The following is a 56,692-nucleotide window of genomic DNA, read 5'->3' as shown; positions in this document are numbered from 1 at the left end:
TGCGGCGCGTTCATCGTGCCCGGTCCGCCGACACGGCATCGAGCGCGGCGTCGATCGCCTCGCCGTGCGCCGCGACGAATTCACGCAGGCGCTCGTCGGCGAGCTGCGGTGCGTCGAGCTCCGGGGTGACCAGCACGACGACGCTGGACTCGTCGGCCCGTCCAAGCAAGCGGTCGATCGCGAGACGCAGCTTGACCTCGACGTCGCCGGTCACGAGCCGTCCGTTCACGCGGTACCAGTGCCACACCCGAAGTCGACCGTCCGGCACCATCACGTCGGCGCCCTGGACCGCGCCATTCGGCGCCTCGACCGGGAAACGCGACATCACGCGGTCCCGGCTGCCGATGGCGACGAGGCCGTTGCCCCACGCGATCATTTCGCGGCCGTCCCGCTGGTGCGCGTACCAGGCGGCATACGCGCCGACCGGGTTGCCGTCGGGCGCGCGGTAAACCGCGAACGCATCGCCGCGCGCCTGCGCGTAGCTCGGGCGGTAGTCCAGCCGGTCGGGAGACTCCGCGCGCCAGCCGGCGACCGGTGCGGGAAGTTCGAGACGGACGGCGTAGTCGGCGACCGGCCGGTCGATGACCGACTGCGCCACCGGGAACGCGGCGACCGCGAGCGCGATCGGCAGCGCGCCGCGCCAATCCGTCGCCGACGGCCTCCCGGGCGTCGCTGTCACCTCTGGCTCGGGCGCGCCCGTATCGCGCCAACGCCCGCCGATCCAGAACATCAGCATCATCACGACGCCGAAGAAGATCCAGCCATAGATCAGGTGGTCGACGCCGGCCGCGAGCCGGTTGTCGGTCAGGTAACCGAGCATCACGATCAGGTAGGCGCGCAGCCAGTTCGCGACGATCGGCACGAGCACCGCGACGCCCATGAACAGCGCCCGCTTGCGCAGCGTCGTGTAGTTCAGGTACGCGTAGAGCGCGCCGATCATCGTCGACGCGATCAGGTAACGAATGCCGCTGCACGCTTCGACAACCGACCACCGGCCGTTCGGCACGACGAAATACAGGCCTTCCTGAAACACCGGCACGCCGCTCGCACGCAGCGCGCCGACGGTGAACGCCGCGGTCAATTTCATCAGCGTCGGCAGCAGGAAGTCGCCGACCGGTACCGCGAACGCGAGAAACGCGAGCGGGAACAGCAGCGCGCGAGAGAGCCGCCAGCCGAGCACGCCGACGAGGCCCGCGACGAGGATCGCGACGAGCGCGAAATGCGACGCGCCGGCGACGCCGACAAGCCGGCCGAGCAGCCACAGCACCCCGAGCACGGCGATCGGCGGGGCCATCCACGGTACGGGCTGCGGGCGCAGCAGCGCGACACGGTCCCGCGCGCGCCACACGAGCCACGCAAAGATCGGCAGCACTGTGAGGCCGTGCGCGTAGGTCTCCGACCGCCACCAGATCCGCCCGACCTCGCTCGCGGTCTCCCAATACCACGCAACGAGCCAGACGAAGGACGCCGCGAGCGTGACCGCGACGACGCGAAAGCCGCTCGCGGGCCCGGACTCGCCCCGCTGCGCGAGAGCGCTGTCGAGCGCGAGGTTCTCGTAATCCGCGTCGCGTTTCATCGGCCGCTCATCCGAGGTTGCGCACGATGTGCGGTCCGAGCGCGTTCGCGACGCGCAGCGGCAGCCGGCGCCACACGGCGATGAAGCCGCGGTACTTCGGGTTCATCGGATTGTTCTGCGGAATCGCGTCGCGCTTGTAGAGGCGGTACTCGTACGACAGCGGCTGCGGCTCGAAGCCCCAGTTCTTCTTGAAGCTGTACGGTCCGGTGCCGACCTTGCTGCGGCCGAAGTCGAACAGGCGGCAGCCACGCGCGCATGCGTGCCGCATCAGCTCCCAGTACTTGAAATCGTTCGCTGCAACCTCGCGCGCGGCAACGGCATCGCCGGCGTAGTACGGCAGGACTTCGTCGCGGAAATAGAACGTGAGCACGCTGGAGAGCGGCTGCCGGTCGCTATCGGTCACCGTCAGCACCTCGCAGTCGTGGCCGAAGTCGCGCCGCAGCCGCTCGAAGAATGCCTTCGGCAGCGCCGGCGTGCCGTGTCGCAGCACGTTGTCGGCGTAGAGCGCGAAGAAGCGGTCGACGTTCGCGTCGAGCTCCGCATTCAAGCCGTTGCGGATGCCCTTGCGCACCATCGCGCGCTGCTTGCGCGGAATCGCGTTGAGGTTCGCCTCTTCGTCGGCGAGGATCGGCTTGCGGAAGGTCGCGTACAGGTCCTGCCGCGGCCAGTCGGCATGGCGCGCCGTGAGATTGCGCAGTTCGAGATGCTGAACGCCGAGCCGGCGCGCGAGCGCTTCGGCCGCCTGCTCGAGTTCGGCAACGCCCTCCGGTCCGCCGGCGACGCCGCCGTAGACGCAGAACGGCAGCGACGTCAGCGCGTTGCCGAACAGCCGGCTGCGGACGTGGGCGAGCGGCAGCACCGCAACGATGTCGCCGGCGCGCTCGGCGTAGAGGAAATAAGTCGGATGACGAAAGACGTCGCGGATGATTCCCTGCCACGCCGACAGATGGAAGAAGGTGGCGTCCGGGCATTCCCTGACGAAGGCGTCCCAGCGCGCGCGATCCGCTTCGGTGAAATGCTTGACGACCATTGGCGCACGATCCATCGAATGCTCCGGAAGCGGGGCGCGTCAGGCTGCGCCGTGGAATACGTGGTCCGCGCGTCCCCAGGAAAAATCGCCCAGCAGGCGACGCAAGCGGCCTTCGGTGCGCTCGAGATTGACGTAGTGCCGGAAGCGCGTCTTCGACGATGCCTCGCGCACGCGCGGCTGCTCCGGGTCGATTTCCCACGGGTGGAGGTAGAAGATCGCCGGACGCACGTCATCGCGATTGACCTTCGCGATCTGCCAGCGCGACACCGCGTAAGGCAGCAGCCGGAAATAGCCGCCACCGCCGGCCGGCCAATTGCGCCCGAGCAGCCGGGTCGTCGTCACCGGCACTTCGAGCAAGCCGTTGTCGAGGCGGTACGGAAAGCGCGGCGCGTCGGGAATGCCGTAGTGATCGTGCCGCACCGGATAGACGCTGGAGCTGTATGTGTAGCCCGCTTCGGCGATGCAGTCGTGCGCCCACAGGTTGGTCTTGCCGATCGAAAAGCTCGGCGCGCGATAGCCGCGCACCGTCTGCCCGCCGATGTCTTCGAGCACCGCGCGCGCGAGCACGATGTCCGCGAGGAAGCGTTCGCGCGACTGCGCGCTGGCGCGTTCGTGCGAGTACCCGTGGCTCGCGACCTCGTGCCCGCGATCGGCGATGCGGCGGACGAGCTGCGGATAGCGCTCGGCGACCCACCCCAGGACGAAGAAGGTCGCACGGGCGTCGCGCTCGGCGAGCAGTTCGAGAATGCGATCGACGTTGCGCTCGACGCGGCACGGCGTGCTCTCCCACGCGCTGCGCGGGAAATGCGGCGCGAGCGCGGAAACCTGGAAGTAATCCTCCACGTCGATCGTGAGCGCATTGACGATCGTCGCAGTCATGCGTCCGACCGTGCCTTGTCGTGCGCGTCGAGCCAGCGCGCAAGGTGCGCCGCGATCCGTTCGGCGGCCCGGCCGTCCCACAGCTCCGGGATGCGCCCGCGCTTGCCGCCGCCGGCGAGGACCGCGTCGGCCGCCGCGAGGATCGCCGCCGGATCGACGCCGACGAGCGTGTTCGTGCCCTGGTCGACGGTGATCGGCCGCTCGGTGTTCTCGCGGATCGTCAGGCACGGCACGCCGAGCGCCGTCGTTTCCTCCTGGATGCCGCCGGAGTCGGTCAGCACCATCGTCGCGCCGGCCATCAACCCGAGCATTTCGAGATAACCCTGCGGCGGCAGCACGACGAAACCGGACTCGTCGAGGCGCGCCTTCATGCCGAACCGTTCGAGGTTGTTGCGCGTGCGCGGATGCAGCGCGAAGACCAGCGGCAGCCGGCGGCCGATCTCGGCGAGCGCGTCGATGATCGGGCCGAGGGTTTCAGGGTCGTCGACGTTCGACGGCCGGTGCAGCGTGACGACGCCATAGCCGTCTGCAATGAGCGCCGGCGAAAGTCCCGCGTTGGCGAGAAGTTCGGCCGGCGCGACGGCCTTGCGCCGATTCGCGAGCAGGCTGTCGATCATCACGTTGCCGACGAAGACCGCGCGCTCGTCCGCGACGCCTTCGCGCGCCAGGTTGTCGTGCGCGCTGCGCTCGGTCGTGTAGAGAACGTCGGAAATCTGGTCGGTGAGGACGCGGTTGATCTCTTCGGGCATTCGTCGATCCCCGCTGCGCAGGCCGGACTCGACGTGCACGACCGGGATGTCGCGCTTCGCGGCGACCAGCGCGCACGCGAGCGTCGAATTCACGTCTCCGACGACGAGCACCGCGCGCGCGCCGTGTTCGTCGATCACCGGCTCGAAGCGCTTCATGACCTCGGCCGTCTGCACGGCGTGACTCGCCGAGCCGACTTCGAGGTTGACGTCGGGATGCGGCAGTTCGAGGTCGTCGAACAGCCGGTCGTTCATCGCGCTGTCGTAATGCTGGCCGGTGTGCACGAGCAGGGTGGCGAGCGGCGGCCGGTGCGCGGCGAGCGCGCGGATGATCGGCGCCATCTTCATGTAGTTCGGCCGCGCGCCGACCACGCAGATCACCGGCGCCTGCCGTTCGTCGTCACGCGTCATGGGACCTGTCCCGGGTGTCGTCGCGGCGGACCGCCTGCAACAGCTGATCGAGCATGTGGAGCGTCGCCGACAGCGACTGCTCGAGGCCGGAAATCCTCGCCTCGAGACGCTGAACGTCGAACCCGCCGGCCATGCCCGCGATCTGGTCGACGAGCACCGCGGGGATCTGCAGCCGTTCGGGGACGATCGAGCCGGGCGCGAACATCTCCGCCGCCGATCCGTTGCGCGCCGGGTGCTTGCCGTTGACCGGCTGGCCCGCGGACGGCGAGAACTCCTCGTTCAGCTCGGCGATGAGCGCGCGCACGTCGTCGCCGCCGACCTCGTGACGCGCCGTGAGAAAGGCGCCGAGCAGCGCCCGGTCGCACAGGCTGTTGATCCGCCGCGGCACGCCGCCGCTGTAACCGTAGATCGCGTCGAACGCCTCGTCCGCGAAGGACGGGTCGTCCTGCCAACCGACGTGGCGCAGGCGATGCTCGATGTATGCGCGCGTTTCGTTGGCATCCATCGGCCCGAGGTGGTACGACGCGATCACCCGCTGGCGCAGTTGCAGCATCTGCGGGCCCTGCATGATGTCGCGAAACTCCGGCTGTCCGATGAGGAAGCTCTGCAGCAGCGCGTGGTCCTCGAGCTGGAAGTTCGACAGCATCCGGAGTTCCTCGACCGCGCTTTCGCTGAGGTTCTGCGCTTCGTCGACGATCAGCAGCGCGCGCTTGCCGGCCGCCGCAAGCGAGACGAAGAAGGTCTCGAGCGCGAGCAGCAGCCCGGGCTTGTCGAGCCCGCGGCGCGGCACGCCGAACGCGCCGGCGACCATGCGCAGGATTTCGCTCTCGTCGACCTGGGTGCTGACGAGATTCGCCGCGATGATCCGGCCCGGATCGAGGTGTTCGAGGAGGCTGCGCACCAGCGTCGTCTTGCCGGCACCGACCTCGCCGGTCACGACGATGAAACCTTCGTGCTGATGCAGCCCGTATTCGAGGTAGGCCATCGCCCGCCGATGCCCCTTGCTGGCGAAATAGAACGCGGGGTCGGGGTTGAGCTGAAAGGGCTTGCCGCGGAGCTTGAAAAATGTCTCGTACATTCGGCGTCGCTCAGAATTGCATACCGAGACTGGCTGTCAGCACATTCTCGGTGAAGTCGCTGTTGCCGTCTGCACGCTGATGACGGTAGGTCAGCGCGGCATTCGTGTAGGCGCCGAGCTTGCGGCTGACCCCGAGCGACATGATCGTGCGCCGCGTTTCGGCGTCCTTATCGGTCGCGCGGCCGGTCGAGCGCGAGCGCGTGACATTCGCGTTCAGCGATGCGTTGGACGTCAGCCGGTGGTTCAGCGACAGGATCGCGGAGTCCGTCTTGACCTTCTCGAACCCGGCGAAATCGTCGCGCCGATCGTTGACCAGCGGATTGCCGAGTCGGGAGTTGTCCGAACGCTGCAGCGCGAACGTCAGCACGTTGCGCGCGCCGATCATGGAAAAGCTGCCGCGCAGCGTGCGCGAGATGAAGTAATTGTTCGTGACGAAACCGCGCGCGTTCGCGCCCGACCATTCGGGACGCGAGCCTCTCACCGCATTGAAGCGATCCACCGGGTCGGGAAAGATCAGTTCGAGGAGCGGATTGTCGTAGAGCTGCCTGAAGGTGGGGTCGTTGAAAAAACCGCCCTGGGTATCCAGCGACGACGTTACGTCACGCGTCCAGGAGACATCCCAGGCGGAGCGTGGCCGCCGGTGGTTGAGTTGCAGGCTGTAGCTGCGACCGAAAAAGCGATCTTCGGCGTTGGCTGCGACCAGGGTCCGCTCGGTGGGATGCCATTCGAAGCCCGCCCCGGCAATCCTTCCGCGCTCCTCACGCACCGAATAATCGTTCCGTTCGTAGCCGACGAGGCCGTGCAGCCGCAGCTTGCGCGACACGTTCAGATAGAGCGTCGCGCGGGAGATTTCCTCGGTGACGTCGTTCGTCGGACCGTCGGTGTAACTGGTGTCCGTGCGATTGTAGGACAAGCCCCAGCCGAAGCGGCCGAACGCCGTCGGGTCCGTCAGACCGATCTGCGATTCCCCGACGTTACGCCGCAGCAGCGCGCCGCCGCCGTCGAACCACGTGCGCTGGTGGCTCGCCGCGCCTTCGGCATCGCCGAGGCGGAAGAGCAGCCGGGGACCGATCGAGAACCGCCGCGTCTCGTCGCTGCTGTCGGTCGCGAGAAAGTCCTGCGACGAGCGGCCCGACAGGCCGGTCGTGTTGTTGCGGCTCGTCGCCGCATCCATGTCGATGAAAAGCCGGTCCTTGATCGCTTCGAGCTGTCCATTGCCGTCGAGCTCGACGAAGCTCGTGTCGCGCCTGCTCTCCCGGGCATGGAAGACGTTGCGCAAAGTCGCCTGGAGACGGCCGGTGAACCTTCCCTCTTCCCGCATCATCATGAGCGACGGCGCGATTTCGGCGACCCAGTCGCTCCTCTCATTGACGGATGACGCGTCGATGTTGTCGGAATAGGTGAGCCGCGTGTCGACCGACGGCCGGATCTGGAGGCCCTGCGCGCTCACGTTGCCGATCGCCATCAGCGCCCCGACGAGCGCGATGACTTTCAGTCGACCTTCCGCCTGTGTCGGGCCGAGCGGCTCAACCGACGGCATCGGTTCGTGGCGCAGCATCGTTGCCCTCCGTCGTGGAATTCGCGCCGTGGCCGTGGCCGTAGCCATATCCGTAGCCGTACCCGTAACCGTATCCATAGAGCCCGCCGCGCCCGCCGTCGCCCGCCTTGTTGAGCACCAGCAGCTTCACCGGGCAGGCTTCGATCGTCGACAACGCCTGCCGGATCGCCCCGTGTGTCGTGCGCTCCGACTCGACGACGATCAGCACCTGCCCCATGTGCGACGCGAGCACGCGCGCCTCGGTCGTCGCGAGCAAGGGCGGAGAATCGAACACGATGATCCGGTCGGCATAGCGGGTCGCCATGTCCTCCAGCATCCGGTTCATCGCGTCGGACGCGATGAGTTCGGTCGCGCGCTGGTGCTGCATGCCGGCGGGAAGAATCGACAGCTTGTCGACGTTGGTGCGCAGCATCACCTCGGACAGGTCATCGACCTCGCCGACGAGGGCGTCCATGAACCCCTTCTTCGGTGGCAAGCCGAGCCGCTGCAGCACGGACGGCCGGGAAAAGTCCGCGTCGACGAGCAGCACGGTGTGATCGAGTTCGAGCGCGATGCTCATCGCAAGGTTGATCGCCGTGAACGACTTGCCCTCGCCCGGCAGCGCGCTCGTCACCATGATCAGGTTGCCGTTCTCGACGGCCGCGGCGCCGCGGCCCTGCGCGTTGTGGATCAGCGGCCGCTTGATGACGCGATATTCCTCGGCGATCACCGAGCGCGGCTGACTCGGCGTGACCATCCCCATCTGTGTGAGCCGGTCGATATCGAGTTCGATCGACGGCCCGTTTCCCGTCCCCCACTTCGTGCTCTCCCGCATGTCGCGGAGCGCGTTGGCCGACAACGCCGCCGCCGTCGCGGCGGAATTGGCGCCGGCCCGGCGGGAGGTCGCTGCGGGGGCGTCCACGACCTCGGCGGGGGTGTCACCGTCGGCCTGCCGGAGTTGACCGAGCCGTTCGACAGCCTTCTCAATGAGACTCATCAGTCGATCTCCTAGCCCTGCAGCACTTGGACCAACACGGTCATACCGGCTATGACGACCACGAAGCTCGCGAGTCCGCCGCCGAAGGCGACGAGACCGCGTCTCGCCGCCCGCGCCGCGCCGGGGTCCGGAATCAAGGACACTGCGCCAAGGACCGGCAGTCCGGTGATTTCGCGCAGCGTGCGGACGTCGGCGAACGCCGGGCGCAGCTGGGAAAGCAGGAAGGTCAGCGCGATGCCGACGCCGAGCGCGACCAGACCGGCGAGCGGCATCAGCAGCGCGCGGTTCGGCGCCGCGGGCTTGGTCGGCAGGCTCGGCGGGTCGATCACGCGGAACTCGGTGATGCCGCCCTGCGCACTCATCTCCATCGTCATGCTCGCCGATTCGCGCCGCGCGACCAGGGCCTCGTAGTTGCGCTTGTGGATCTCGTAATCGCGGTTCAGCTGCGCCTGCTCGGCCTCGATCTTCGGCAGCAGTTCGGACGACTCGCGCAACTGGGTCTGGCGTGCCTGAAGCTCCTGCACCCGCGCGGTCAGCGACGCGACTCTCGCTTCCGCATCCGCCATCGAGATCTTCATCTGCTGGATCACAGGGTTCGCGTTCGGCGACCACACCGTCGGGCCTGCCTGCTGCATCGCCTCGACTTCCTTCTGCTTCTGCGCCTCGAGCTGGGCGATCACGCTGCGCGTGCCGGTCACATCCGGATGGTTCTCGGTGTAACGCTGCAGCAGCCCGTCGAGATTTTTCTTCAACACGTCGATGCGCCCGTCGAGCTCGGGAATCGACACCGCCGCCGGGTTCGAAGGCTGCGCGAGCAGCACCGGTTCCTCTCCGACGAGCTGGCGTCGCAGCGAGTCGCGCGAGTTCTCGACTTCCTTCAGCTCGAGCTGCGCCTGACTCAGGCGTCCCGCGAGGTCCGCCAACTGCGACACGTAGTCGCGCCCGCCGTCGCCGAGCAGCGACATATTGCGCAGACGGAAATCCTTGAGCCTGTTTTCCGCTTCGTCGAGTTTCTGCTCGTAGCTCGCGATCTGCTCGTCGATGAAGCGCCGCGCGGTCGTCGAATCCTGCTGCTTGCCGACCAGGCCGGACTCGACGAACAGCGCCACCAGCGCCTGCACGATCTGCCGCGCGCGCTCGGGATGGCGATCCTGATACGAGAGATTGAAAAGATTGTCCCGACCGGTGCTGCTGATCCGCAGCCCTTTCGTCAGTTCGGCGATCAAGGCCTCACGCGCGGCGCCATCGCCGGTCGTCAGATCGAGATCGGCCATCGTGATGAGCTTCTCGACGTTCGGTCGCGTGATCAGCGTCCGGCTGAGGATTGCGACCTGCTGGTCGATGTTCGGCTGCACCGCGAGGCCCGACATCAGCGGGCGCAGCACCGACTGCGTGTCGACGAAAATCCGCGCCGACGACTCGTAACGGTCGGGCATCAGATAGATCGCGACCCCGCCGGCGACGCCCGCGATCCACGTCAGCGCGAGCCCCCACCAGCGGAACCGCCACATGCCGCGCAGGTAGCCGAATATCTGGGCAAGAAGTTCTTCCATGAGCGTCCTCGGAGCACCCGACCTCACCCCCGCGATCGCACTCGATTGCGGGAGTCCGGACGATGCGAAGAATCGAATTCAGGGGATCAGAACCAGCTCTGCGGAATGATCAAGACGTCGCCGGGCTTCATTTCCACGTTGGCGGAAACGTCGCCGCCCTTGATCAAATCCTCGATCCGGACGCTGTACTGCTTGTTGCCCTCTCCGGTACGCAGGATCGAGGCGCCGTTGCCGTTGGCGAACTCGGTGACGCCACCAACCGCGATCATGACGTCGAGCAGGGTCATCTTCTGGACGTAGGGCAGAACCTGCGGCGTCGCGGCCTCGCCGACGACTCGGATCTGCTCGCTATAGGGGCCGACAAAACTCGTAACAACCACGGTGACGACGGGCTCCCGAATGAACTTCGAAAGCGCCTGCTCGATATCCCGCGCCAGCGTAGAAGCGTCCTTGCCGATTGCCGGCAAATCCTCGACGAGCGGCGTGGTGATCTTGCCGTCGGGCCTTACCGGCACCGACATCGACAATTCGGGATTACGCCAGACGACGATATTCACCGCATCGCCCGGTCCGATCATGTAATTGTAGTCGGCGTTTGCTGCCGTGGCCGGTGCGGGCGGATATGACGACGTCGCACAACCGGCGAGCAATACCGCTGCAATCGTTAGACCGGACACCCTGAGACCATTGCTCCCTGCCATTTCATGTCCCCTCGTCAGGATGAATACCGAGATTACCCCATCCAACTATTTTTCTTCTGTTACAAGACCTTGCGAAAATTTCCCACAAGCAACTACACACATACGCTTACAGCGCGTGAAAGTAGCGTTCCGGTAAAGTTCGCTCCGCGGTCGAGGACAGATCGCTCTCCACTGTCCTATTCGATATGCCGCCGTTCTTGTTAAACGACTGCGAGGCGCGAAGACAAATGACTGAAGCAGCTTACCATGTGGAACGCGCCCCGGAGTTCAAGGGATCATCGCTGAAACCGACGTTTTCAATTAAGGATCGGGGTTCGCAATTAATGCCCTCCGAATTCGCGATCACACGCGACGGCTACCATGTTCGGCTTGCCGACCACCGGGTGGAATCGCTGAAAACCCGCATCAGCACCCTGGTCCAGCGGATGTATTCGTGGCGCGGATTGGAAACCGAGCATCCGGTCATGCACACGCAACGCCCCGGTCAAACCACGCTCGTCGCCTGCAAGGGAGACCTGCTGTTCGGCACGCTGACCGTCGGCGTCGATTCCGGCCACGGACTTCTCGCCGACACGCTGTACCGTCCCGAAATCGATCAGGCCCGACGCAAGGGAGCACGGGTCTGCGAAGTCACCCGGCTTGCGATGGACCCGTCGCACAGCTCGCCCGAAGTGATGGCGACGGTGTTCCACCTCGCGTTCATCATCACGCGGCTGATCAACAACATGACCGACCTCTTTGTCGAGGTACATCCGCGTCACACGGGTTTCTACCGCAGGATGATGGGTTATCGCGTCGCGGGACCGGAACGGACGTGCCCGCGCGTCGGTGCTCCCGCCGTATTGATGCGGCTGTCGCTCGAACACGCCGAAGAGCAGATTCGGCGCCTCGGGGGCAACCAGCCCAGCCCCGAACGCAGCCTCTACCGCCTGTTCTTTTCGCCGAGCGAACAGGACCAGCTGCTGCTGAAACTGCGCGGCACGCAGTTCGGCGCTTGAAGCGAAAGTCGTCCGCAGCATCCCCCTCCCCGCTCCGGCATCGGAATCCGGCACGACCGGCTCTTGCCGACTCGAATCGCCGAATCCTCTGAAAACACTATAGGTGCAGCGGAGCGAATTTGCGCGCTCGATGATGCGGAGAGGTCGATTGCGGTCGCGCTAGAACCAGCGCCGCAATTCCATGTACACCCGGTCGCGGTTCGCGAAGCGCCCGAACAGCCCGTTCTGCCCGCCGCCGAACAGGTCGACGCCGACCTGCGCACGCCAGTCGGGCGTCACCCGCCACGCGACTTTCGGGCGCACCATATAGTCCTTGTGCTCGATGCTCGACGCGAGCAGCACCTCGGCCTCGACGTCGTCGCCGAACTTGCGATTGACGAGCAGCGTGAGCCCCCGCTCGTGGCGCTCGACGCCCATCGCCGCCTCGTGCGAACTGATCACGTGCCCGTAATGCTGGATGTTGAAGCGCCAGCGGTCCGCGATCGGAATATCGACGCCGACGATGTAGTCGAAGGTGTTCGATGCTTTCAGCCCGAACGGCGCCGTCGGGTCCGTCGTATTCATGCTGCGCCCGTGCGTATGGACCGCTTCGCCCTTCAGCACGAACGTGCCGAGATCCTTCGACACCGTCCCGCCGATCTGGCGGATCCGGTCATGGCGCAATTCGAAGGTCGGAGCGGGCGAGATCCGGTAGAGCGTCGGCGACACGTCGAGGCTGCGATAGTAGAACGCGGACAGATCCCAGCCGTTGATCAGGTGCGTGGCGCGGACACCCCAGTTCGTGTTCTCGATGCTGTTCGCAGGCTTGCGCTCATGGACGCGCGCATCCGACGGCAGCGGAAACGGGAAAAAGTCCGCACCCGGCTTGCCGACCTCGTCGTAGCTCGGCACCGGAATCCACAGCAACTCGAGGTAGGAGTTCTCGCCGAAATATTCGGCCCGTGCGGCCCACTGCGGAATCCTCAGCGCTTCGAACTCGGGCAGGAAGAACTCGCGCATGTCGCGCGCGGAAACGACGTCGGCGAGAAAGATCCCGACCACTTCGCCCCAGACGACGTGCTGACGGCCGAAGCGGAACTCCCAATCGCCGGCAGACGTGTCGATATAGGCTTCGCGCAGCGACAAATCGCGCCGCTGGTCGCGGCGCACCGGCCCCGGATAGTGGCCGTCTTCGAGCTCGTACGCGCCATCGGCGTCGATCCGCCCCGACAGCTTGAATTTCGCCCGCTCGCCCAGCTTGCCGTTCGCGGCGAGTTCGAAACGGGCGCGGAGTTTCGACCAGTGCGCCGGCTCCTCGTAGGTATACGCCGCGGCCGCTTCCGCGTAGCCGCTCCAGCGCAACCCGCTTCCGGACGGCTCGGCCGGAGCGAGCGGTTTGTCGAGATCGAACAGCGAGTCGAGGTCGTCTGCGGCTGTCGCGGCGGCCGGCCAGAGGCTGCAGGCGACCAGCGCCGCGACCCCGCGCCGGATCGCGGTCACCGCAGATCTCCGGAACCCGCCGCGAAGGTCGACGCGTCGCCACCGGAAGCCGCGGGCGGTGCGTCGCGTTCCGCCTTCCGCTCTTCCCCGACGATCGCCCCGTCCTCGAAATGCACGAGCTGATCGGCGAGGTTCATCACGTGGCGGTCGTGCGTCGAAAACACGAAGGTCGTTCCCGAGCGCCGGTTGATCTCCTTCATCAGCTCGAGGATGCTCTCCCCGGTGTGGCGGTCGAGGTTCGCGGTCGGCTCGTCGGCGAGCACGATCTTCGAGTGGGTCGCGAGCGCGCGTGCGATCGCCACCCGCTGCCGCTGGCCGCCCGAAAGCTGATTCGGCCGGTGCCGCGCGAACTTCGCCAGTCCGACCATTTCGAGGTAATGTGCAACGCGTTCGCGGCGCTCGTGCTTCGACAGCTCCGGGAATTGCAGCAGCGGGTACTCGACGTTCTCTTCGGCGGACAGCACCGGCAGCAGGTTGAAGGTCTGGAAGATGAAGCCGATCGTGCGCGCGCGCAGGTCGGCAAGCTGGTCCGGCGTCTGCCCGGACACATCGCGCCCGTCGATCAGAACGCGGCCCGCGGTCGGCGTGTCTATACAGCCGATGATGTGCAGCAGCGTCGACTTGCCGCTGCCGGACGGCCCGGCAATCGCGAGAAAGACGCCCGGCTCGATCGTCAGCGAGACGTCGCGCAGCGCCTGCACCTCCTGCTCGCCGAGCCGGTATCGCTTGCTGACGTTCTCGACCTGCACGATCGCCATATTGCCCGGGCCCGCAGTGATGAAATCGAAATAAGGATAGCACTCATGGACGATAACGTACGCCCCCGCCGGCGTTTCATGTCGGCGCTCGCCGCCGGGTTTCTCGCCCCCTCCATCGCCCGCGCCGCCGAGCCACAGCAGTCGGCGCAAGGCGACGAAACTGCGCGCAAACTCGTCGCGCAGGCCGACGCGATCCGCTTCCCGCGCGAAAGCTTCCAGACCGACATCACGATCACGAACTTCACCGACGGACAGGCCGGCGACGTGCGCAAGTACCGCATCCTCTCGCGCGGCAACGAGGACACGATCGTGCTGACCCTCGAGCCCGCATCCGAGCGCGGCCAGGCGCTGCTGATGCGCGGCCGCGGCCTGTGGGTGTTCATGCCGTCCGTGTCGCAACCGGTGCGTCTTTCGCTCGCGCAGCGCCTCACCGGCCAGGTTGCGAACGGCGACCTCGCGCGGGCCAACTTTTCGGGCGACTACCAGCCGGTGATCGTGGGTTCGGACACCGTCGAGGGCACCGCGGCGCAGATCCTCGACCTCACCGCCGTCGATCGCAGCGTGACCTACGCGAAGGTCAAGTACTGGGTCGCACAGAAGGATTCGCGGCCAATCCAGGCGGAGTTTTACGCGCTGTCGGGACGCCTGTTGAAGACGTGCCGCTACGAGGATTTCCGCCCCCTCGCCGGCCAGACGCGCCCGACCCGCCTCGTGATGGAAGACGCGCTGAAGAAGGGGGACAAATCGGTGCTCGTGTACGAGTCGATGCAACTGCGCGAACTGCCCGAACGGATGTTCACACGAGAGTACCTGCGCCGCCTGGACTGACGGTTTCAAACTCGGCTCGCATAGCTTCCACGCCGCACTTGTCGAAGCTCCGCGACCGGGCTTCGACAAGCTCAGGGCGGGCAGATGTTCTGATTGCCGACTTGGCAAACCATCGAAGTGCCACGGGCCGCCCCGAGCGCGACCACCTTCGGGCCCTGCGCTTGCTCGCTCCCGGCCATGAAGCCGGCGTGACCGTTCACTCGGGTTTGTCGAAGGGCGCTCGCGCCAGCTTCGAAAAACCCCGCCCGTATCCGATCGCCGGGCCGATCGCCAGAATCCCGCTCCCGAGCCGCCCCATCGATCAGACGACATCCATGCGAAGCGACCCCAAAGATGCCGTAAGCATTTCCGGCAGCACCTCCGGCGAATACAATTCGCCGATGACGACGACAATCCTCCATCACGGTGGCCGCCACGGCGTGACCGGCTCCTGCCACGAACTCGTGCTCGATTCCGCGCACAGCCTTCTGATCGACTGCGGCCTGTTCCAGGGCGCGGACACCATCGCTAGCGGCGGCGCGGAAGCGAAGACCTTCGACATCGATTTCGATGTCCACAACATCGGCGCACTGATCGTCACGCACGTCCATATCGACCACGTCGGACGGATTCCCTGGCTGCTCGCGGCCGGCTTCCAGGGACCGATCCTGTGCAGCGAACCGTCCGCGCGCCTGCTCCCGATCGTCCTCGCCGACGCGTTCGCGCTCGGCATCAGCCGCGACCAGAAGCTCGTCGAGCGCTACCTGAAGCTCGTCGAATCCCGCATCGTCGCGCTGCCCTACCGTCAGTGGCGCCATGTCGTCGACACGCCGGAATTGAAATGCCGCATCCGGCTCCAGCGCGCCGGCCACATCCTCGGCTCGGCCTACGTCGAATGCGAGGTCACGAAACCTCACGCCGGTACGCGCGAGCGGGTGCTTTTCTCGGGCGACCTCGGCGCGCCGTACGCACCTATCCTGAGTCCGCCGTCACCCCCCTGGACCGCGGACCTCGTGATCATCGAGACGACCTACGGCGACCGGGTGCACGAAAACCGCAAGACCCGACGGGACCGGCTGCAGCAGGTGATCGAGCGTGCGCTCAACGACGGCGGCACGGTGATCATGCCGGCCTTCAGCATCGGCCGCACGCAGGAACTCCTGTATGAGCTCGAGGACATCATCCACCGCCAGCACAAGCGCCCGGGCAAGCACGCTGCGCGCTGGGCGAATCTGCGCGTCTATCTCGATTCGCCGCTCGCGACCCGATTCACCAGGGAATACCGCCAGCTCGAAGCGTTCTGGGACGCCGAAGCCCTTGCGCGCGTGCGCGCCGGTCGCGAACCGCTCGCGTTCGACCAGCTCGTCGCGATCGACGACCATGAGGCTCATCTCGCGAACGTGCGGCGACTCGCGCGCAGCGGCGAGCCCGCAATCGTGATCGCCGCCAGCGGCATGTGCACCGGCGGGCGCGTCGTCGATTACCTGAAGGCGATGCTCGGCGACGAGCGCCACGACGTCGTCTTCGTCGGCTACCAGGCGCGCGGCACGCCCGGCCACAGCATCCAGGAATTCGGCCCCCGCGGCGGCTACGTCGACCTCGACGGCGAACGCATCGACATCCGCGCACGCGTCCACTCGATCTCGGGTTATTCCGCGCACGCAGACCGGAACGACCTGACGCGCTTCATCACCGGCATGCGCCACCTGCCGAAGGAAGTACGCCTGATCCACGGCGAACCCGATACCCGCGAAGCCTTCGCCCGCCACCTGATCGAAAAGACCGGCGGGCGAGTGAAGGTGATTCCTTAGCCGGAGAACCGTCTGTTGCCGCTCCATTCCGCCGAGCTCCGGAAGCCGTTGCCGATCGGACCGGGAGTCGGGAGGGGTGCGCGGAATACATGAATGCGCCCGCTATCGATGATTCGCCATGTCGACACTTGCGTTCTTCTACCGCAGATCTTCTGCGATTTCGGCGAGGAGCTGGCTCTGGAAATAAAAACGGGCGCCGAAGCGCCCGTTCGATGTGATGACCGTCCGCGGGCTCAGAACGTGTGGCGCACGCCGACGACGAAGTTGTCGCTGTCTTCGCCGCGCACGGTGACACCGTCGATTCTGTTGCTGGCGAGGTTGGTCTGACGGGTCTCGCTTTCGTTGTCGTTATGCAGGTAGCCGGTGTAAAGCGTGGTGCGCTTGGACAGCGAGTACGTATAGGCCAGCACCCAGGACTTCACGTCGTGGTCGCTGCCCGCGTCGGCGTCGAGCTTGCCCCAGGCCACATGGACATTCCCCGCGCCGACCGGGACGGCCGCACCGATCTGGTAGATCTTGTCGGTGTTGCCCTCGTTGCCGAGCGCATCCTTGACTTGCTGGTACGAACCGAGGACCTTCGCCACGCCGAAATCGTACGCGGCGCCGAGCATCCATTCCTTCTGGTCGTCCGGGCGCGTCGCGTCGCCGCCTTCGATTTGCTGGTAGGTCAGGCCGACGGCAAGCGGGCCGCCCGCATAGTCGAGCCCGATCCCGAGCCGGTCGTTGCTGCGGCGGTCCTCGTCCTGATTCGTTTCGTTGAATCCGTAGATCGCGTTGACGCTCAGGCCCCCGAAGCTCGGCGACTTGTAGTTGATCGAATTGTTGAAGCGCGAACCGCTCCCCGCGTCGATCGTCGCGCCGGCAGCCTTCGCAAGCTGGATCTGCGGGCTGAGCGCGTTCGATCCGCCGGTGGTGTCGTACTTGTTGACGAAGTAGCCCGGCGCATACTGACGACCGAGCCCGATGAAGCCGAAGCCGCCCTGCAGACCGACGAACTGCTGACGCGCGCTGCCGGAGGTGCCGGAGGTGCCGACGCCGTCGTTCTGGTCGAGGTTCAGCGCATATTCGAGGGTGAACAGCGCCTTGAGCCCGTTGCCGAGATCCTCGCTGCCCTTGAAGCCGAGCCGCGAACCCGACAGGCCGCCGCTATTGACGCCGGTGAATTTGTTGTCGTCATACTTGCCATAGCCGAAGTACGCATCCGCGACACCATAGATCGTCACGTTCGACTGCGCCAGCAGCGGAGTCGAGACGGCGCCTGCAAGCGCCAGTGCGATCAGTTTTGCCTTCATGATTTCTCCCTGGTAATTAAGCGAAACAAAATCAGGAAAGCGATTCTCGCAACGTTTGATTACACCTGTGCTACGGGACGGTCGAAATCCGGGACGCGAGGTGCATACGACGCAAAGATTCGCGCAGTGGGGCAAAGCCGATATGGACGAGTCGCGGTCGAAGCGCGAAACAGCGCACGCTGCTCCGGTTCCAGGTCCGCTTCGTCGAGCAACAGATCGAGACGCAGCGAAGACCGTGGCCCCTTGTCGTGCGGACTCATTCCGCTTCAGGACCGACCGATCGATCAGCACGGAATCGGGCGTCGTCGCGCCGTCTTGCGCTCAGGTGGATCCCGTGCATCGCCTGCGGGATACACGTTTCCGCCCCGGTCCGCTTTGATGGTTGGCAGCACCGTCCCGAGCAATCGGTGAACTCGGACACCCGCCGGTCATCGACACCGGACCATCTTGCCGCAACTGTCCGATGCCCCCACGCCTCGGGGCGACGTGTTCGCCTCCCTTTCGGATATGCGTCAGAGGGTTTGCTGAAAGCGTCGGACTTCGACGATGCGGGCCGCCCCTGCCCACCATGTCGCGTCGCATCGGCGTCGTATTCGTCGGGCCAGCGGTTTGCCTTCGGCTTCCGCCGGATTCGCGATTACCCGCAATGCGCTTGCCGTTCGGCGAACCTTTCCCTTCCCGGCAGCAGGTGACCGGCACCTCCAGGCAGGAGGGCCCCGCAGGGCCCTCAAAAAAAACGGGTGCCGAAGCACCCGTTGGAGTTCAAACCGTCAGGAGACGATTAGAACGTGTGGTTCAGGCCGACGAAGAAGTTCTTATCCTTCTCGCCGAGGCTCTGACCAGTGGTCTTCGCTTGCGACGTGATAGCGGCGGCGTCGTCGTTGTCGATCATGCTAAGGCCCGTGTAGACGGTCGTGCGCTTCGACAGGCCATGCGAGTAGAGCAACGTCGCGGCGGAGCTATCGAGGTTGTTGGCGTCGGCACTGATGCGGCCATAGGATGCGTGCAGCTTGCCGGCAGCGCTGACCGGGACGACGGCGCCGACCTGCCAGACCTTGTCCTTGTCTTCCGCTACGGTTGCGTCCTTGATCTGCTGATAGGAAGCGACCAGCTTGACCATGCCGAGATCGTAACCGGCGCCCAGGTACCATTCCTTCTTGGTCTTGTCGGCCGTCGTCAACCCAACCGGAGTTCCAGTGACAAACCCGTTAACGGGATCGACGCCGGTGACGGTGACGCCGCTTCCAATGTTAGCCGGCTGGAACTTCTCGGTACCGATCGTACCCGCATCCTGCTTCACTTGGCTGTAGACGAGGCCGATGCCGAGGGGGCCGTTCGAATAATCGGCGCCGATCGCCGCGAGGTCACCCGAGCGGCGGTTATTGTCCTGGTTCTCTTCGTTGAAGCCATAGATCGCGTTCAGGGTCAGGCCACCCCAGTTCGGCGACTTGTAGTTGACCGAGTTGCTGACGCGAGCGGCGCTGCCGGCAACAATATTCGAGCCAAGGGTGTTCGCCAGGAGGAACTGCGGGCTGAACGGAACGGTCGGGATGGCGTCGTACTTTGCCGAGGTCCAGTAGCCCGGCGAGTACTGGCGGCCGAGACCGACGAAACCGAAGTCGCCCTGCAGACCGACGAACTGCTGGCGGGCGCGCGTCGCGCTGTTCTTCGCGGTGCCGCGGCTGCCGATGCCTTCGTTCTGGTCGATGTCGATACCGTACTCGAGCGTAAACACGCCCTTCAGGCCGTTGCCGAGGTCTTCGGTGCCACGGAAGCCGATGCGGGAACCAGCCAAGCCGCCGCTGCTCACACCGGTAAACTTGTTGTCGTCATACTTGCCATAGCCGAAATAGGCATCGACAACGCCATAGACGGTCACGTTCGACTGCGCGAAAACCGGAGCAGAGACCAGGCCGGCGATGGCCAGGGCGATCAGTTTCTTCTGCATTTGTTTCTCCTCTAATTTGAAGCTGAGACCGTGGCACTGACCCCGGCCAGACTTACCTCTCAAGCGAGAAGTTGCGGTGATTGTGCAAAGCCGGCCGCGGGCAACGCAAGTTCGACACGGCCTGAAGGGGCGGTTTGAGCAAAAGGTGTTGTGCAGGCGCAACAGGGGGCCTGTTTGGCATGGCGAGGCGACGTCGACGTCATCGAAGCCCTTGCGTACGAACCTGTTTCGATGCATTACAAACGAATGAATTTTCAGGCGATTCGGTTGACCTGCGGTTTCCGGAATGCGCAGCCGGCTTGCACCGAACCGCGCCCGGCGAAAGCCGGGAATCGTTGCGAGAAAGCTCGCGACCGACGGGAAATGCGGAGCCGGAGCGCTCTCGCGGACGGAACTCGCGTCCCCTTTAGCACTCTCACTTCGTGAGTGCTAAGATCACGAATAAAGGAGGACCTGAATCCATGAGTCAAGCCCTGTCATTCCCGCTTCCTTCAGCCGTTGGCAGCATCGACCAGTACATCCAGGCGGTGAACCGCATCCCGTTGCTCACGGAGCACGAGGAAGTGGATCTGGCGACGCGTCTGCGCGACGAGGGCGACGTGGAAGCAGCGCGCAAGCTCGTCATGTCGCACCTGCGGCTGGTCGTCGCGATCGCGCGCGGCTACCTCGGCTACGGGCTGCCCCATGCCGACCTCATCCAGGAAGGCAACATCGGCCTGATGAAGGCCGTCAAGCGCTTCGACCCGACGCGCGGCGTGCGGCTGGTGTCGTTCGCGATGCACTGGATCAAGGCCGAGATCCACGAATACATCCTGAAGAACTGGCGTCTGGTGAAGATCGCGACGACCAAGGCGCAGCGCAAGCTATTCTTCAACCTGCGCGGGCTCAAGCAGGACACCGGCGCGCTCAACCGCGACGAAGTCCAGGCGATCGCGTTGCAGCTCGGCGTCAAGCCCGAGGAAGTCGTCGAGATGGAAACGCGTCTTTCGGGCCGCGACATCCAGCTCGAGGGCGGCAGCGACGACGATGACGAGCGCTTCGCGCCGATCGCCTATCTGCCCGACCCGCACGCCGAGCCGTCCGAAGTCCTCGAACAGGCGCAGCTCGCGCGGCTGCAGGACGAGGGGCTCAACGACGCGCTCGCGAGCCTCGACGATCGCGCGCGCAACATCGTCAAGCGGCGCTGGCTGACCGAAGGCGACAGCGCGACGCTGCACGAGCTCGCCGCCGAATACGGCGTCTCGGCCGAGCGCATCCGCCAGATCGAGGCGAAGGCGATGCAGAAGATGCGGGGACTGCTGGTCGCGGCTTGATCCGGCGTGACGGCGGCGTTCGCGCCGATCCGTCACGTCTCAGGCCGGCTCCCCCGCGCTTCGGCGCTGCCCGAGCGGCCGATTCGACGCAAGTCGGCGTGAGCCGCAGGCGACGCCCGACGCGGGAGCCTCCGAAAGCCGCGAATTTCGGACGTCGCTTTGCTCGGTCCAACCAGGGTTCGTGCTTGCCTGATCGAGTCGGTCGGCGCAGCGCGACGTGCGAAGCAGGCTCGCGCCGGCGCGCTTTCGGGCGTCGTCGCGCGATTCCTAACTCCCGGCGAGCAACGCGCGAATGTCGGCGGTGATGTTTTCCGCCGTTTCGCCGTGTTTCACATACAGCCGCACGCGGCCTTGCGGGTCGAAGATGTAGGTACCCGCGGCGTGGTCGACGGTGTAGTTCGGGCCGCTCGTGTCGCCGCTCTTCTGGTAGAAGGTACGAAAGTCCTTCGCGACCGCGGCGGTTTCGTCGACGCTGCCGCGCAGGCCGAGGAAGCGCGCATCGAAGGCCGGGACGTAGTTCGCGAGCAGCGCCTGAGTGTCGCGCTCGGGATCGACCGTGACGAACAGGACCTGAACGCGATCGGCATCGGGGCCGAGGCGGCGCATCACTTCGCTCATCGTCGTCAAGGTCGTCGGGCAGACGTCCGGGCATTGCGTGTAGCCGAAGAAAACCGTGACGACCTTGCCGCGGAAGTCGTCGAGCGTGCGCGGCTTTCCGTTATGGTCGGTCAGCGCGAGCGTGCGACCGTATTCGGCGCCGGTGATGTCGGTGGCGTGGAAGGTCGGCGCGGGCGGGCCGGAACAGGCAGCGAGCGCGAGCGCTGCCGCAACGACAAGGGTACGGAACATCGGGCATCCGGGGCGTAATCAGAACCGGAGGTAATGATCCGCCAGCAGCGCCGCGAAGAGCAAGAACAGATACAGGATCGAGAAGCGGAACGTGCGGCGCGCGAGCGCGTCGCTGTAGTCGACGTAGAGCCGCCATGCGTAGCGCAGGAACGCACCGCCGAGCGCGACCGCCGCGGCGAGATACACGCCGCCACTCATCCGCGTCGCGTACGGCAGCAGCGTCACGCCGAACAGGATACAGGTGTAGAGCAGCACCGAGAGGCGGGTGAATTCGGGTCCGTGCGTGAGCGGCAGCATCGGCAGGCCGGTGCGGGCGTAGTCGGCGCTGCGGTACAGCGCGAGCGACCAGAAATGCGGCGGCGTCCACGCGAAGATGATCAGGAACAGCAGCAGCGCGTCGGCGCTGACGTCGCCGGTGACCGCCGCCCAGCCGAGCACCGGCGGCATTGCGCCGGAAGCGCCCCCGATCACGATGTTCTGCGGCGTGCGCGGCTTCAGCAGCACCGTATAGACGATCGCGTAGCCGACGAAGGTCGCGAGCGTGAGCCACATCGTCAGCGGGTTCACCCAGGTGTAGAGCACACTCAGGCCGACGCCGCCGAGCATCCCGGCGAACAGCAGCGTCTCCCGCGCGGTCAGCTCGCCGGTCGGCAGCGGACGCCAACGCGTTCGGGTCATGCGCGCATCGAGGCCGGCCTCGATCAGGCAATTCATCGCGGCGGCCGCGCCGGCGACGCAGGCGATGCCGATCGTCGCCGCGAGCACGATCGCGGGCGATGGCAGTCCGCTGCCCTCGGCGAGGAACATGCCGATCACCGCGCAGAACACGATCAGCGTATTCACGCGCGGCTTCGTCAGCACGTAGAACGCGTGCAGCCGCCGGGCGGCGGCGTGCCGGTCAAGCGTAAGAGTTCTCGTGTTCATGCTTTCCCCTCCCGGCGACTTTCCGCCGTCCGACGGCAGCTTCGGCCCGCAGCGGACCGACGCGGTAGTTGATCGACACGAGCAGCGCGACGAGCAGCACCGCGCCCGCGTTGTGCGCCACCGCGAGCGCGAGCGGCAGGCCGAAGACGACGTTCGCGATGCCGAGCGCAACCTGGAGCGTGATCGCGGCAAGCAGCGCGAGGCCGAGCGGCTGCGTCGATTGCCGGCGCGCGAGCAGCCACGCGAGGAGGCACAGCGCCGCAGCGGCGACGACCGCGCCGAGCCGGTGCGACCAGTGGATCGCGGTCAGCGCCGGGAGCGGCAGAAAATCGCCATCGGCCGTCATGCCGAGCTCGCGGACGATGTGAAACGCGTTTCCGTAATCGGTCTCGGGCGAGAAACTGCCGTGACAGGTCGGGAAATCGGTGCAGGCGAGCGCCGCATAGTTCGTGCTCGTCCAGCCGCCGAGCACGATCTGGGCGACGAGCAGCACCAGGCCGACCCGGGCGACCGCCCGCACGCCCGGCGGCATGGGCAGTCTCGCGACGCGGTGCGCGCGCAGCCCCAGCCAAGCGAGCAGCGCCAGTGTCGTCAGTCCGCCGAGCAGATGCGCGGTGACGATCGCCGGTTTCAGCAGCAGCGTGACCGTCCATTTGCCGAGCAGCCCCTGGAAGATCACGACGCCGACGAGCAGCGCCGCGACGCCGGGCGCGACGCCCTGCCGGTCTCGCCGCCGCCAGGAGAGCGCGGCGATCATGAGGATCAGCAGCCCGAGACTCGCGGCGAGGTAGCGGTGGATCATCTCCTTCCACGCTTTCGGCAGGCTCACCGGGCCCTGCGGGTCGACCGCGTGCGTCTGCAGAATGTCGGCCTGCGCGTGGTGCGGGCTCACTTGCCCGTAGCACCCGGGCCAGTCGGGGCAGCCGAGACCGGCGTCGGCGAGGCGGACGTAGGCGCCGAAGACGATCACGACCGCGGTGAGCACGAACGCGACGAGGATCAGCCGTCGATAGAGGCTCATGACTCGCTCCGGCCGAGCGGCGAGTATTTCAGCAGACGCTTCAGGTCCTTGATCACGAGCTTGATGTCGGCCAGCGGCGGAAATCGCATCATCGCGTTGCCGAACGGATCGACGAGGATCAGCCGGCCGCCCTCCTTCGCCGCGGGCAGCGCCGCGATCCACGAAGGGTCGGCCCGTGCGACACGCAGCTCCTCCTGATCGGCAAGAACGCGAGGCGACGGAACTGCGTCGTCGGTGACGACCCACAGCCGCCCGACCCGCGTCATGTCTTCGCCCTGCGCCAGACGCGATTGCCGCGACGCGTACAGCGCGTGCTCGCAAGTCGCGTCGCAATTGCCGGGACCGACGTAGACCAGCGTCCAGCGCCCGTTCAGCTCGGCGCGCTCGACCGCGGCTTGCCCTCCGACGCCGGCGAGCCGCGCGTCGGGCAGCGGCGCCGGGCCGATGAGCTCGCCGTAATTCACCTTGCCGGTCGGCTGCCACACGTAGTACGCGAGATACGACGCCGCGACGGGCAGCGTGCACACGAGGGCGAGCGCAGCGAGGGTGAGCTTCGCTTTGCGTTGTGTCACGTTGCCAGCCTCCTTATCACATACGCTGCGGTCATTACGAACGACAGGCCGGCGAGCGAATACCACTGGAACGCGTAGCCCCGGTGGCGGTCGATGCCGGCGTCGGGGCGCGGCCAGTCGCGCACGAGCCCGTCACCGGCGTCGGACGTCTGCTGCACGATCCAGTCGCGTACCGGCAGCCCGCTCGATTCGCGATAGCGCGCGAGGTCGAGGTATTGCCAGACCTGCCCGCGCCCGGCCTCGGCCGCGAGGGTGAAGGGATGCGCTTCGGGCACCCGCACGGTCCCGGCGAGCTCGACCGGGCCGGTGGGCGATACGACCGGCGGCAACTCGCGGCGGTCGAGGGTGCCGGCGATCCAGCCGCGATTCACGAGCACGAGGTCGCCGCCATCGGCGAGCCGCAGCGGGGTCAGCACGTGGTAACCGACGCGACCGCGCAGGACACGGTTGTCGAGGTAGATCGTCTGCGCCGCCTGCCATTCGCCGCGCAACGCAACCGTCCGCCACTCGGCAACGTCGCGCGCGCGGGAGGCGGGAACGGTGTCGGCTGCGACGCCGGCTTCGATGCGCGCCTGCAGATCGGCTTTTTCCGCCGCGCGACGGACTTGCCAGTTGCCGAGCAGCAAGGTCACGACCAGGACCGCGAGGCCGGCAACGAGCGGCACCGGATGGAGCCGCGTGAAACTCATCGCTTCACCTCCCCCGCAGTTGAAGAAACCGCGCGAAAATGAGCGCCAATACCCGCCCGCCGGAGCCCCGTCATGCGCATCGTCGTGATCGTCTTCCTCGTGCTCATCGTCGGCAGCCTCGCGTCGGCGCTGCTGTTCCTGCTGCGCGACCACGGCAGAGGACGGCGCACGGCGCGCGCGCTGGCGATCCGCGTCGGATTGTCGATCGCGCTGTTCGTGCTGCTGATGGCGGGATTCGCGACGGGGCTGATCACGCAGCGCCTCTGACTACAGCCAATACACGACGACGAAGAGCATCAGCCAGACGACGTCGACGAAGTGCCAGTACCACGCGGTCGCCTCGAACGCGAAGTGGTGGTCGGGGCGGAAATGGCCGGCGAGGACGCGCCCTAGCGTCACCGTCAGCATGATCGCGCCGATCGTCACGTGCAGTCCGTGAAAGCCGGTCAGCAGGAAGAAAGTCGAGCCGTAGATGCCGGTATCGAGCCGCAGGTTGAGCTCCCGGTAGGCGTGGACGTATTCGTAGATCTGGAAGCCGAGGAAGGTCGCGCCGAGCAGGACCGTCAGCAGCAGGCCGAGCTTCAACTGCGTGCGGTTGCCCTTCAGCAGGCCGTAGTGCGCCCAGGTCAGCGTGCCGCCGGAGGTCAGCAGGATCAGCGTGTTCAGCGCCGGAATGCCCCACGCGCCCATCGGCGTGAAAGGATCGGCGATGTACGGGCCGTCGGTGGGCCACGCGGACGTGAAGCCGGGCCAGATCAGCGCCTCGTTGGCCCCGCTCGCGAGGGACGGGACCGTCAGCACGCGCGAGTAGAACAGCGCGCCGAAGAACGCGGCGAAGAACATCACTTCCGAGAAGATGAACCAGCCCATCGACCAGCGGAACGAGCGGTCGACTTTCACGCCGTACTTGCCGCTCTCGGATTCGCGGATGACCTGCCCGAACCAGCCGAACAGCATGTAGACCAGCACCGCGATGCCGAGGAAGAACACCCATTGCCCCGGCTCGATGCGGTTGAGCCACATCACGGCGCCCGACGCGAACAGCAACAGCGCGATCGAGCCGAAGATCGGATACTTCGACGGCTCGGGGACGAAATATCTTTCCATCGCGTGCGTCATGACTGTCTCCCTGTTTGGCCGTCGTTTCGCAGTCCCGCGCCTGACGCGCATTTCCATTTCGGCCCGACCGAAAACACCTTGCGGCGAACCTGCCTTCGCTGCCCTCACGAACGGACGAGCTTCTCGTCGCGTCCGCGCTTCGCGCCCCCTACGCCTCGCCCCGCTACGCGCCGACGACGAACTTCACCACCGCCACCAGCGTCAGCACGAACACCAGGCCGGCGAGCAGGCCGGCGAAGATCACCGCCTTCGGGTCGAGCGAGCTCGCATCGAGGTGGTAGTCGTCCCGGCGCCGAATGCCGGCGAACGCCCACAGCACCGCCTTCAGCGTCGCCCAGAATCCCGCCCGCTGCGGCGGCGTGTTGCCGCCGCGATCCGCGTCGCTCAAGACGGCGTCCCCTTGCCTCCGTCGCTGACCATCCGCCGCCCCGCGATCTCGAAGAAGGTGTAGGAAAGCGTGATCGTGCCGACATCCGCGGGCAGACCCGGATCGACGACGAAGGCGACCGGCATCAGCCGCTTCTCCCCCGGCGCGAGCGTCTGCTGCGAGAAGCAGAAGCACTCCATCTTGCGGAAGAATTTCCCGGCGACCTGCGGCCCATAGCTCGGTACCGCCTGACCGGTGACCGGCTCGCTGCGACCGTTCGACACCTCGTAGGCGACCGTCACGAGTTCGCCCGGATGCACCTGCACCGACGTCTGCAGCGGACGGAACTGCCACGGCAGATCGTGGACGTTGGCGTCGAACTGCACGGTGATGGTGCGCGTCGCGTCGACCTGCGTGTTCGTGACGCTGTCGGCACGGAGCAGGTTGTTGAGGCCGGTCACTTCACAGATCTTTTCGTAGAACGGCACGAGCAGGAAACCGAAGCCGAACATCACGACCGCCGCGACCGCGAGTCGCACGAGCATTCGACGGTTTTCGGACGCGGCGCCGTTCATTACGCGAACACCTTGTATTTGAGGATGACGCCGACGAAGAACGCGAGCGCGACGGCCGCGAGCAGCAAGCCGGTGCGAAGGTTCCTCGAGCGCCTGGAGTCCATCTCGACCGGCCTCAACGCAGGACCGGCGCCTCTTCGAACGTGTGGTGCGGCGCCGGCGACGGCACCGTCCACTCGAGCCCGTCGGCGCCCTCCCACGCTCGCGCCGACGCGCGCACGCCGCCGCGCACGCATTTGACCGCGACGACGATGAAGATCAGCTGCGACAGCCCGAAGCCGAACGCGCCGATTGTCGCCATCATGTTGAAGTCCGCGAACTGCAGCGAGTAGTCGGGAATGCGGCGCGGCATTCCGGCGAGCCCGAGGAAGTGCATCGGGAAGAACGCGATGTTGAAGAAGATCATCGAGCACCAGAAATGGATCTTGCCGAGCCGCTCGTCGGGCATGTAACCGGTCCATTTCGGCAGCCAGTAGTACGCGCCGCCGAACAGCGCGAAGAGGCTGCCGGCGACGAGCACGTAATGGAAGTGCGCGACGACGTAGTAGGTGTCCTGCACCTGGATGTCGATCGGCGCGACCGCGAGGATCAGGCCGGTGAAGCCGCCAATCGTGAACACGAGGATGAAGCCGACCGCCCACAGCATCGGCGGCTCGAAGGACATCGAGCCGCGCCACATCGTCGCGGTCCAGTTGAAGACCTTCACGCCGGTCGGCACCGCGATCAGCATCGTCGCGTACATGAAGAAGAGCTGACCCGCTGCCGGCATCCCGGTCGTGAACATGTGGTGCGCCCATACCGAGAAGGACAGGATCGCGATCGCCGCGATCGCATAGACCATCGACGCGTAGCCGAACAGCGGCTTGCGCGCGAAGGTCGGGATGATCTGGCTGACGATGCCGAAGGCCGGGAGGATCATGATGTAGACCTCCGGATGGCCGAAGAACCAGAAGATGTGCTGGTACATCACCGGGTCGCCGCCGCCGGCCGCGTTGAAGAAGCTCGTGCCGAAGTGGCGATCGGCCAGGACCATCGTCACCGCGCCCGCGAGCACCGGCATCACCGCGATCAGCAGGTAGGCGGTAATCAGCCACGACCAGCAGAAGAGCGGCATGCGCATCAGCGTCATGCCCGGCGCGCGCATGTTCAGCACCGTGACGATGATGTTGATCGCGCCCATGATCGAGCTGATCCCCATGATGTGCACCGCGAAGATCGCCATGTCCTGGCCGATGCCCATCTGCACCGACAGCGGCGCGTACATCGTCCAGCCAGCGGCCGTCGCGCCGCCGGGCACGAAGAACGAGCCGATCAGCAGGATCGCCGCCGGCGGCAGCAGCCAGAAGCTCCAGTTGTTCATGCGCGCGAACGCCATGTCGGAGGCGCCGATCATCAGCGGGATCTGCCAGTTCGCGAAGCCGACGAAGGCCGGCATGATCGCGCCGAAGATCATCACCAGCCCGTGCATCGTCGTGAGCTGATTGAAGAACTCCGGCTGCACGATCTGCAGCCCCGGCTGGAACAGCTCCGCGCGGATCGTCAGCGCGAGCACGCCACCGGACAGGAACATCACGAACGAGAAGATCAGGTACATCGTGCCGATGTCCTTGTGGTTCGTCGTCGTGATCCAGCGCATCAGGCCGGTCGGCCCGTGGTGGTGGTCGTGCAACTGATCGGGGGTTACCGCGGCCATGCTGCCTCCTTGACGTTCCCTTGCCGGTGCGACACCCGGCCCGCCTGCTGTCGGCCGCCCGCGGCGTCGGTCGTGCCGCCGTTCACCTGCGGGCGCGATGCATTCACTCGGTCGCCTTGCTGCCGCCCGCCGCCGCCGGTTGCGGTGCGCCCTCTCGGGCGGCGCTCGCGCGAGTCGTCGGCGTGACGATCGGCGGGTTGGGATGGTTCTCGCCGGACGCGGCAAGCTGATTCGCGACCCATTCGGTGTAGGCTTGCTGCGACACGACGTGCACCTCGATCGGCATGAAGCCGTGGTCGCGCCCACAGAGCTCCGCGCAGTTGCCGCGATAGATCCCTTCGGTGTCGGCGCGGAACCATGCGTCGCGGATGAAGCCGGGGATCGCGTCCTGCTTGACGCCGAACGCCGGCACCCACCACGAATGAATCACGTCGTTGGCCGTCGTCAGCACCCGGATGCGTTTGCCGACCGGCACGACGAGCGGGTTGTCGACTTCGTGCAGGTAGTTCGGGCCCTTCGCCGCTTTGCCCTCGATCTGCTCGCGCGGCGTCGACAGGTTCGACACGAAGCGGATGCCCTGGCCTTCGCCCTGCAGATAGTCGTAGCCCCACTTCCACTGGTAACCGGTGGCCTTGATCGTGATGTCGGGGTTCGACGTGTCCTTCATCGCCAGCACGGTCTTCGTCGCCGGCCATGCCATGCCGAGGAGGATGAACACCGGGATGATGGTCCAGGCGATCTCGACCGTCGTGTTCTCGTGGAAATTCGCCGCGACCGCGCCACGGGACTTGCGGTGGCTGAAGACCGACCAGAACATCACGCCGAACACACCGACGAAGATCACCAGACAGATGATCAGCATCATCGTGTGCATGTCGTAGATCTGCACGCCGATCTCGGACACCGGAGGCGGGAGGTTGAACTTGCTCTTCGCCATCGAATCGCCCTGCGCGAACGCGGAGCGAGCGGCGACGAGCAGTGTGACTGGAGCTGCGGTGCGACCGGCAAAACTCATGTCCCAACCCCCATCGATTGCGGTGGCGGCATCCGCGAAAATTGCGGCCGTCGCGGCAAGCGCGGCCCCTTTTTCGGAGAGCCCGATGGAAACAGGAGTGGTCCGCGCCGCCCTTTTGCGATCTCCCCGTGCGTCCCCGTGCGACACGACGCGCGGGAGGCTTATCCGGAGCGGGAAATGCGACGGGCAAACCGCCTGTTCGAACCGATCATGCCATAGCGAAATCCGCACCCGCAATAACGGGTTTTTGCGCCGGATCAAGATATTGCGTCGCAATATGTGCTATCGCCGCGAGCGACGCGAAGAGCGTCGCTTTCCGGTTCGGGTTTTCCCGGATAGGCCGTTGGTGCAGCGCACCATGCATACGACAAAGAGATGTCCTCCGGCCCCTGCGGTAGGGTCCGCACGCACAATCCGGTAGGCTCGTTCCTGCGAAACGGCGACGCTGGGTCCCGGCGCTGCACAGGCGCGTCCGCTCGTCACCGCGACGCCAACTTTCCGCAGCCCGCGACCGCCGTCCCCGGGCGAGCTAGAATTGGCGCCCGCTCCGAGATCCCGACGCCATGCGCTATCCCCGCCCCGCTTTCGAATCGAAAATCTGCCCGCCCGACGACTTGCCCGCGCGCGCGGCGACGCTGGCTAGGCCGCTGGTGTTCACGAACGGCTGCTTCGACATCCTGCACCGCGGGCACGTCACCTATCTCGCGCAGGCCCGGGCGCTCGGCGCGGCGATGGTCGTCGCACTGAACACCGACGCGTCGGTGCGGCGGCTCGGCAAAGGGGAGGACCGGCCGGTCAATCCACTTGAAGACCGCCTCGCGGTGATGGCGGCTCTCGAATGCGTGGATCTCGTGACCTGGTTCGACGAGGACACTCCGCTCGCGCGCATCGTCGACGCGCGGCCCGAAGTGTTGGTCAAGGGCGGGGACTGGGCGGTCGACCGGATCGTCGGCGCGGCGGAAGTACGCAGCTGGGGCGGCGCGGTGCACTCGATCCCGTTCGACCACGAACGCTCGACGACCGCGCTGCTGGGTCGCATCCGCGGCGGCTGAGTTTTCGCCGTCAGCCCGGCCGGCGCTGTCGCTCCGGGTCCTGCCAGAGCGGGGCCATCGAATCATCGAACTGCGGGAAGAGCGTGTCGTGCTCGAGCAGCAGCCGCAGGATGGTCACCGCGTGCTCGGCCGGAAAGCCTTTTCGCGTGCCGCCCCGGGTGTCGTTGAACAGCGCGTTGATGAAATCGCGACCGTCCCTGCTGCCCCACAGTTTTTCGAGTTTCTCGAGGTGGGGAAAGGCAGCGTACAGCGCCGAAACGTCGGTTTTCCGCATTCGTCGGTCCTGGAACCTGTTCTGATCGCTGTGCCTGGCGCCCTTGCGTCGGCTGCGATCTCATCCCCGCGACACGGGCGCAAATAATCACCCGGCAGTTTTCGTGTTCGCGCCGCCGCAGCGGGCAGTGCCGCTCGGCGCGTCGCCGCCCTTCCCGCCTCCGCGGCGGACGATCGCCGGTAGAATGGCGCCGATGAGCACCGACCCCCGCCCCCCGTCCGCGCTTCACCTGCTCGAGCACGTTTTCGGCTACACCGCGTTCCGCGGAGAGCAACACGCAATCGTCGAACACGTCGCGGCTGGCGGCGACGCGCTGGTGCTGATGCCCACCGGCGGCGGCAAGTCGCTGTGCTACCAGATCCCCGCGCTGCTGCGCCCGGGCACCGCGGTCGTCGTGTCGCCGCTGATCGCGCTGATGCAGGACCAGGTGAGCGCCCTGCAGGAAGCGGGTGTAGCGGCAGCCTATCTGAACTCGAGCCTGACCAATGACGAATCCATCACGGTCGAGCGCGACCTGGTCGGCGGGCGGCTCGACCTGCTGTACGTCGCGCCGGAACGCCTGCTGACCGGGCGGCTGCTCGCGACGCTCGAACGCCTGCACCGCGACCGCCGCCTCGCGCTGTTCGCCATCGACGAGGCGCATTGCGTGTCGCAATGGGGCCACGACTTCCGGCCCGAGTACCTGCAACTGTCGGTGCTGCCGGAGCGTTTCCCCGGTGTGCCGCGGATCGCACTCACTGCGACCGCGGACCCGGAAACGCGCGAAGAGATCGCCGAACGGCTGGGCCTCGTCGACGCGCGCCGCTTCGTCTCGAGCTTCGATCGCCCGAACATCCGCTACCGGATGGTCGACAAGGACAACCCGCGCAACCAGCTCCTCTCTTTCATCCGCGACGACCACGCCGGCGAGGCCGGCATCGTGTATTGCCTGTCGCGGCGCAAGGTCGAAGAGACCGCTGCGTGGCTCGAGGAACAGGGCATCCGCTCGCTGCCGTATCACGCGGGCATGCCGCAGGAAGTGCGCGCGGCGCACCAGAACCGCTTCCTGCGCGAGGACGGCATCGTGATGTGCGCGACGATTGCGTTCGGCATGGGCATCGACAAGCCGGACGTGCGCTTCGTCGCGCACCTCGACCTGCCGCGCTCGATCGAGGGTTATTACCAGGAGACCGGCCGCGCCGGCCGCGACGGTCTCGCGGCGCAGGCGTGGATGGCGTGGGGCGCACAGGACATCGTGCAGCAGCGGCGGATGATCGACGAGTCCGAAGGGGCCGAGGACTTCAAGCGCCGCGCCCGCGCCCGGCTCGACGCGCTGGTCGGCCTCGTCGAGACGACCGGCTGCCGCCGCCGGCATCTCCTCGCGCATTTCGGCGAGGCGAGCGAAGCCTGCGGCAACTGCGACAACTGCCTCGAGCCGCCGCGCACCTGGGATGCGACCGACGCCGCGCGGCGTGCGCTGTCGGGCGTCTTCCGCACCGGCCAGCGCTTCGGCGCGGGGCACGTGATCGACGTGCTGCGCGGCGAGCTGACCGACAAGGTGCGCGACTGGGAGCACGAAAAGGTCAGCACTTTCGGCATCGGCACCGACCTCGACGAAAAAACCTGGCGCACGCTGTTCCGCCAGCTCGTCGCGCACGGCCTGCTCGCCGTCGATCACGATCGCCACAATGCGCTGACGCTGACCGACCTCGCGCGCCCGCTGCTGCGCGGCGAAGCGGAGTTCGCGCTGCGGATTCCGCCGGAAAAGTCGCGCACCCGGCGCAGCCGCAGCACGCGGCTGGAGATCCCGGATGGTGTGCCGCTGACGCTCTTCGACCGTCTGCGCGCCTGGCGCGCCGCCACTGCGCGTGAGCGTAACGTCCCCGCGTACGTGATCTTCCACGACGCGACGCTGCGCGAGATCGCGATCGCACGCCCCGCGAGCATCGTCGAACTCGCTGGCATTTCGGGCATCGGCGACCGCAAGCTCGACGCCTACGGGACCGCGATCCTCGAAGAGATCGCGCGCGAAGTCTAGCCAGCGGGCTCGCCCCGCAATTCGCGCGAAACCTGCCGCGCGCCAACCTTTCCGCCTCCGCCCGGAGCGCCCGTCTCCGGTCGCGTCTCACCCGTTCCGGGTACGTTCCCGGCACGGCGTTCGCTCGTCCCCGCCCTGCGGATTTCCACAATTCGGATGTCCACAACTCGGAAGTCCACAACAGTCGTCGGGTCTTGTCGGACGCCATACTCGCGTCCCCGCCAGAGTTGTTCGGGTAGATACGTCCGCGGAGTGAGGAGAAGAGTATGGCAAGAAAAGCCGTTTTCAAGAGTTTGTACTTTCAAGTGCTGGTCGCGATCACGATCGGCGTGTTGCTCGGGCACTTCTACCCCGAGACCGGCGCGGCGATGAAGCCGCTCGGTGATGGCTTCATCAAGCTCATCAAGATGATCATCGCGCCGATCATCTTCTGCACGATCGTCGTCGGCGTCGCCGGAATGGAGGACATGAAGAAGGTCGGCAAGACCGGCGGCCTTGCAATCCTCTATTTCGAGGTCGTCAGCACGATCGCGCTGATCATCGGCCTGATCGTCGTCAACGTCTGGCAACCGGGCGCCGGCATGAACGTGGACGTGTCGACGCTCGACACGAACGCCATCGCGCAGTACGCGGCCCCCGGGAAGATGCAGACGACGACCGAGTTCCTGCTGAACATCATCCCGGCGACCGTCGTCGACGCGTTCGCGAAGGGCGACATGCTGCAGGTGCTGTTCTTCTCGCTGCTATTCGGCTACTCGCTGCACGCGTTCGGCGAACGCGGCAAGCCGGTGTTCGACTTCATCGAGCGCCTGTCGCACATCCTGTTCGGCATCGTCGGCGTGATCATGAAAGTCGCCCCGATCGGCGCGTTCGGCGCGATGGCCTTCACGATCGGCAAGCACGGCCTCGGCAGCCTCGCGCAGCTCGCGCAGCTGATGGGCGCGTTCTACCTGACCTGCCTGCTGTTCGTGTTCCTCGTCCTCGGCTCGATCGCGAAGGCGCACGGCTTCAGCGTCGTCAAGCTGATCAAGTACATCAAGGAAGAGCTCTTCCTCGTGCTCGGCACGTCGTCGTCCGAGTCGGCGCTGCCGCGCCTGATGGCGAAGATGGAAAACGCCGGCGCGCAGAAGTCCGTCGTCGGCCTCGTGGTGCCGACCGGCTACTCGTTCAACCTCGACGGCACGTCGATCTACCTGACGATGGCCGCGGTCTTCATCGCGCAGGCCACGAACACGCCGCTCGACATCGGCCACCAGATCACGCTGCTCCTCGTGTTGCTGCTGACATCGAAGGGCGCGGCCGGCGTCACCGGCAGCGGCTTCATCGTGCTCGCCGCGACGCTGTCGGCGGTCGGCAACGTGCCGGTCGCGGGCCTCGCGCTGATCCTCGGCATCGACCGCTTCATGTCGGAAGCACGCGCGCTGACGAACTTCGTCGGCAACAGCGTCGCGACGCTGGTCGTCGCGAAGTGGTGTGACGCCCTCGACGAGAAGCGCCTCAACGCGGTGCTGTCCAACGAGACGGACGACGAAGCGGACGTGCCCGAAGCGGTGCTCGACGACGCCGTCGCGGCGATGGACCTGCACGCGCCGCACGTCGCGACCCAGCATCACTGATCGCAGCTTCAGCCGTCGGCATTCTGCCGATGGCGCTTTCCCGCCTCTGGCGGTTCACGGCCCGGTTTCCCCGGGCCGTTTGCTTTGTGGGCTCATCCGTGCCGCCCGTATCCGATGCTCGTCTGCAGTCGCTTTCGGGCGCATCGTCTCCGGGACGGCCCCGGACCAGGCCGGCCCCTCGCTCCCTCCGAACTCACGCCACCTCCTGTGCGGACCGCCGTTCCGCGCGCAAGCCCCGCGCCGCCGTTCCCCGCCGTCTGTCGCAGCGGCACACGATTTGCTGCGCATCGTCCGGAATTGCCCCCGGAGAAGTGGCATGAGCGCGTCGGCAGGAAAGCTCTGGGTACTCGCGAGGCAGTCGGTCAACGCATGGATCGACGACCGCGCGTCGAGCATGGGTGCGGCCATCGCGTTCTACACGATGTTCTCGCTCGCGCCGCTGCTGCTGATCTCGATCGGGATCGCCGGCCTGGTGTTCGGCGAGGACGCGGCGCGCGACGCGATCGTCGAGCAGGTCGGCGGGCTGGTCGGCGAGACCGGGGCGGAGGGCGTGCGCAGCGTGCTGGACGCGTCGCGCGACCCGGAAGGCGGGGCGATCGCGGCGCTCGTCAGCATGATCACCCTCGTCGTCGGTGCGACGACCGTCTTCGCGGAGCTGCAGTCCGACCTCGACGTCGTCTGGAAAGTGCCGCCGGAGAAGCAGAGCAGCGGGATCTGGGGCCTGGTCCGCGCGCAGCTGCTGTCGTTCGGCATGGTGCTCGGGGTCGGCTTCCTGCTGATCGTGTCGCTGCTCCTCAACGCCGCACTCGCCGCGCTCGGCAAATGGTGGGGAGCGTGGTTCGGCGAATGGGAAGTGACCTTGCAGGCGGTGAACTTTCTCGTGTCCTTCGCCGTCGTGACCGGGCTCTTCGCGATGATCTACAAGATCCTGCCGAGCGCGAAGATCGCCTGGGGCGACGTGTGGATCGGCGCCGCGGTGACGTCGCTGCTGTTCTCGATCGGAAAGTTCCTGATCGGCCTCTACATCGGCAGGAGCGCGCTCGCGTCGGGTTTCGGCGCCGCCGGCACTTTCGTCGTCGTCATCGTGTGGGTGTATTACTCGAGCCTCGTGTTTCTGCTCGGCGCCGAGTTTACGCACGAGTACGCCAAGGGCGCAGGCTCGAAGTCGGCGGGACGTGGGAGCGGGACAAACCCCTCGCGCGCCGCCCGATCAGCCGAATCGTGATCCAAGAGTGGGACCGATGGGGGCGGTGTCAGCGTGAGCGCAGGATGTCGACGTCCGCGCGGTTGCGCTCGTCGGTGTACGGCTGCACTTCGACCGGCGCCGGGCCGGCGAAGCATTGGACCAGCACGTTCGACAGCGGCCGGTCGCGGAACAGGATCTCGACCGCGCACGGGCCATACACCGACTGGATCGTCGCGATGAGGTTGCGCGCATAGGGCGTCGCGAGGCGCGAATCGACGATCAGGTTCGCGAACATCAGGCCGTCGGGCCGCAGCACGCGGCGCGTGCCCTGCCAGAACTCCTGCGTGACGAGGTGCGCCGGGATGCTCGTCAGCGCGCTGTAGGCGTCGACGACCACAGCGTCGAAGCGCTCGTCGGTGTCGGTGACGAAGCGGCGCGCGTCGGCGGCGACGAAGCGGCCGCGCGCCTTCTCGCCGAGGAACTCGCGCTCGGCGAGCTCGCGTATTGCCGGGTCGATATCGACATAGACGTAGTCGTTCTTCGGCTCGAGGTGCGACAGCGTGAAGCCGCCGGCGCCGAGGACGAGGATGTGCTTCTCGCGAAAACCGAGCTCGGCGACGAGCAGTTCGCGCAGCCGCTCGATGTAACGCGTGTAACGCGGCGGCTCGCTGTCGTCAATCATCGACGCGACCTGGTTGTTGATCCAGAACACGCGCGGATCGTCCATGTCGGGCACGGCGACGCGCTCGGTGCGATAGGTCGCGTACGCGGTCTCGATCTGCTGGGGCAGCACGATGTTGCAGCCGACCGCCACGATGGCGACTGCGGCGATGCGCGGGAGCGCACGCCAGCGCGGGGTCTCGGGGGCATCGCCGAGCCACGGAACGAGGCCAAGCAACAGCAGCGTGCACGCGAGCACCGCCGCGTACACGCCGAGCCATTGCATCACGAGCAGCGACAAGGACAGCGAGCCGAGGAACGACCCGAGCGTCGACCAGTACAGCGCGGCGCCGCTGCGCGCGCCGACCCGTTCGTCGCGCAGCAGGTTCGTCAAGAGCGGCACCGTCTGCCCGAGCAGCCATGCGATCGGGCACAGCACCGCGCCGATGAAGATCAGATACGCGAGGGGCGCCGGGCGGACATGCGCGAACAGCGCGTCGACGACCGGGCCGGCAAGCCCGACGGCGATGATCGCCGCCGCGAGCAGGAAGTTGTGCCGCACGCGGACGAGAAAGTCGCGCTCGACGCGCCCGCCCGCCTGGTAACCGAGCGCCAGCGCCAGCAGGAAGAACCCGATCGTCGGCGCCGTGACCGTGATGGAGCTGCCGACGTGCGGCACGAGCCGCCGCAGCGCAATGATCTCCGCGCCGAGCGACGAGAACCCTTCGACGAACACGGTCGCGAAAAGCACGATGACGGGGAGCGCGGACGGCACGGGCTTCGATGAGTGATTCATGGGCAGTTCCACAGCGGCAAGCAGGTGACAGGGCCCGCGGCGCGACTGCCGCGCCGGCCGCCGGATAGACTACGCCTCATGCGCGACCTCCTGCACCCCGTCCTGCTCGGCCTCCTCGTCACCGCCATCGGCGTCATCGCGCATCTGGGCGGCCGCGCGGCGGCGAAACATGCGGGGCAGTTGCACGTGGACGACGAAGACACGGCTGGGAACGGGGCGCCCGATGAAGAGATCGTCGGCAACGACAGCCGCGCGGAAAACGCCGGCGGGAAAGGCGGAGCGAACGAAAGCATGCCGCGGAAATACGGGACCGAGAGACAGGCGACCGTGACGGACGCCGACCACCCTCCGGACGCCTGACGCCCGTGTGGGCAGCGCCGCAGCACGGCCCGAGCCCCCTCCTCCCGCGCGGCAGCAGACGTAACAAACCCTCTCGTTTCCACTTCCGTCCTTGCCCCGCAGCGAGAGCCGGCCAACAATCGGCCCACTTTCGCCAAACACGAGGGGATGGAGATGGGATTGCTGGATGGACTGGCCGGTCAGGTGCTCGGAAGCGTGCTCGGCGGCGGACAGCAGGGGCTCGGCGGGCGCCTGCTGGAATTGGCGGTGAACCTCGTGCGCAACACCCCCGGAGGGCTCGACGGACTGCTGCAGCAATTCCGTGCCGCCGGCCTCGCGGACGCAGTCGCGTCGTGGATCGGCACCGGGCAGAACGTCGCCATCGACGGCGACCAGCTGACTGCGGCGCTCGGTTCGGAAACCATGGACGATGTCGCGAGCCAGGTCGGAGTCCCGCGCCAGGAAGCCGCTAGCGAACTCGCGCTGATCCTGCCGCGGCTGATCGATCAGCTCACGCCCGACGGCCGCGTCCCGCAAGGCGATGCGCTGTCCGGCGGCTTCGCCGAACTCGCGGCGAAGATCCTGCGCGGCTGAGCGCCGGGAGCGACACTCCGCCTGGCGAAGTTCCGCTCCCGGGCAGGCAGGGTCAGCGCTTGAAGCGCTCCTCGGCGATCGCGTCGGCGACCTCGCCGGTCGGGCGCTCCTCCTTGCGGGCGCGCGCGAAGACCTCGAGCAGCGTGTCGTGGATCCCCTCGATGTGGCGCGCGAGCGCCGCGGGGTCGAAGTTGCCGATCCGCTCGTGATACACGTCGATGATGCCGCCGGCGTTGATCACGTAATCGGGCGCGTAAAGAATCCCGCGCTCCATCAGCACGGCGCCGTGGCGCGGCTCCGCTAGCTGGTTGTTCGCCGCGCCGGCGACGATCTTCGCCTTCAGCTGCGGCACGGTCTGGTCGTTGATCACCGCGCCCATCGCGCACGGCGCGAACACGTCGACGTCGAGACCGAAGATGTCGTCGGGCGCAACGACGGTCGCGCCGAGTTCCTTGCCCGCGGCGAGGAGCGGCTCGCGCTGCAGGTCGGTGACCCACAGCTCGGCGCCGGCGCCCTTCAGCCGCCGCGCGAGATCGAGGCCGACGTGCCCGAGCCCCTGCACCGCGACGCGCAGGCCGTCGAGCGAGTCGCGCAGCAGGCGCTCCCTGACCGCCGCCTGGATGCCGACGAAGACGCCGTACGCCGTGGACGGCGACGGGTCGCCGCTGCGCGTGCCGTGCTCGGCCGGCTTGTCGTGGACGCCGGACACGTGCCGCGTGAATTGCGCCATGTACTTCATGTCGTCGACGCCGGTGCCCGAGTCTTCGGCCGCGATGTAGCGACCGTGCAGACGCTCGACCGCCTGCGCGAACGCCTTCAGCAACTCCGGCGTCTTGTCGGTGCGCGGGTTGCCGATGATCACCGACTTGCCGCCGCCGAGCTTCAGGTTCGCGATCGCGGACTTGTAGGTCATGCCGCGCGACAGCCGCAACACGTCGCGAACCGCCTCGTCCTCGCTCGCGTACGGCCACATGCGGCAACCCCCGAGCACCGGCCCGAGATTCGAGTTATGCACGGCGATGATGGCCTTCAGGCCGCTCCGATCGTCGCTGCAGAACACGACCTGCTCGTGATCGGCGAAATCGCGGTTGGAAAATACGCTCACAAGTTTCTCCTTCATCGGTCTCAAGGGGCGCGGCGCCTCCGTCCTTCACCGCTTGTGACAGTGGCGGACCGAGGCGCCGCAGGAAATCGGTCTTGCCCGGTGTCCGCCCGACGGGACCTGCTGCATTCCAGCGTCCTTCATCTGCTTCGACCGGCCGGCATGAGTGAGGTTACATGCCGCGTCGGAAACCCGTCCGACTTCGACCGTCGCTGCGCCAGTTCGGCTACGCGGCCGGCTGGACCGGCCGGCGTCGAGCGATGTTACGCGAGGCGCCAAAGCTGTCGGACGTCGGCCTTCGCTGCCTCTCACCCGACCTACGGGGGGAGCAACCCGTCGTCCGACGTCATTCGCAGCGCTCACGCCGACCACCGACCGCCGGGGGCGAGAGTAGCGCGCCGCGCTGCTCCTGTAGGTCGGACGAAGCGCAGCGAAAGCCGACAACACCGCTACGCGGGGACGACCTGGATCGTCCTGCGTTCGCCCCGCGCGGCCGACGGGGTCGCGCCGCCGCCGTTGCGCAGCGCGTCGAGCAAGGTCGCCTCGCGCTTCTTCGCATTCGCGACGTAACGTTCGCGCACGGGGCCGAAGCCGCGCATCTGCTCGGGGAGCTGCGCGAGCTCGACCGCGGTGTCGTGGTTCGCGGCGTCGAGCTTTGCGAGGACTTCCTCGATGACGCGCTCGTAGTCGGCGATCAGCCGGCGGTCGAGCTTGCGGTCGTGCGTCCGCGCGAACGGGTCGAGCGCGCTGCCGCGCAGCCCCTTCATCTTCGCGAGCATCCGCATCGCCTTCAGCATCCACGGCCCATACGCCCTCTTCTTCGGCTCGCCGGTCTGCGGGTCGCGCTCGGCGAGCGCCGGCGGCGCGAGGTGGAACACGAGCTTGTAGTCGCCTTCGAACTGCTCCTCGATGCGCTTGACGAAGTCGCTTGCGGTGTAGAGCCGCGCGACTTCGTACTCGTCCTTGTAGGCGAGCAGCTTGTGGTAGCCGCGCGCGACCGCCTCGGCGAGCCGCGTCTTGCCCGGCGCGACCTTCTGCTCGGCTGCGCGCACGCGCTCGACCAGTTGCGCGTAGCACTCGGCGTACGCGGCATCCTGATAGTCGACGAGGTAAGCCTTGCGCCGCGCGATCACCTCGTCGAGCGACGCCGACAGCTTGTGGTGCTCGGGCGTGCCGTGCGGCGGCTTCGCGGCGGCCTCGACTGCGCCCGGATCGACCGCCGCCCGGCGGCCCCACTGGAAGGCTGCCTTGTTGGCCTCGACCGCGGTGCCGTTGATCTCGATCGCATGCAGGATTGCGTCGCGCGACAGCGGCACGAGCCCGCGCTGCCACGCGAAGCCGAGCATGAACAGGCTCGTCCCGATCGCGTCGCCGAGGATCGCGGTTGCGAGGCGCGACGCTTCGAGGAACTCGACGTTGCCGCTGCCGACGGCGTCGGCGATCTGCGCTTCCATCGAGCCGGCGGGGAACTGCGGGTCCGGGTGCTTCGCGACGTCGCCGCTGCGCGCCTGGGCCGCGAAGCCGCGCACGAACTCGCTGGTGTTGGTCTGGTCGCGGTTGATGACGACGCGCGTGTGCTCGGTGCGCATCTTCGCCAGCGATTCGTCGCTCGCGGACACCACGAGGTCGCAGCCGATCACGACGTTCGCATCCCCCGCGGCGACGCGCGCGGCAAAGATGTCCTCGGCCCGGTCGGCGATCTTCACGTGCGACCACACCGCGCCGCCTTTCTGCGCGAGGCCCGCCATGTCGAGCACCGACACGCCCTTGCCTTCGAGGTGCGCGGCCATGCCGAGCAGCGCGCCGATCGTCACGACGCCGGTGCCACCGACGCCGGTGATGAGTATCCCCCACGGCGCTGCGGTCACCGGCAGCACCGGCTCGGGCAGCGACGCGAACGCGTCGGCGCTCGCGTCGGCCGCCTTGCCCTTCCTGAGCCGGCCGCCTTCGACGGTGACGAAGCTCGGACAGAAGCCCTTCACGCACGAGTAGTCCTTGTTGCACGACGACTGGTCGATCGTGCGCTTCCTGCCGAACTCGGTCTCGACGGCGGCGACCGACATGCAGTTCGACTTGTCGCCGCAGTCGCCGCAGCCTTCGCAGACGAGGTCGTTGATGACGACGCGGGTCGCCGGGTCGGGAAACTTGCCGCGCTTGCGGCGGCGGCGCTTCTCGGCCGCGCAGGTCTGGTCGTAGATGATCGCGGTGACGCCCGGCGCTTCGCGCAGCTCGCGCTGCACCGCGTCGAGCTCGTCGCGGTGGCGGATCGGAATGGCGTGCGGCAGGTCCGACGGACCGTACGCGCGCGGCGTGCCGTCATTGACGACGATGATGTTGTGCACGCCTTCGGCCACGAGCTGCTGCGCAATGATCGGCACCGACAGCGTGCCGTCGTGCGGCTGGCCGCCGGTCATCGCGACCGCGTCGTTGTAGAGGATCTTGTAGGTGATGCCGGCCCCGGCGCCGGGCCGCCCCAAGGCGGGGCCCACGTCCCGTCGCGAGCGCGGCGAGCAGCTCCTCTCCCCCTTCCCCGGGAAGGGGGCGGGGGGAAGGCCGTGATTGAAGGCGGCGACCGCGGCGCGGATCGCGAGGATCCCCGAGTGCATGTAGGTGCCGTCGCCGAGGTTCGCGAACACGTGCGGCGTGCTGGTGAAGGGCGCCTGCCCGACCCAGGCCACGCCCTCGCCGCCCATCTGGCAGAAGGTCTGCGTCGATTCGGGGGACAGCCAGGTCGCCATGTAGTGGCAGCCGATGCCGGCGAGCGCGCGCGAGCCTTCGGGCACTTTCGTCGAGGTGTTGTGCGGGCAGCCCGAACAGTAGTGCGGCACGCGCGCGATCGACAGCCGCGGCTTCGCGAGCGCGGCCTCCTTGGCGTCGAAGAACGCGAGGCGCGCACGAATCCTGTCCGACGTGTAGAAGCGCCCGATCCGCGCCGCGATCACGCGCGCGATCATCGCCGGAGTGAGGTCGCCGGCCGCGGGCAGCATCCAATCCCCATGGGGGAGCGACCACTCCCCCTTCTCATCGAACTTGCCGATCACGCGCGGGCGCACGTTCTCGTTCCAGTTGTAGAGCTCTTCCTTCAGCTGATATTCGAGGAACTGGCGCTTCTCCTCGATCACCAGGATCTCGTCGAGCCCTTCGGCGAAGTGGCGCACGCCTTCGGCTTCGAGCGGCCACACCATGCCGACCTTGTACAGGCGGATGCCGATCTCGGCGGCGAGCGCGTCGTCGATGCCGAGGTCCTCGAAGGCCTGACGCACGTCGAGGTAGCTCTTGCCGGCCGTGATGATGCCGAGCCGGGCGTTCGGGCTGTCGATGACGGTCTTGTTGAGCTGGTTCGCGCGGCAGTAAGCGAGCGCCGCGTACAGCTTGTGGTGCATCAGCCGCTTTTCCTGCACGAGCGGCGGATCGGGCCAGCGCAGGTTCAGCCCGTCCGCCGGGAGCGGAAAGTCGGTCGGAATGATCGTCTCGACCTTGAACGGATCGATATCGACCGAGCCGGAGGTCTCGACGGTATCGGTCAGCGCCTTGAACGCGACCCAGCAGCCCGAGTAGCGCGACAGCGCGAAGCCGTGCAGGCCATATTCGAGGTAGTCCTGGATGCCGGCCGGCGCGAGCACCGGCATCATCATCGCCTTGAACACGTGCTCGGTCTGGTGCGGCAGCGTCGAGGACTTCGCGCCGTGGTCGTCGCCGGCGATCACGAGCACGCCACCGTGCTTCGACGTGCCGGCCGCGTTCGCGTGGCGGAACACGTCGCCGCTGCGGTCGACGCCCGGGCCTTTGCCGTACCAGATCGAGAACACGCCGTCGTACATCGCGTTCGGGTCGAGATTCACCTGCTGCGTGCCCCACGCCGAGGTCGCCGCAAGGTCCTCGTTGAGGCCGGGCTGGAAGCGGATGTGATGCGGCTCGAGGTATTTCTTCGCCTTCCAGAACTCGTGGTCGACGTTGCCGAGCGGCGAGCCGCGGTAGCCGGTGACGAAACCGGCGGTGTCGAGCCCCGCCGCTTTGTCACGCAGTCGCTGCATGATCGGCAGGCGCACCAGCGCCTGGATGCCGGTCATGTACGCGCGGCCGGAGGTCGCCGTGTATTTGTCGTCGAGCGAGACGGGGCGAAGCGTCGTCGGGAAGGTGGTGTGTGCCATGGCGTTCGAATCGTCGCCGACCGGCGCGCGCGGCGCTCGTGGCGCCGGAGTCCGGCCTGCCGACGTTGTCTCCTCTTTGGTTGGTGTTGTCGCGCGCCCGCGGCATTCGGCACGCATTGCCATCGTAGGGAGAAAACGCGGCAAAAAATTTCCTTCTTCGCGCCCAGTTCGGGAGCTTTCAGGAACAAATTTCCCCGCCTTCGCGCTTTTCAGCCAAAACACGCCGATCCCGGCGGACGCACCGCAACATCCGCCGCGGCGCCTGCCTCCCGGCGCGGCCCGCCGACGATTCGGCGCCCCGCGAAAGGACCGGCGACGGCCGCAATGCGTACATTCCGCGCTTGAAAGCCGCCGCCATCGGACGAGAATGACGCGCGCGCCCGAGACGCCCGCGGCGGACCTTGCGCGGCGCAGCAGAGCCGAGCGCAACAAGTTCGCGACTTGCGGGGTGAGGGCGACAATTTTTTCCGCCAATCGCGAAAACCGCGCGCGAACTCGCACAGATTTTCTGCAATCGGCTGCTTAACATTTCCGCTCCTCATCGGCGGACCACGACGGCGATGAATATAAAAATGCAAGGCGGAGACGATTTTTCGTGGGCTGGCGAACGCCGCGGGCACCCCCGCGTCGAACGCGCTGCGGAGCCTCCTCTTGCCCGCGATGCCTACGAGGCCAATCGGAGGAGACTCATGCAACTCGACGTTCGACATCCCGCCGCGGTGCGCGGCCGGCCCGCTCCCGCGCTTTTCGTTGCCGTGTGCGGGAGGCATTGAGATGGCTGCAATCGAAACGGCAAGCGGGGCGCACGCGATGGGCGCGGTGAAAGTACACGACCACTGGTCGTCGCGGATCGGCTTCATCATTGCGGCCGTCGGCTCGGCCGTCGGCCTCGGCAACATCTGGAAGTTTCCGTACATGGTCGGGCAGAGCGGCGGTGCCGCGTTCGTGCTCGTCTATCTCGGTTGCATCGCGCTGATCGGGCTGCCCATCATCATCGCCGAGTGGCTGATCGGCCGCCGCGGCCAGAAGAACCCGATCAACACGATGGCCGAGGTCGCGCGGGCGAATGGCCGCGGACGCGGCTGGGTGCTGATCGGCGCGGGCGGCACGCTCGCGGCCTTCCTGATCCTGTCCTTCTACAGCGTCATCGGCGGCTGGGCGCTCGCGTATCTCGCCGAGGCCGGCGCCGGCTCCTTCACCGGCATCGACAAGGACTCGGCCGCGACGCTGTTCTCCGGCCTGCTCGCGAACCCCGGCCGCCTCCTCGCGTGGCATTCGGTCTTCATGCTGCTGACGGTCGGCGTTGTCGCGATGGGCGTGTCGACCGGTCTCGAGCGTGCGACGAAGCTGATGATGCCCGCGCTCGGCGTGATCCTGCTCGTGATGGTCGGCTACGGCACGACGACCGGCAGCTTCGGCGCGGCGGTCGATTACCTCTTCACGCCCGACTGGAGCAAGCTCGACAGCGGCGTCGTGCTCGCCGCGCTCGGCCACGCGTTCTTCACGCTGTCGCTCGGGATGGGCGTGATGATCGCGTACGGCTCCTATCTTCGCCAGGACATCGACCTCGTGCGCGCCGCCGCCACGGTCGCAGTCGCCGACACGACGATCGCGCTGACCGCCGGCCTCGCGATCTTCCCGATCGTGTTCGCGAACGGCCTCGACCCGTCGTCGGGCCCGGGCCTCGTGTTCGTCACGCTGCCGCTCACGTTCGGCAAGATCGCCGGCGGCCTCGTCCTCGGCGTGCTGTTCTTCGCGCTGCTGATCTTCGCCGCGCTGACGTCGTCGATCTCGCTGCTCGAACCTGTCGTCGAGTTGCTCGAGGAACGCACGCCGATGGGCCGCATCGCGTCGAGCGTCGTCGCAGGCCTCGCGACCTGGGCGCTCGGCATCGGCGCGCTGCTGTCCTTCAACGCGTGGAGCGACGTCCTGATCTTCGGCCAGAACATCTTCGACCTTCTCGACAAGCTGACGAGCAAGTTCATGCTCCCCGCCTGCGGCCTCGGCGCGATTGTGTTCGTCGCGTGGTTCCTCGACCGCGAGAGCGTGCGCAAGGACCTCGACCTCGGTCCGGTCGGATTCGGGATCTGGAACGTGCTCGCGCGCTACGTCGCGCCCGCGGGCGTGATCGCGGTGTTCTGGGGCAGCCTGTAGGCGGGAAAGCGGGCGCCGCTGCGCGGCGGAACGTGCCGCGAAGCTGCGGCGCCCGGTGCTACAGCGGCAGCGCCGTCTCGTTCTTGATTTCGCGCAGCGCGACGCTCGAATGCGTCACGTCGACTTCGGGGAGCTTCAGCAGGAAGTCGTGCATGAAGGTCGAGAACGCTTCGAGGTTCGGCAGGTAGAGCTTCAGCAGGCAGTCGGTTTCGCCGAGCAGCTCGTAGCACTCGACGACTTCATTGCAGCCCTTGACGACGTTCTCGAAGCGGTCGAGGACGTCGGCGCCGTGCTTCTTCAGCTTGACCCGCACCCACACGCAGGTGCCGAGTCCGAGCTTGTGGCGGTCGAGCAGCGCGACGTAGCCGCGGATCAGCCCCGCCTCCTCCATTTCGCGAACGCGCCGCCAGCACGGCGACGGCGACAGGCCAACCTTCTCGGCGAGGTTCTGCGTGCTGATCGACGAATCCTGCTGCAGCTGCGCGAGGATGCGCCGCTGGGCCTGATCGAGTTTCATATCCGCACCCTGTTGCGTCGGGCCGCGCCGCGTCCGCACCGGCCGGGGCGCACTGGCGCAACCGACGCGTCCGTCGATCAGTAGACTTTCAGCAGCTCGACTTCGAACACCAGCGTCGCGTTCGGCGGAATCACGCCGCCGGCGCCGCGCGCGCCGTAGCCGAGTTCGGGCGGGATCGTCAGCTTGCGCTTGCCGCCTTCCTTCATCCCCTGCACGCCTTCGTCCCAGCCGCGGATCACGTGGCCGGCGCCGAGCGGAAATTCGAACGGGTCGTTGCGATCCTTGCTCGAGTCGAACTTGCGGCCGTCGGTCAGGCAGCCGGTGTAATGCACCGACACGCGCTTGCCCTTCTCGGCGGTCGCGCCGGTGCCGACTTCGATGTCATCGATGATGAGGCCGCTCGAGGTGGTGGTCTGGGTCATGCAATTCTCCTGTCGAGGTAAAGGCGCGGATTTTACCCGCCCTGCTTGCGCCGGTTCGCGAACTTCTCGCGGAACTTCGCGATCTTCGGCGCGACGACATACTGGCAGTACGACTGGTCGGAATTGCGCGCGTAGTAGTCGCGATGGAAGTCCTCGGCCGGCCAGAAGGTCTCGGCCATCTCGATCTTCGTCACGATCGCCGACGGATAGACGCGCATCTCGCCCATCTCCTCGACCAGCGCGAGCGCGTCGTGAAGCTGCGCCTCGCTGGTCGCGAAGATCGCGGAGCGGTACTGCGTGCCGACGTCGTTGCCCTGGCGGTCGACGCTCGTCGGGTCGTGGATGACGAAGAAGATCTCGAGCAGGTCGCGGTAGGAAACCACCTGGGGGTCGAACTCGATGCGTACCGCTTCCGCGTGGCCCGTCCCGCCGTCGCAGACCTGACGATAGGACGGGGATTCGACGCGGCCGCCGATGTAACCCGAGGTCACCGACTTCACTCCTTCCACATCCTTGAACACCGCTTCGAGACACCAGAAACAGCCACCCGCGAGGATGGCGGTTTCAGAAACCACAGGCACTTCCTGTTCCGTCATACGGATCACCTCCTTTGGAACCGCTGCCCTTCTGACTCCGGTCGGGCAGCATGATTCCCGGTTATCTGAACGAGATCGTGTAATAGATATCCGCCGAATTATCGCTGCCGCCACGGGCGACGACGGACACCCGGCGGGTGAGCTGATACGTCAGCTTGACGAGGTTTTCGGCGCCGCCGAGGCTCTGCTCGAAAGACAGGAAGAGGTCGGACGACAGGCGCTTACCCAGCGACAGGACTTGCCCGCTGACAGTTCCCTGGCCGGTGACGACGGTGCCGTCACCGACCACGCGGCTGGTCGGACTGCGCGTGACGCCGGTGAGTTCGCCCTGCCCGATCGAAAACTGGTCGAAACCGAGGCTGCGCGACATCTGGTCGGTCATGCCGCCGCCCGGCCCGCCGAGCAGCGCCTGCGCCGCGGGCAGCAGCAGCCCGAGGTCGGCGCCGCTGCCGGCGGTCGGCGGACGGCCGAGCACGAGCCAGGACAGCTTTTCCGGATCGGGCACGTTCGGCTCCGAGACCAGCCGCACTTGCGGGCGCCGCGCGCTGCCGACGATCGCGAGGCCGGCTTCGACCGCGAGGCCCTTGCGCAGCGCGACGATGTTGAGCCCCGGATTGTTCAGCGGCCCCTGGAAGTTGATCCGCCCCCGCTCGATCGCGAGGTTCTGGCCGTAGCCGCGGAAGGTGCCGCCCACCGTCGAGATCGTGCCGACCGCGCTGAGCGGTTCGCCGTCGCGCGTCCGCAGCCGCAAATCGCCGGTCAGCCGCGTGTCGACGCCGAGCGCCGACAGGTAAAGGTGGTCGCCGAGCGCGACGGCGACATCGGCCGAGAGCTTGAAGCCGCCTTTCTTCTGCGGTTCCTCGGTGCCGAGGACGACGACATCCGACGACAGGCTCGGCGGCGGCGTTTCCGCGAGTTCGACGTAGCCGGCGTTGGCGGCGAATTCGGCATTGAGGTCGAGCGAGGTCCAGGTGCTGCGCGCCGTGCCGCCACCGGTGAGGATCAGCCAGCGGTCGGGGCGCTGGAGGATCGGCAGCCGGTCCGCGACGTAGCGGAACTCGCCCGCCCCGCTGTCGAGCGCGATTTCGCCGGCCGCGGACAAGCGCCCCGGCTCCTGCGTGAAGCGGTCGACCGGCACGCGGTTGTCACGCGGGCGCACCCGGTTCGGCGACACGAATTCGAGCCGCACGAGGCGCAGCGCGTCGCGGTCGAACTCGGCGCGCAACTCGCCCCCCGACAGCTGCAGGCCCTGGTCGACGAGCGCAAGCGACAGCTCGCGGCCGTCGATGCTGCCGCTCGCACGCGGCGCCGCCGCCGTGCCGGCGAGCGCGAAATCCGCCGCCAGGCTGCCGCCGGTGACGATGTTCTCCTGCATCAGACGGCCGAACCACGCGATCGACGGCATCGTCAGCCGCGCCGAACCGAGCAGGTCGGCGTTCGGCGCGAGGCGCCAGCCTTCGGCCGCATCGTGCTCGGCAAGCGCCGTCGCCGAACCGACGAGCTCGCCGAGCTCGACGCCGCGCGCGTCCCACGACAGCGCGAGGCGGTTGTCCTGCACGCTCAAGCGCGCTTCGAGATGCTCCAGGCCGAGCCGCGCGGCGATCTCGCCTTCGACGCGCAGGTCGCCCGCTTCGCGGAACACGCGCGCAGTCCCGTTGGCCGTCTCACCGAGCCTCAGATCCCAGTCGGCGCCGAGCACGAGCGGTCCGGGCCCGCGACGCGCGCTGCCGTCGGCGCGGCGCACGAGTCCGAGCGCGAGGCCCGTCAGCGACCCGCGCGCGACGATGGACTCCGGCGTCCATTCGGTCGCGTGGAGGCGGATGCGTCCGCGCTCGCCCGCTTCGATGGTCGCGGCGCCGAGCGCGACGCGATCCCTGCCCGCGCGCAGCTCGGCGGGAGCGGTCAGGCGCGAAGGAAAGCGGCCGCTCGTTTCGAGCGACAGCAGGCGGCCTTCCCATGCGAGGTTCGCGAGCGCGCCGCCGGAGTCCGAAGTCACGGCGCTCGCCGCTGCAGCCTGCGTCGCCCTGCCGCGGGTCGCGGTGCCCCGCCGGCTTGCGGAAGTTTCGGCGCCTGCCCGCGCACCGCGGTCGGCTCCGCCGCGATCGCCAGCCGTCGCAGTCGGCGAGCGGAAACCGATCAGACCGCCTTCGAGCCGCAGGCGCACCGTGTCCTTCTCCAGCCCGCTCGCGACGAGGTCGATCGTGTGCGCGTTGCCCCGGCCGGTGATAGCGAGCGTCGCCTCATCGACGAGATTCGCTTCCTCGCCGCGTCCCAGCCCGGTGAGGCCGAGCGCCAATCGGACGTCCCCGTCGAAACCGTCGGCGAGGCGGCCTTCGGCATTGAGACCGGCGACGCGCAGGCCGCCGGGCAGGCGCAGCGACTCGGCGAACAGCGTGAGCGTGCCGGCCGGCCGCTCGACACTGCCGGAGATCGTCCCCTCGGCGCGCGCGCTGCCGCCGAACTCGTCGCCGAGCGCCGCGAGCGCCGGCGCGTCGAGGCGAAAATCGAGACTGTCGCCCGCGCGCCCCCATGCCCCGCGCAAATGCCCGGTATTGCCCGCGACGATCAGATCGACGTCACCGTCGACGAGGCGCTGCCCTTCGACCTCGACGCGGCCCCGGCCCGACACCGGTCGGCCGTCGAGGCGGCTCGGCCGCAGGTTCCAGGCGACGTCGTACCGCAGCGGATCGGCGAGATCGGCATGCGCTTCGAAACTCATGTTCAGGCTCGCTCGGGGCGCCGCGGCGACGAGCGCGTGCGGATCGAAACGCTCCAGCTCGCCGCTCGCGACGACCCGGCGAATTCCGTCGCCGTTTCGGGTCGCCGTCATCTCCCCGGTCGCCCGCACCCGCGCGTCGCCGATTCCGATGTCGAGCTTCGCGGTCTGCGCCGACTCGTCTCCGGCTGCCTCGACTGTCCCGGCGAGGACCGCGGTGGGCAGCCGCGCGTCGAGGCGCGCGGGATCGATGCGCGCGAGCTGCAGGTTCGCCACCAGACGGCCGAGTGCGCCGCCGGCGTTCCAGGCCGCGTCGCCGCTGATCGTGCCAGCGCCCGGAAGCTCGATCAGCAGCGCGTCGGCGCGGGTCGCCGCGGGCGTCCAGCGCAGCTGCGCGGCCAGCCGCTCGACCGGGAGCCCGCCGCGGTCGACCGTGTCCGGCTGGCGGTTCTCGATCGTGATCGGACCGACGAGTGCGGCCGCGTCGTCCGCGGCCGGCACAAGATCCGCCTCGACGCGCAGCGCGGCGCGGGGCGCGGCAGGGTTGAACGCCGACGGGTCGATCTCGCCGAGCGCAGCGTGAAGACGGCGCAGCGGCACCGGGTCGAACGGCGCCGCGAGAACATCCGCGCTGCCGGCAAGGCCGGCTCCCTCGGCATCGACGACGACGTGCGGCGCGACGAGATCACCATCGGCGCGGAAATTCAGCGCGTACGCGTGGCCGGTCAATTCGCCGCGCAGACTGCCGACAGCGTTCAGCGGAAAAGGCTGCGCGCCGCCGTCGAGCTCGCCCGCCAGCTCGGCTTGCCCGAACGGCAGCGACACACGCAGCCCGTCGATGCGATGCCGGCTGCCGTCGCTGCGGATCGTCGCCGTCAGCGCCGACAGCTCGAACGTGACGCCGGGGGCGACGGGCGGGACGGGCTCCGGTTCGGGCGCGGGTTCCGCGGTCCATTCGACGACCGCGAGGTGCCCGACCTCGAGCGCCGCGAGCGACAGCGAAACGGGCAGCGTAAGCGTCTGGGGCGGGCCGGAAGGGGGCGCTGCTTCCGTCGGCCGGGTCGCGACTACGACGTCCCCGACCGACAGCCTGGCGATATCGAGATGGCGGTCGAGCAGCGCCGCCGGGTTCCAGTCGAGCGAGAGGTCCTGCAGACGCAGGCGCAGGTCGGCGGTGTCGACACGCAGCATGCCGATCCGCAGCGGTCCGGCGAGACGGCCGGAAGCCGCCTCGAAGACTACCTGTCCGCCAGTCAGGCGCTCGGCCGTCCGGGCCGCGAACCGCAATCCGGATTCGGTCGTCACGACCCAGCCGGCGAACAGCGCCAGCACCGCGACCGCCAGCAGGACGACCAGCAGCACCGCGCCCGCGATCCGCCACGGGCGCCGCTTAGTCAGGGGAATGTCGGCCGGCTCCATCGCGATCTTCGCTCAAGCACCCCGGCCGTCGCTGCGCCGCGCCCCGTTACCCACTCGCCGATTCCTCCGTGTCGCGCCGAACTCCCGGCCTCCAACGACGATGCTGCGAACGACGTACCCGCGTGGGGCGACGAGAAAACGTTCAGCCGAACAGCGCGCGCAGGCCGTCACCCGGGTTCGGCACGCGCATGAACGCTTCGCCGACGAGGAAGGCATGGACCTGGTTCGCGCGCATCAGCGCGACGTCGTCCGGCGTTACGATGCCGGACTCGGTGACGACGAGGCGCTCGGCCGGGACGCGCCCGAGCAGGTCGAGCGTCGTCTGCAGGCTGACGTCGAAGGTGCGCAGGTTGCGGTTGTTGATGCCGACGAGCGGCGTGCGAAGTTGGAGCGCGATGTCGAGCTCGGCCGCGTCATGGACTTCGACGAGCACCGCCATGCCGAGGCTTTCGGCGACGGCTTCCATCTCGCGCATCATGTCGAGATCGAGCGCCGCAACGATCAGCAGGATCGCGTCCGCCCCCATCGCGCGCGCCTCGAACACCTGCCACGGATCGACGAGAAAATCCTTGCGCAGCGCCGGCAGCGCGCACGCGGCGCGCGCCGCCTGCAGATAAATCGGCGCGCCCTGGAAGAACTGCCGGTCGGTCAGCACGGACAGGCAGGCCGCGCCCGCACGCTCGTACTGCACCGCGATCTCGGCCGGGCGGAAGTCCTCGCGCATCACGCCCTTCGACGGGCTCGCCTTCTTGATCTCGGCGATCACCGCAGAGCTGCCGGCGGCGATCTTCGCGCGCAGCGCACCGACGAAATCGCGCGCCGGCGCCTGCGCTTCGGCTTCGGCCCGGACCGTGGCAAGCGGCCGCGCGGCGCTGCCGGCGGCGACTTCATCGCGCTTGACCGCGAGGATCTTGTTCAGGATGTCGCTCATCTCGCGCTCAGCCGAACTTGCGGTTGAAGGTCAGGAACTCGTCGAGCTTCGCGCGCGCGGCGCCGCTCTCGATGAGTTCGCGCGCGCGCGTAATCCCCGCCGGGATCGAGTCGACGACGTTCGCGGTGTAGAGCGCGACGCCGGCATTCAGGATCACGATCTCGCGCGCAGGACCGGGCCGGTTGTCGAGCACGCCGAGCAGCGTCTCCTTCGACTGCTCCGCCGACTCGACCGCGAGGTTGCGCGTGCCCATCATCTGCAGGCCGAAGTCTTCCGGGTGAATCTGATATTCGCGGATCTCGCCGTCCTTCAGTTCGCCGACCATCGTCGCGGCGCCGAGGCTGACTTCATCCATGCCGTCCATGCCGTACACGACGAGCACGTGGTTCGCGCCGAGGCGCTGCATCACGCGCGTCTGGATGCCGACAAGGTCGGGATGGAACACGCCCATCAGCGTGTTCGGCGCGCTGGCCGGGTTCGTCAGCGGGCCGAGGATGTTGAAGATCGTGCGCACGCCCATCTCGCGGCGCACCGCGGCGACGTTCTTCATCGCGCTGTGGTGCGCGGGAGCGTACATGAAGCCGATGCCGGTCGCCTCGATCGACTCGGCGACCTGCTCCGGCGCGAGGCCGAGCTTGACGCCGAGCGCTTCGAGGACGTCGGCCGCGCCGCTCTTCGACGACACGCTGCGCCCGCCGTGCTTCGCGATGCGCGCGCCCGCCGCGGCGGCGACGAAGATCGTCGTCGTCGAGATGTTGAACGTGTTCGCGCCGTCGCCGCCGGTGCCGACGACGTCGAGGAAGTTGTGGTCCGACCCGGGGACGGTCACCTTCGTCGCAAGCTCGCGCATCACGGTCGCCGCGGCGGTGATCTCGCCGATCGTCTCCTTCTTGACGCGCAGGCCGGTGATGATCGCCGCGGTCATCAGCGGCGAGATTTCGCCCGCCATGATCTGGCGCATCAGCGACAGCATCTCGTCGTAGAAGATTTCGCGGTGGTCGATCGTGCGTTGCAGCGCTTCCTGCGCAGTGATGGTCATGACGTCCCTTTTGCAGTGGCCGGACGCCGCGCGGCGCCGGGCCGGGTTTCAGTTCTGTTCGAGGAAATTCCGCAGCAGCTGGTGGCCCTGATCGGAAAGGATCGATTCGGGGTGGAACTGCACCCCCTCGACCGCGAGCGTGCGGTGGCGCACGCCCATGATCTCGCCGTCGTCGGTCCACGCCGTGACTTCGAGGCAGTCGGGCAGACTTTCGCGTTCGATCGCCAGCGAATGATAACGCGTGCAGGTGACCGGATTCGGCAGCCCGCGGAACACGCCCTGGCCTTCGTGGAACACCGGCGAGGTCTTGCCGTGCATCAGCCGCTTCGCGTGGACCACCTTGCCGCCGAACGCCGCGCCGATGCTCTGGTGCCCGAGGCACACGCCGAGGATCGGCAGCTTGCCGGCGAATTCACGGATCGCGGGCACCGAGATCCCGGCTTCGGCCGGCGTGCATGGCCCGGGCGAGATCACGAGTTGCGCGGGCTTCAGCGCCGCGAGCTGTTCGAGCGTCAGCTCGTCGTTGCGATACACCTTCACGTCCGCGCCGAGCTCGCCGAAATACTGCACGAGGTTGTACGTGAAGCTGTCGTAGTTGTCGATCATGAGTAACATATCACATATAACCTATTAATTTATAAGCAGTATGCTTGTTTACACCGCGCGCATTACTCACATCGTTATACACATTGGTACCAGATTCCAGCGGAGCAAGCGCCGAAACACTGCCCCAGCTAGCGGCAGCCCGCACAGGAAGCAACACCGCGTCGCGTTGAAGCAACGCGCGCGCACGGGGTCGCTGACGAGACTGCGGGGAGCCTGGGCGCCGGTTGGAGACGCACGGGGCCAAACGCCACCAAGACGTGGCGCACACGACAATATTTATGTTGAGGAGCTCTAGGGGCATCGGGCAATCTCCTTTGATCTTGGAGCCGCCGTGCCGGAGAGCCATCTGCCTGATCTTGCCCACCGACACGGCGGCAAGGTGCAGCTCAAGGCCGCAACGACGTGCCGCTTCCTACTGGAAACGCCACCACTGAGCAACGTTGATCGAAGCGGTACGGGCCATGGCAGACCTGAGTCAGTTGACCGGAAAGTGCATGCGGAAAAGTGCTTCCCACAGCAGCTTCATGTTCAATTAATTTTACCACGGACGTCCCGCAAGCCGTCTACCGTAGTAGCACGTCCTGCGCTTGCCTCGTTGGCGCCTGGGACCATCACGAAAACAGGTCAATCCTCCGACCGTGCGGTCATGGCCCTCACCCGCCCGATGAACCGCTTCATGGGCTCCGAGGGTTCGCCTTGGCGGCGCAGCAGGTAGGTAGAGAGCATCGGTGGGGTGCCGGCCAAGGGACGAACGGAGATGTCCGGGCGCTGTAGCGTCTGCACCTGCGAGGCGATGGCGAAGCCGATGCCGTAGCCGGCGCCGACCAGGGTCAACATCACGCCCAGGCTGGTCACTTCATCGACCAGCTTGAGCGGCGTGGCTGCGTCCTGCAGCATCGCTTGATTCTGATGGCGGCAGCCCGATCCCGATTCGGGATGGCACAGAACCAGCGGGAATTTCAAGGCTTCGGCCAGCGGCACCTGCACGTGTGCCAGCAAGGGATGGCGTGCGGGCACGATCACCGACAGCGGATCGGTCCACACCGGCTCGGCGACGAGGCCATCATGCACCGCGTTTGACAACGCAAAGCCGATGTCCAGCAGATCGTTGTGCAGCATCTTGAGCTGCTGTGCGAACGGCAGCTCGAAGACGCGAATCTCCAGCTCGGGCTCATCCTCGCGGCTGCGTGCCAGCAAGGTGGCAATGCGGGGCTGCGCCAGTCTGTCGCAGATGGCGATGCGCAGACTGCCTTGGTAGCCCTGTGCCGCCGCCTTGGCGCTCTTGATTGCCTGCTCCACGGTAGCCTGCACGCGCCGGCATTCGCCGAGGAACACTTGGCCGGCCCAGGTCAGCCGCGTCAGACGTGTGCTGCGGTCGAACAACTGTACGCCAAGCTGGTTTTCCAGGTCGCGCATCGCACGCGACACAGGCGATTGCTCGATGCCCAGACGCTCGGCTGCACGGGCCAGATGTAGTTCTTCCGCAACTGCGACGAAGTAACGCAGCAATCTGAAATCCACAGCCACCTCCCGTCTGTCTTGGTCTGGTTCGGCCTCTCCGGCCCCAGCACCTTCATCCGCATCCCGTCAGCACCTCCGCTGTTGTTTTTCAGAAGGCAAATGCAGGGAAGTTGCGGAGTGAACCTCATGGGACCAGTTGGAGCCGGGGGTAAGGGGCGATGTGACGGACGTCGAAGGTTGGAATCAAATTGTCCCGCCCGGATGTTTCCGGACGTGGCGATTCGTATGCCGGGCTCGAGACCCCTCCAGGATGGCAACGATGTCCTGCCGTCCCAAAGTCTGTGCGAGCCAGAGTTCGTCATGTCCCTCCGCATCGAGCTGGTTCCGCCTCGCACCGCCGACGAGGAGATGCCGGACCACCGACGTGTGGCCCTTGTAGACGGCCCAAAACAAGGGCCACTCCCCGTCCGCGTTGCGCGCGTCGGGACTGGCGCCGCGGCCGATCAGGAAGGAGACAATGTCGGCATGACCGTTGAAGGCGGCCCAGAAGAGGGGCGTCCATCCCCGACGATCCGGCAGGTCGACCGATGCACCACGCGCCAGTAGGCTGTCGACGACGGCCCATTGGCGATGATATGCCGCCAGGAAGATCAGGCTGCATCCCTCGGCGTCCTGCCAGTTGGCGGGCAATCCGTCATCCAGCCTCCTCCGCACCTCCGGGACGTTGCCTTGGCGAACGGCGTCGAGCAGTTCCGGGGTCACTCGGTCGCGCCAGGCTTCGTGATGGATGTCGTCATGCATCGTGTTGGTCCTGACGAGACGAACCAAGGATCTCCGGCCGTTGATCCATTGCAACGCCCCCCCTGCGTCCCGCGAGACAAGCGCATCAATTGAATTCCATCCGGTCGAATGTTCATGAGTTGCGTTTCGGGATCGGTGCGTTACAGTCCTTGAAGTTCACGTACACCTTGTCACCGACCTGCAACTGGGCATCGGCCGGCAGCTTGGCGGCGCGCGCATACGGGTGTCCATTGCGCAAGAACGCGACCATCACGTACGGCTCGTTGCCTTCCTTGTCCGATGCCCCGGTCCTGCAGTCATAGAACGACGGCCGCTTCAGGTTTTTCGCCGGCCCGATCTCGACCACAGTTCCCTTTCGCCATCCCTCATCCTGCGCGTACTTCCCTTCATGAACGATATTGCTCGCGCATCCCGTAAGGCCGGCAAGAGCTGCGAAAAAAACGATCTGGGTACGTACTTTCATTTGAACCTCTCTCGATTGGGTACGAACGCGAGCGCATTTCGC

51 protein-coding genes (1 of these 51 only partly in view) are annotated in these 56,692 nt (G+C 67.0%); 12 read left to right on the top strand and 39 right to left on the bottom strand.

The window, feature by feature from the left end; translation table 11 throughout:
* The 10 genes from ROZ37_RS10085 to ROZ37_RS10040 all read right to left on the bottom strand — a co-directional run.
* Positions 1-14: the 5' portion of a TIGR03088 family PEP-CTERM/XrtA system glycosyltransferase gene (locus tag ROZ37_RS10085; protein ID WP_312659205.1), read on the bottom strand. 1,156 nt of this gene lie to the left of the window's left edge; 14 of the gene's 1,170 nt are visible here — the first part of the coding sequence; it begins with the start codon at positions 12-14; its stop codon lies beyond the left edge, outside the window.
* Positions 11-1,576 carry an exosortase A gene (gene xrtA, locus ROZ37_RS10080; protein WP_312659204.1) on the bottom strand — a complete coding sequence of 522 codons (1,566 nt, stop codon included), beginning with the start codon at positions 1,574-1,576 and terminating at the stop codon, positions 11-13. Before xrtA ends, ROZ37_RS10085 begins: the two co-directional genes overlap by 4 nt.
* A 7-nt stretch (positions 1,577-1,583) precedes the next feature.
* Positions 1,584-2,621, bottom strand: coding sequence for a FemAB family XrtA/PEP-CTERM system-associated protein (locus ROZ37_RS10075; RefSeq protein ID WP_312659203.1), 1,038 nt, complete (start codon positions 2,619-2,621; stop codon positions 1,584-1,586).
* A gap of 24 nt (positions 2,622-2,645) precedes the next feature.
* Positions 2,646-3,485, bottom strand: a complete 840-nt coding sequence (locus ROZ37_RS10070) for an XrtA system polysaccharide deacetylase (protein WP_312659202.1) — start codon at positions 3,483-3,485, stop codon at positions 2,646-2,648.
* Positions 3,482-4,642 carry a non-hydrolyzing UDP-N-acetylglucosamine 2-epimerase gene (wecB, locus tag ROZ37_RS10065; RefSeq protein WP_312659201.1) on the bottom strand — a complete coding sequence of 387 codons (1,161 nt, stop codon included), beginning with the start codon at positions 4,640-4,642 and terminating at the stop codon, positions 3,482-3,484. The genes ROZ37_RS10070 and wecB overlap by 4 nt, the downstream gene beginning before the upstream one ends.
* Complete coding sequence (locus tag ROZ37_RS10060; protein ID WP_312659200.1) at positions 4,632-5,720, bottom strand: XrtA/PEP-CTERM system-associated ATPase; 1,089 nt, start codon at positions 5,718-5,720, stop codon at positions 4,632-4,634. The genes wecB and ROZ37_RS10060 overlap by 11 nt, the downstream gene beginning before the upstream one ends.
* Positions 5,721-5,730: 10 nt before the next feature.
* Positions 5,731-7,278: a TIGR03016 family PEP-CTERM system-associated outer membrane protein gene (locus ROZ37_RS10055; protein WP_312659199.1), complete on the bottom strand. Its 1,548-nt coding sequence runs from the start codon at positions 7,276-7,278 to the stop codon at positions 5,731-5,733.
* Positions 7,247-8,254: an XrtA-associated tyrosine autokinase gene (locus ROZ37_RS10050; RefSeq protein WP_312659198.1), complete on the bottom strand. Its 1,008-nt coding sequence runs from the start codon at positions 8,252-8,254 to the stop codon at positions 7,247-7,249. The genes ROZ37_RS10055 and ROZ37_RS10050 overlap by 32 nt, the downstream gene beginning before the upstream one ends.
* A gap of 11 nt (positions 8,255-8,265) precedes the next feature.
* Positions 8,266-9,807, bottom strand: a complete 1,542-nt coding sequence (locus ROZ37_RS10045) for an XrtA system polysaccharide chain length determinant (RefSeq protein WP_312659197.1) — start codon at positions 9,805-9,807, stop codon at positions 8,266-8,268.
* 86 nt (positions 9,808-9,893) lie between these two features.
* Positions 9,894-10,508, bottom strand: a complete 615-nt coding sequence (locus ROZ37_RS10040; protein ID WP_312659196.1) for an XrtA/PEP-CTERM system exopolysaccharide export protein — start codon at positions 10,506-10,508, stop codon at positions 9,894-9,896.
* 323 nt (positions 10,509-10,831) lie between these two features.
* Between ROZ37_RS10040 and ROZ37_RS10035 the strand changes: the two genes are divergently transcribed.
* Positions 10,832-11,506: an N-acyl amino acid synthase FeeM domain-containing protein gene (locus ROZ37_RS10035; RefSeq protein WP_312659195.1), complete on the top strand. Its 675-nt coding sequence runs from the start codon at positions 10,832-10,834 to the stop codon at positions 11,504-11,506.
* A gap of 159 nt (positions 11,507-11,665) precedes the next feature.
* Here ROZ37_RS10035 and ROZ37_RS10030 read toward each other — a convergent pair whose 3' ends face one another.
* Positions 11,666-12,985, bottom strand: a complete 1,320-nt coding sequence (locus ROZ37_RS10030; RefSeq protein WP_312659194.1) for a DUF1302 family protein — start codon at positions 12,983-12,985, stop codon at positions 11,666-11,668.
* Entirely contained in the window at positions 12,982-13,743 is a 762-nt protein-coding gene (locus ROZ37_RS10025) for an ABC transporter ATP-binding protein (protein ID WP_312659193.1), read from the bottom strand. The genes ROZ37_RS10030 and ROZ37_RS10025 overlap by 4 nt, the downstream gene beginning before the upstream one ends.
* Before the next feature lie 45 nt (positions 13,744-13,788).
* Here ROZ37_RS10025 and ROZ37_RS10020 point away from each other — a divergent pair, with 45 nt between their 5' ends.
* Together ROZ37_RS10020 and ROZ37_RS10015 are read left to right on the top strand one after the other, a co-directional pair.
* Positions 13,789-14,571, top strand: a complete 783-nt coding sequence (locus ROZ37_RS10020) for an outer membrane lipoprotein-sorting protein (protein ID WP_312659192.1) — start codon at positions 13,789-13,791, stop codon at positions 14,569-14,571.
* A gap of 380 nt (positions 14,572-14,951) precedes the next feature.
* The gene (locus tag ROZ37_RS10015; protein ID WP_312659191.1) at positions 14,952-16,361 is read left to right on the top strand and encodes an MBL fold metallo-hydrolase; all 1,410 of its coding nucleotides are present in this window, start codon (positions 14,952-14,954) and stop codon (positions 16,359-16,361) included.
* 233 nt (positions 16,362-16,594) lie between these two features.
* On the opposite strand, the gene ROZ37_RS10010 is transcribed toward ROZ37_RS10015, so the two are convergent.
* Together ROZ37_RS10010 and ROZ37_RS10005 are read right to left on the bottom strand one after the other, a co-directional pair.
* Positions 16,595-17,653, bottom strand: a complete 1,059-nt coding sequence (locus ROZ37_RS10010; RefSeq protein WP_312659190.1) for a porin — start codon at positions 17,651-17,653, stop codon at positions 16,595-16,597.
* 781 nt (positions 17,654-18,434) lie between these two features.
* Positions 18,435-19,601 carry a porin gene (locus ROZ37_RS10005; protein ID WP_312659189.1) on the bottom strand — a complete coding sequence of 389 codons (1,167 nt, stop codon included), beginning with the start codon at positions 19,599-19,601 and terminating at the stop codon, positions 18,435-18,437.
* A 461-nt stretch (positions 19,602-20,062) separates the two neighbouring features.
* On the opposite strand from ROZ37_RS10005, the gene rpoH reads away from it, so the two are divergent.
* Positions 20,063-20,914, top strand: a complete 852-nt coding sequence (gene rpoH, locus ROZ37_RS10000; protein WP_312659188.1) for an RNA polymerase sigma factor RpoH — start codon at positions 20,063-20,065, stop codon at positions 20,912-20,914.
* A gap of 267 nt (positions 20,915-21,181) precedes the next feature.
* Here rpoH and ROZ37_RS09995 read toward each other — a convergent pair whose 3' ends face one another.
* The 5 genes from ROZ37_RS09995 to ROZ37_RS09975 are packed head-to-tail and all read right to left on the bottom strand — an operon-like array spanning position 21,182 to position 24,969.
* Positions 21,182-21,763, bottom strand: a complete 582-nt coding sequence (locus tag ROZ37_RS09995) for an SCO family protein (RefSeq protein WP_312659187.1) — start codon at positions 21,761-21,763, stop codon at positions 21,182-21,184.
* 18 nt (positions 21,764-21,781) lie between these two features.
* Positions 21,782-22,687 (bottom strand): heme o synthase, encoded by a 906-nt coding sequence (gene cyoE / locus ROZ37_RS09990; RefSeq protein WP_312659186.1) that lies wholly within the window; start codon positions 22,685-22,687, stop codon positions 21,782-21,784.
* Positions 22,662-23,708, bottom strand: coding sequence for a COX15/CtaA family protein (locus tag ROZ37_RS09985; protein ID WP_312659185.1), 1,047 nt, complete (start codon positions 23,706-23,708; stop codon positions 22,662-22,664). The genes cyoE and ROZ37_RS09985 overlap by 26 nt, the downstream gene beginning before the upstream one ends.
* Positions 23,705-24,280, bottom strand: coding sequence for a hypothetical protein (locus ROZ37_RS09980; protein WP_312659184.1), 576 nt, complete (start codon positions 24,278-24,280; stop codon positions 23,705-23,707). Before ROZ37_RS09980 ends, ROZ37_RS09985 begins: the two co-directional genes overlap by 4 nt.
* Complete coding sequence (locus tag ROZ37_RS09975; protein ID WP_312659183.1) at positions 24,277-24,969, bottom strand: SURF1 family protein; 693 nt, start codon at positions 24,967-24,969, stop codon at positions 24,277-24,279. The genes ROZ37_RS09980 and ROZ37_RS09975 overlap by 4 nt, the downstream gene beginning before the upstream one ends.
* Before the next feature lie 72 nt (positions 24,970-25,041).
* Between ROZ37_RS09975 and ROZ37_RS09970 the strand changes: the two genes are divergently transcribed.
* Positions 25,042-25,236, top strand: coding sequence for a twin transmembrane helix small protein (locus ROZ37_RS09970; protein ID WP_312659182.1), 195 nt, complete (start codon positions 25,042-25,044; stop codon positions 25,234-25,236).
* On the opposite strand, the gene ROZ37_RS09965 is transcribed toward ROZ37_RS09970, so the two are convergent.
* The 6 genes from ROZ37_RS09965 to coxB all read right to left on the bottom strand — a co-directional run bounded on the left by ROZ37_RS09965 (position 25,237) and on the right by coxB (position 29,738).
* Positions 25,237-26,088 (bottom strand): cytochrome c oxidase subunit 3, encoded by an 852-nt coding sequence (locus tag ROZ37_RS09965; protein ID WP_312659181.1) that lies wholly within the window; start codon positions 26,086-26,088, stop codon positions 25,237-25,239.
* Between the two features lie 163 nt (positions 26,089-26,251).
* Entirely contained in the window at positions 26,252-26,476 is a 225-nt protein-coding gene (locus ROZ37_RS09960; RefSeq protein ID WP_312659180.1) for a DUF2970 domain-containing protein, read from the bottom strand.
* Positions 26,473-27,030, bottom strand: coding sequence for a cytochrome c oxidase assembly protein (locus tag ROZ37_RS09955; protein ID WP_312659179.1), 558 nt, complete (start codon positions 27,028-27,030; stop codon positions 26,473-26,475). The genes ROZ37_RS09960 and ROZ37_RS09955 overlap by 4 nt, the downstream gene beginning before the upstream one ends.
* Complete coding sequence (locus ROZ37_RS09950; RefSeq protein WP_312659178.1) at positions 27,030-27,134, bottom strand: cytochrome oxidase small assembly protein; 105 nt, start codon at positions 27,132-27,134, stop codon at positions 27,030-27,032. Before ROZ37_RS09950 ends, ROZ37_RS09955 begins: the two co-directional genes overlap by 1 nt.
* 11 nt (positions 27,135-27,145) lie before the next feature.
* The gene (gene ctaD, locus ROZ37_RS09945) at positions 27,146-28,723 is read right to left on the bottom strand and encodes a cytochrome c oxidase subunit I (protein ID WP_312659177.1); all 1,578 of its coding nucleotides are present in this window, start codon (positions 28,721-28,723) and stop codon (positions 27,146-27,148) included.
* Positions 28,724-28,826: 103 nt separating this feature from the next.
* A complete protein-coding gene (gene coxB, locus ROZ37_RS09940) occupies positions 28,827-29,738 on the bottom strand; it encodes a cytochrome c oxidase subunit II (RefSeq protein WP_312659176.1) in 912 nt (303 codons plus the stop codon).
* A 563-nt stretch (positions 29,739-30,301) separates the two neighbouring features.
* On the opposite strand from coxB, the gene rfaE2 reads away from it, so the two are divergent.
* Positions 30,302-30,790, top strand: a complete 489-nt coding sequence (rfaE2, locus tag ROZ37_RS09935; protein ID WP_312659175.1) for a D-glycero-beta-D-manno-heptose 1-phosphate adenylyltransferase — start codon at positions 30,302-30,304, stop codon at positions 30,788-30,790.
* Positions 30,791-30,800: 10 nt separating this feature from the next.
* Here the strand turns inward: rfaE2 and ROZ37_RS09930 are convergent, their stop codons facing one another.
* Positions 30,801-31,064 (bottom strand): hypothetical protein, encoded by a 264-nt coding sequence (locus tag ROZ37_RS09930; RefSeq protein ID WP_312659174.1) that lies wholly within the window; start codon positions 31,062-31,064, stop codon positions 30,801-30,803.
* Between the two features lie 193 nt (positions 31,065-31,257).
* Between ROZ37_RS09930 and recQ the strand changes: the two genes are divergently transcribed.
* The 3 genes from recQ (at position 31,258) to ROZ37_RS09915 (ending at position 35,922) form a co-directional block, all read left to right on the top strand.
* A complete protein-coding gene (recQ, locus tag ROZ37_RS09925; protein ID WP_312659173.1) occupies positions 31,258-33,081 on the top strand; it encodes a DNA helicase RecQ in 1,824 nt (607 codons plus the stop codon).
* Between the two features lie 266 nt (positions 33,082-33,347).
* Positions 33,348-34,697, top strand: coding sequence for a dicarboxylate/amino acid:cation symporter (locus ROZ37_RS09920; RefSeq protein ID WP_312659172.1), 1,350 nt, complete (start codon positions 33,348-33,350; stop codon positions 34,695-34,697).
* 316 nt (positions 34,698-35,013) lie between these two features.
* A complete protein-coding gene (locus ROZ37_RS09915; RefSeq protein WP_312659171.1) occupies positions 35,014-35,922 on the top strand; it encodes a YihY/virulence factor BrkB family protein in 909 nt (302 codons plus the stop codon).
* A gap of 28 nt (positions 35,923-35,950) precedes the next feature.
* Here ROZ37_RS09915 and ROZ37_RS09910 read toward each other — a convergent pair whose 3' ends face one another.
* Complete coding sequence (locus ROZ37_RS09910) at positions 35,951-37,339, bottom strand: fused MFS/spermidine synthase (protein ID WP_312659170.1); 1,389 nt, start codon at positions 37,337-37,339, stop codon at positions 35,951-35,953.
* Between the two features lie 78 nt (positions 37,340-37,417).
* On the opposite strand from ROZ37_RS09910, the gene ROZ37_RS09905 reads away from it, so the two are divergent.
* Both ROZ37_RS09905 and ROZ37_RS09900 read left to right on the top strand, forming a co-directional pair.
* Positions 37,418-37,699, top strand: coding sequence for a hypothetical protein (locus ROZ37_RS09905; RefSeq protein ID WP_312659169.1), 282 nt, complete (start codon positions 37,418-37,420; stop codon positions 37,697-37,699).
* A gap of 147 nt (positions 37,700-37,846) precedes the next feature.
* Positions 37,847-38,272, top strand: coding sequence for a YidB family protein (locus ROZ37_RS09900; RefSeq protein ID WP_409449950.1), 426 nt, complete (start codon positions 37,847-37,849; stop codon positions 38,270-38,272).
* Between the two features lie 52 nt (positions 38,273-38,324).
* On the opposite strand, the gene ROZ37_RS09895 is transcribed toward ROZ37_RS09900, so the two are convergent.
* Together ROZ37_RS09895 and ROZ37_RS09890 are read right to left on the bottom strand one after the other, a co-directional pair.
* Positions 38,325-39,377: a Glu/Leu/Phe/Val dehydrogenase dimerization domain-containing protein gene (locus ROZ37_RS09895; protein ID WP_312659167.1), complete on the bottom strand. Its 1,053-nt coding sequence runs from the start codon at positions 39,375-39,377 to the stop codon at positions 38,325-38,327.
* A gap of 446 nt (positions 39,378-39,823) precedes the next feature.
* Entirely contained in the window at positions 39,824-43,525 is a 3,702-nt protein-coding gene (locus tag ROZ37_RS09890) for an indolepyruvate ferredoxin oxidoreductase family protein (RefSeq protein WP_312659166.1), read from the bottom strand.
* Positions 43,526-44,299: 774 nt separating this feature from the next.
* Here ROZ37_RS09890 and ROZ37_RS09885 point away from each other — a divergent pair.
* Positions 44,300-45,679 (top strand): sodium-dependent transporter, encoded by a 1,380-nt coding sequence (locus tag ROZ37_RS09885; RefSeq protein ID WP_312659165.1) that lies wholly within the window; start codon positions 44,300-44,302, stop codon positions 45,677-45,679.
* 58 nt (positions 45,680-45,737) lie between these two features.
* Here ROZ37_RS09885 and ROZ37_RS09880 read toward each other — a convergent pair whose 3' ends face one another.
* The 10 genes from ROZ37_RS09880 to ROZ37_RS09835 all read right to left on the bottom strand — a co-directional run bounded on the left by ROZ37_RS09880 (position 45,738) and on the right by ROZ37_RS09835 (position 56,650).
* Positions 45,738-46,196, bottom strand: coding sequence for an Lrp/AsnC family transcriptional regulator (locus tag ROZ37_RS09880; RefSeq protein WP_312659164.1), 459 nt, complete (start codon positions 46,194-46,196; stop codon positions 45,738-45,740).
* Positions 46,197-46,273: 77 nt separating this feature from the next.
* Positions 46,274-46,618, bottom strand: coding sequence for an FKBP-type peptidyl-prolyl cis-trans isomerase (locus tag ROZ37_RS09875; RefSeq protein WP_312659163.1), 345 nt, complete (start codon positions 46,616-46,618; stop codon positions 46,274-46,276).
* A 32-nt stretch (positions 46,619-46,650) separates the two neighbouring features.
* A complete protein-coding gene (gene msrA / locus ROZ37_RS09870; protein WP_312659162.1) occupies positions 46,651-47,214 on the bottom strand; it encodes a peptide-methionine (S)-S-oxide reductase MsrA in 564 nt (187 codons plus the stop codon).
* A gap of 61 nt (positions 47,215-47,275) precedes the next feature.
* Positions 47,276-51,349: a translocation/assembly module TamB domain-containing protein gene (locus ROZ37_RS09865; RefSeq protein WP_312659161.1), complete on the bottom strand. Its 4,074-nt coding sequence runs from the start codon at positions 51,347-51,349 to the stop codon at positions 47,276-47,278.
* Positions 51,350-51,491: 142 nt separating this feature from the next.
* Complete coding sequence (trpC, locus tag ROZ37_RS09860; RefSeq protein ID WP_312659160.1) at positions 51,492-52,280, bottom strand: indole-3-glycerol phosphate synthase TrpC; 789 nt, start codon at positions 52,278-52,280, stop codon at positions 51,492-51,494.
* A gap of 7 nt (positions 52,281-52,287) precedes the next feature.
* Positions 52,288-53,319, bottom strand: coding sequence for an anthranilate phosphoribosyltransferase (gene trpD / locus ROZ37_RS09855; RefSeq protein ID WP_312659159.1), 1,032 nt, complete (start codon positions 53,317-53,319; stop codon positions 52,288-52,290).
* Between the two features lie 48 nt (positions 53,320-53,367).
* Positions 53,368-53,934: an aminodeoxychorismate/anthranilate synthase component II gene (locus ROZ37_RS09850; RefSeq protein ID WP_312659158.1), complete on the bottom strand. Its 567-nt coding sequence runs from the start codon at positions 53,932-53,934 to the stop codon at positions 53,368-53,370.
* Positions 53,935-54,549: 615 nt separating this feature from the next.
* On the bottom strand, positions 54,550-55,446 hold the full coding sequence (locus ROZ37_RS09845; protein ID WP_312659157.1) for a LysR family transcriptional regulator: 897 nt from the start codon (positions 55,444-55,446) through the stop codon (positions 54,550-54,552).
* Between the two features lie 183 nt (positions 55,447-55,629).
* Positions 55,630-56,187, bottom strand: a complete 558-nt coding sequence (locus ROZ37_RS09840) for an ankyrin repeat domain-containing protein (RefSeq protein ID WP_312659156.1) — start codon at positions 56,185-56,187, stop codon at positions 55,630-55,632.
* 112 nt (positions 56,188-56,299) lie between these two features.
* Positions 56,300-56,650, bottom strand: coding sequence for a hypothetical protein (locus tag ROZ37_RS09835; protein WP_312659155.1), 351 nt, complete (start codon positions 56,648-56,650; stop codon positions 56,300-56,302).
* Positions 56,651-56,692: the final 42 nt, after the last annotated feature.

It is taken from the genome of Aromatoleum sp., from assembly GCF_032027225.1.
Taxonomy (GTDB): Bacteria; Pseudomonadota; Gammaproteobacteria; order Burkholderiales; family Rhodocyclaceae; genus Aromatoleum.
This window is presented reverse-complemented; position numbering and strand designations above follow the sequence as displayed.

Coding starts and splice junctions, on each gene's coding strand:
- xrtA (WP_312659204.1), bottom strand. CDS start 1,576: ATGAAACGCGACGCGGATTACGAGAACCTCGCGCTCGACAGCGCTCTC.
- ROZ37_RS10075 (WP_312659203.1), bottom strand. CDS start 2,621: ATGGATCGTGCGCCAATGGTCGTCAAGCATTTCACCGAAGCGGATCGC.
- ROZ37_RS10070 (WP_312659202.1), bottom strand. CDS start 3,485: ATGACTGCGACGATCGTCAATGCGCTCACGATCGACGTGGAGGATTAC.
- wecB (WP_312659201.1), bottom strand. CDS start 4,642: ATGACGCGTGACGACGAACGGCAGGCGCCGGTGATCTGCGTGGTCGGC.
- ROZ37_RS10060 (WP_312659200.1), bottom strand. CDS start 5,720: ATGTACGAGACATTTTTCAAGCTCCGCGGCAAGCCCTTTCAGCTCAAC.
- ROZ37_RS10055 (WP_312659199.1), bottom strand. CDS start 7,278: ATGCTGCGCCACGAACCGATGCCGTCGGTTGAGCCGCTCGGCCCGACA.
- ROZ37_RS10050 (WP_312659198.1), bottom strand. CDS start 8,254: ATGAGTCTCATTGAGAAGGCTGTCGAACGGCTCGGTCAACTCCGGCAG.
- ROZ37_RS10045 (WP_312659197.1), bottom strand. CDS start 9,807: ATGGAAGAACTTCTTGCCCAGATATTCGGCTACCTGCGCGGCATGTGG.
- ROZ37_RS10040 (WP_312659196.1), bottom strand. CDS start 10,508: ATGGCAGGGAGCAATGGTCTCAGGGTGTCCGGTCTAACGATTGCAGCG.
- ROZ37_RS10035 (WP_312659195.1), top strand. CDS start 10,832: ATGCCCTCCGAATTCGCGATCACACGCGACGGCTACCATGTTCGGCTT.
- ROZ37_RS10025 (WP_312659193.1), bottom strand. CDS start 13,743: ATGGCGATCGTGCAGGTCGAGAACGTCAGCAAGCGATACCGGCTCGGC.
- ROZ37_RS10020 (WP_312659192.1), top strand. CDS start 13,789: ATGGACGATAACGTACGCCCCCGCCGGCGTTTCATGTCGGCGCTCGCC.
- ROZ37_RS10015 (WP_312659191.1), top strand. CDS start 14,952: ATGACGACGACAATCCTCCATCACGGTGGCCGCCACGGCGTGACCGGC.
- ROZ37_RS10010 (WP_312659190.1), bottom strand. CDS start 17,653: ATGAAGGCAAAACTGATCGCACTGGCGCTTGCAGGCGCCGTCTCGACT.
- ROZ37_RS10005 (WP_312659189.1), bottom strand. CDS start 19,601: ATGCAGAAGAAACTGATCGCCCTGGCCATCGCCGGCCTGGTCTCTGCT.
- rpoH (WP_312659188.1), top strand. CDS start 20,063: ATGAGTCAAGCCCTGTCATTCCCGCTTCCTTCAGCCGTTGGCAGCATC.
- ROZ37_RS09995 (WP_312659187.1), bottom strand. CDS start 21,763: ATGTTCCGTACCCTTGTCGTTGCGGCAGCGCTCGCGCTCGCTGCCTGT.
- cyoE (WP_312659186.1), bottom strand. CDS start 22,687: ATGAACACGAGAACTCTTACGCTTGACCGGCACGCCGCCGCCCGGCGG.
- ROZ37_RS09985 (WP_312659185.1), bottom strand. CDS start 23,708: ATGAGCCTCTATCGACGGCTGATCCTCGTCGCGTTCGTGCTCACCGCG.
- ROZ37_RS09975 (WP_312659183.1), bottom strand. CDS start 24,969: ATGAGTTTCACGCGGCTCCATCCGGTGCCGCTCGTTGCCGGCCTCGCG.
- ROZ37_RS09970 (WP_312659182.1), top strand. CDS start 25,042: ATGCGCATCGTCGTGATCGTCTTCCTCGTGCTCATCGTCGGCAGCCTC.
- ROZ37_RS09965 (WP_312659181.1), bottom strand. CDS start 26,088: ATGACGCACGCGATGGAAAGATATTTCGTCCCCGAGCCGTCGAAGTAT.
- ROZ37_RS09955 (WP_312659179.1), bottom strand. CDS start 27,030: ATGAACGGCGCCGCGTCCGAAAACCGTCGAATGCTCGTGCGACTCGCG.
- ROZ37_RS09950 (WP_312659178.1), bottom strand. CDS start 27,134: ATGGACTCCAGGCGCTCGAGGAACCTTCGCACCGGCTTGCTGCTCGCG.
- ctaD (WP_312659177.1), bottom strand. CDS start 28,723: ATGGCCGCGGTAACCCCCGATCAGTTGCACGACCACCACCACGGGCCG.
- coxB (WP_312659176.1), bottom strand. CDS start 29,738: ATGAGTTTTGCCGGTCGCACCGCAGCTCCAGTCACACTGCTCGTCGCC.
- rfaE2 (WP_312659175.1), top strand. CDS start 30,302: ATGCGCTATCCCCGCCCCGCTTTCGAATCGAAAATCTGCCCGCCCGAC.
- ROZ37_RS09930 (WP_312659174.1), bottom strand. CDS start 31,064: ATGCGGAAAACCGACGTTTCGGCGCTGTACGCTGCCTTTCCCCACCTC.
- recQ (WP_312659173.1), top strand. CDS start 31,258: ATGAGCACCGACCCCCGCCCCCCGTCCGCGCTTCACCTGCTCGAGCAC.
- ROZ37_RS09920 (WP_312659172.1), top strand. CDS start 33,348: ATGGCAAGAAAAGCCGTTTTCAAGAGTTTGTACTTTCAAGTGCTGGTC.
- ROZ37_RS09915 (WP_312659171.1), top strand. CDS start 35,014: ATGAGCGCGTCGGCAGGAAAGCTCTGGGTACTCGCGAGGCAGTCGGTC.
- ROZ37_RS09910 (WP_312659170.1), bottom strand. CDS start 37,339: ATGAATCACTCATCGAAGCCCGTGCCGTCCGCGCTCCCCGTCATCGTG.
- ROZ37_RS09905 (WP_312659169.1), top strand. CDS start 37,418: ATGCGCGACCTCCTGCACCCCGTCCTGCTCGGCCTCCTCGTCACCGCC.
- ROZ37_RS09900 (WP_409449950.1), top strand. CDS start 37,847: ATGGAGATGGGATTGCTGGATGGACTGGCCGGTCAGGTGCTCGGAAGC.
- ROZ37_RS09890 (WP_312659166.1), bottom strand. CDS start 43,525: ATGGCACACACCACCTTCCCGACGACGCTTCGCCCCGTCTCGCTCGAC.
- ROZ37_RS09885 (WP_312659165.1), top strand. CDS start 44,300: ATGGCTGCAATCGAAACGGCAAGCGGGGCGCACGCGATGGGCGCGGTG.
- ROZ37_RS09880 (WP_312659164.1), bottom strand. CDS start 46,196: ATGAAACTCGATCAGGCCCAGCGGCGCATCCTCGCGCAGCTGCAGCAG.
- ROZ37_RS09875 (WP_312659163.1), bottom strand. CDS start 46,618: ATGACCCAGACCACCACCTCGAGCGGCCTCATCATCGATGACATCGAA.
- msrA (WP_312659162.1), bottom strand. CDS start 47,214: ATGACGGAACAGGAAGTGCCTGTGGTTTCTGAAACCGCCATCCTCGCG.
- ROZ37_RS09865 (WP_312659161.1), bottom strand. CDS start 51,349: ATGGAGCCGGCCGACATTCCCCTGACTAAGCGGCGCCCGTGGCGGATC.
- trpC (WP_312659160.1), bottom strand. CDS start 52,280: ATGAGCGACATCCTGAACAAGATCCTCGCGGTCAAGCGCGATGAAGTC.
- trpD (WP_312659159.1), bottom strand. CDS start 53,319: ATGACCATCACTGCGCAGGAAGCGCTGCAACGCACGATCGACCACCGC.
- ROZ37_RS09850 (WP_312659158.1), bottom strand. CDS start 53,934: ATGTTACTCATGATCGACAACTACGACAGCTTCACGTACAACCTCGTG.
- ROZ37_RS09840 (WP_312659156.1), bottom strand. CDS start 56,187: ATGCATGACGACATCCATCACGAAGCCTGGCGCGACCGAGTGACCCCG.
- ROZ37_RS09835 (WP_312659155.1), bottom strand. CDS start 56,650: ATGAAAGTACGTACCCAGATCGTTTTTTTCGCAGCTCTTGCCGGCCTT.